Raw genomic sequence first — 56,043 nt, forward strand, 5'->3', positions numbered from 1 at the left:
GCCCCCTGCTGGTGGTGCGCCGTCCCTGCACGCAAGCCTATCAGCGCGTTCTGGTTGGCGTGGATTTCTCCGCCGGCTCGAGGCAGGCCATCCATTCAGCCTGTGCGCTGGCCCCGACAGCGCAGATCACCCTGTTTCACGCCTTTGAGATCCCCTTTGAAAGCAAGCTTCGGTTTGCCGAAGTGGAAGAGTCCGTGCTCGACCAGTACCGCAGCCGTGCACGCCAGAAAGCCACTCACGAGCTCAATCAGATCGCCGGGGATGCAGGCCTGAGCACCCATGATCACTACACCCTGATCGCCCACGGCACCCCGGCGGCGCATCTGCTCAAGGCGGCGCAGGATCTGGATGCCGACCTGATCGTCGTATGCAAGCACGGGGTCTCGATGGGCGACGAACTTCTCCTGGGCAGCGTGACCCGGCAGGTGCTCGCCGAAGCCAGCTGTGACGTGCTGGTCGTGCGCTAGCGCCGGAGCGCATCAGGATGTCTGGATGTCGACTTGTCGGGGCGGGCATTGGCCGCGAGAATGCAGGCTCGCGGCCAATGCCCGCTCAGCCAGACCCACACCATGACCGATACGCCTGACGACAGCCTGCACGAAGCCTCCACCCGCGATTACCGCCCGACCGATGCGCCGGCGCTGGCAGCGGTGTACCGCGCGGCCATCCTTGAAACCGGCGCTTCCGCCTACACCGCCGAGCAGTGCGCGGCCTGGGCCGCCACAGCGGACGATGCCGCCGCCTGGGCACAGCGCCTGCAGGACAACTGGGTACGGGTCGCCGAAGACGAGACCGGTGAGATCCTCGGTTTTGGCGGCATCCTGATGCCGGGCACGATTGATCTGCTCTTCGTGGCGCCTGAGGCCAACCGGCAGGGCGTGGGCAGCCTGATCCTCGACGATCTGCTGGAACTAGCCGCCGCCATGGGCGCGAAGCAGGTGCGCGCCATCGCCAGCAATCTGTCGAAACCCTTCTTCGAGAAGCACGGTTTCAAGCTGGTGGAGAGCGGCGAGCACGAACGCTGCGGTCAGAGCCTCGCGTGTCACTTGCTGGTGAAGGGCTGACGGGCGCGTGCCTTGCCGGAGTCCTGTTTGTCTGCCCTGCCCCGCCTGAATCTGCCTGTCGCCTCACGCAGCCTGTGTCTCGGTCGCTGGGCCGTGCCGGCCTGGTGGTACTGGGTCGTGTGCGCTGATCTGGTTTTGCTGCTGCCTGCCATCTTCGCCATGCAGGAGCGCCTGCCCAGCTGGCTGGCGTGGCTGGGGCAGTTCGAGCCGGGGCTGGTCTGGGCCTTCGCCGCCACCGGCATTTTCGGCCTCAGTCTGGTTCTGCTCCTCCACCTGCGCCGCAATCCGGACGCGGCGACCCGCATCTTTGGCGACCGCATCGAACTCGATGATGGCAAGGGTGAAGTACGCGTGCTGCACTGGCGCAGGATCGAGGCGCGGGCCGACGATCAAACCGGCGATATCCGGATCAGGACGGTGGGCTCGGGTGACGGCTCTTACGATGCCATTCACCTCATGCTGCGTCAGGCCAACGGCCGGGTGGAAGAGGAGCAGCTGATGTGCAGTCTGCATCCGCTCGGCCGCCCCGCCCCGAGCTTTGCCAATCAGTACGCCTTGCGCCGCGCCTTCGTGCTGGCCCTGCAGCTGGCGCGACCGGAGCTGCGCATTGCCGACGAGGTGTGGACGCTGTGCGAGGTGCATCCCGCCAGCCTGCGTCGCGACTGGCGCCCGAAGTGGTTTTTCCGCAGCAGCATGGGCGCCATGCTCATGGCAGTCTGCGCACTCATCATGAGCTTTGATCTACGCCAGCACCCGTATCTGGCCATCGCGGCCATCGTCGGCCTGATGCTGGGGTGGGCCATCGTGCATGCCCTGCTCGCCAACCGGCTCTTCGCCCAGGCTGACGACGCCAGCGTCAGCGCACGCCGGCTGGCGGCGCTGGCGCAGCTGGCCGGACGCGAAGGCCTGCCCTGGCCGCCGCACAAAACCGGAAAGTCCGCCGCACCGACAGGCGCCCGCGGATAATCGCTGTGCCGCACCCCGGCAGAGCACTCGCCGCAGACCCGCTCCCAGCCTAGCTTTTCAGGCAGGCAGGCGCCTGATCCGCAGCCATCGCGGGTCTTCAGACGGCATGCCTGCAGAGCATTGCTGCACGCGGCTTTGCAGACAGGGGAACCACAAGGGCTTCCTGTCGGTCGTACCACGGCTGCTTTGGCATAATGCTTCAGCCCCCTGCCCTCCGGAATCCCTGTCATGCCTCACGAAATCAACCTGATCACCACGATTGCCGCGGCGCTGGGCCTGGCCATGATTTTTGGCTACTTCGCCACGCGCCTGCGCATGCCGCCGTTGGTGGGTTACCTGCTCGCCGGGGTAGTGATCGGGCCGGCTACGCCGGGCTTCGTGGCCGACATGGGGCTGGCTTCCCAACTGGCGGAAATCGGTGTGATGCTGCTGATGTTCGGCGTCGGCCTGCATTTCTCGCTGGCCGATCTGCTGGCGGTGCGGCGCATCGCCGTGCCCGGCGCGGTGGTGCAGATCGCCGCCGCCACGGCGCTGGGCTTTGTGACGGCACATTTCTGGGGCTGGAGCCCGGGCGAAGCGCTAGTGTTCGGCCTGTCACTCTCCTGCGCAAGCACGGTGGTGCTGCTGCGCGCGCTGGAAGACCGCGGCGTGCTGGATTCGGTGAACGGGCGCATCGCGGTGGGCTGGCTGATCGTGGAAGACCTGGCGATGGTGCTGGTGCTGGTGCTGCTGCCGCCGCTGGCCGGCTTGCTCGGCGGGCAGGCGCAGGTCAGCGCGCTGGGCGGCGCCTGGGGCACGCTGGCGTGGACCCTGTTCAAGGTCAGTGCCTTCATCGCCCTGATGTTGCTGGCCGGGCGCCGGGTGTTTCCGGCGCTGCTCGGCAGGGTTGCCAAGACCGGCTCGCGCGAGCTGTTCAGCCTGTGCGTGATCGCCAGCGCGGTCGGAGTGGCCTTCGGTGCGGCCAAGCTGTTCGACGTGTCGTTCGCGCTGGGGGCATTTTTCGCCGGGATGATGATGCGCGAATCGGAATTCGCCCATCGCGCCGCCGACGAATCCCTGCCGCTGCGCGACGCGTTCTCGGTGCTGTTCTTCGTTTCCATCGGCATGCTGCTGGACCCGGCCATCCTGCTGCGCGAACCGCTGCATGTACTCGGCGTGGTGGCGATCATCATGCTCGGCAAGACGCTGGCCGCCTTCGTGCTGGTGCTGCTGTTCCGCTACCCGCTGAATTCGGCGCTGATCGTGGCCGCCAGCCTGGCGCAGATCGGCGAGTTCTCCTTCATCCTGATCGGCCTGGGGGCGCAGCTCGGCCTGTTTCCGCAGCAGGGAGCGAGTCTGGTGCTGGCCGGGGCGTTCATCTCGATTGCGCTCAATCCGCTCATGTTCGCCGCCATCGAACCCCTGCGGCGCTGGGCGCTGGCCCGCTCGGAGCTGGCCCGCAAGCTGGAGGCCCGCACCGATCCGCTGGCCGAACTGCCGCAGAGCGTGGATCAGCAGCACCTGAGCGGTCAGGTGGTGCTGGCCGGCTATGGCGCAGTGGGGCAGCGCATTGCCCGGGCTTTCGATGCGGCACAGATCCGCTACGTGGTGGCGGATGACCAGCGCGAGCAGGTGGAAGCCCTGCGCGCCCGCGGCGTGCCCGCCGTGTGCGGCGATCCGGCCGACCCGATGGTCCTGGTGCAGGCTCACATCGCCCGCGCCGGCATGCTGCTGGTGGCCTCGCCGGATTGCTTCGAGGTGCGCAGCATGATCGAGACGGCGCGCAGCCTGAATCCGGCCATCGAGATCGTGGTGCACACCCTGACCGACAGCGCCGCGACGGCACTGCCGAAAGAGCCCGGCATCCACGTCTTCGTCAGCGAGGACGAGCTGGCCCGGGCCATGGTCGCGCACGTGGTGGCACGCACGGCCGGGGCGCACTGAACCCAGGAAACACCCCCGAAAGCTGCTTGCAGCCTTGTTCTTCAGGCAGGCAGTCGGGAGAAGCGCGCCCGCCAAGGCTGACGCGGCATGCTGCCTGCAAAGGGCCGCGCAAAGCGGCTCTGCAGGCCGGCACTAGTTCAGATCGATCTGCCGGATCAGCACCTCGGCGTACGCCTCCGGTGCATCGTAGCGGGCCTCCGCCCAGCCTTTCTTCGCGCAGACGACATTGGGCAGGCCATCGCTGCCCAGCTTGCTGCAGGCCTGGATATAGACCCCGGCCTTGAAGTAACAGGCGCCCGCGATACCGGCCGGGGCCAGATGCGCTGCAAGCTGTTTCTCCGCCCCGCTGACGAGGTTGCGGTAAGCCACGCGCACCGTGCCGTGGTCCGCCGCGATGGTCACGCGCATCGGCTGGCCGAGGGTGTAAGCCGCATCCAGCACTTCGCGCTGCGCCGCGTCGTTCCACAGCAATTCGATGCGGCCGCTGTCAGTGCGGCCATTGGCGTCTGCCGGGCCGGAGTACTTGAGCATCAGGTTGTCGCTCCTGGCGTCGTGGATCTGGCCGAGAGTCACCTCCGGCTTGGCCGTGGTGGTCGCCAGCAAAGTCTGTTCAAGGCTCAGGCTGCGCGTGTCCTGCAGGCAATCCCAAGCCGCGGGGCGGCCTGCCGCGGTCATTTCGCGCAGTTCGCTGCGGGCGTAGGCGGTGCTGCCGCTGGTGCGCGCCCCACCGGCATGGGCACGGAAAATCAGGCCCTCGGGCGTGGCGTGGAACCAGGGCGGATTGGCATAGCCCCGCAGGTTGGCGACCTCATCGGCCTTGCCATCACCATTGGCGTCGACCGGCAGGCTCAGCTTCCAGCGGCTCAGCCCGCTGGCGCTCAGCGGAGCATTCTGGGCAAACACCGGAGCGGCACACCCCAGCAGCAGGATGCCCAGCCCGCAACGCCTCACTTGCGGCGCGTCCAGTAATCGGTCTGCTTGCCTTCTTTGCTGGTGTAGTCGTCACGGATCCTGTCCGCCTCGACCAGGCTCAGGCGGCTGTGCGTGCGCCACTGGGTGGAGGGCATCAGGAAGGTGGCGGAAAGCACCTTGCCATTCCATTTCAGCTCACTGATCTCGAACCATTCATCGCCCTGCGCATCGCGGCCGTACAGGCAGATTTCCCGGCCCTTGCCGACGATCGAGTAACGCACATTCCACTCTGCGATCTGCCAGTTGCCGATGAAGCGGTTGTCGAATTTCTTCTGCGGCACGAAGCAGGCCGGCGGCGGGGCGGCCATGCTCACGCCCGCTTGCAGCCCCAGCAAGGCGATGAGGAGCCCCCGTGTCATCTCGCGAATCATGCATTCCCCTCGGTTGAAACAGGATCAACACCCTGGACGCAGCGATATTACCGCGGAACCCCGTCACCCTGCGCGGCGCAGAACAGCGCCAGCCACACGGTACGCGGTGCCGTAAAGGCCACGCGGTGGCGGTAGCCGGCCGGGATCAGCAGTGCGTCGCCCACACCCAGTTCAACGCGCGTGCCGTCGCCGTACTCCAGCGCCGCTGCGCCGGTCAGCAGCAGCACCCACTCGTCCTCGGCCTGATCAAACCAGAAGCCCGGCGGGCTGACCTGCCCGTCCGACACGATGCGCTCCAGGCGCACGCCGGGCCGCTCCAGCAAGGTCTGGAAGTGTTCCGTGGCGGACTTCTCTGGCAGGGGGTGCTGCAGATTGACGATGGATGCGGGTTTCATCGCAGGATGGCTGGAAAACAAGGCTGGATGCGGGTTTCAGGCATGCTCAGTCGCAGCCGCCGATAGCCTGACAACCTGCGTAAACCTCTGCGGAGACTTCGCGCAGCGTGCATTGCCGCGTGCGGATGTTGCACGTCACTTCGTACTCGGCATCGACCTTGCGCACCCAGTCACCCACCTCGCAATGGTGTTCCTGGCCATCGTCGATACTCTCCTCGCGGTGCGTGGCAAAACGCATGAGCTGTGGTCCCCCGGCTACCGGCTCGTCCGCGCGGATCGTTCCTCCGGGCAGTTGGGCACTGAAAACCGTATGCCCGGCCATCCGGTCGTAGACCGACAGTTCTCCGGTCGGCACCGCGCCAAGACAGGAGTCTTTCTGCGGCAGCGAAAGCAGCAGGTTCGGATCCGTGAACGCATACACCGGCCCCGGCAGATCGGCGCGCACACGCAGGCTGGCCTTGTCGAGGAACACGCTGCGATGGCTGTCCACGCCACCATCGATCCCGGCATGCGCGGTGTGCGTTTCCTCCACGCGCGTGATCTGCAGCACGTGGTACGGCCCTGCCGCCTCCAGCTTCAACGTTACATGCCCCTCGACCGGATCAGTGAAATCGGCGCCATCCGCCACCTGCGGCGGATGCAGCGCATCCTGGCGCGCCTGAAAGGCCGCAATGAGTTCCGTCAGCCGCGCCTCATCCACCGGCTGTGGCAGATCAGCCAGCGCGGCAATGAAGCCATCCACCTCGTTCAGCGCCTCGGGCGGAAGCTCCGCCAGCCCGGCAATAGGCGCAGCCGCCTCGGGCGGCCACACACGATCGCGCATCAGCCAGACTCCCGCCGCCGCCCACAGGGCCAGCACGACAACCACAAACAACCCACGTTTTGGCACGTTCACCAGCGCATCCCCGCCATGGCACACATCGCCGTTGCATAGAACATCAAGATACCGAAGCCCAGCGCAAGGGGCAGACTGCTCAGACTGCCGAACAGCCAGTTGCGACGAAAACCCGCCTGCTGCCGCTCAGCCCGGCGCAGCGCCGGCAGCGGCAGGACAGCCGCCACCAGAGGCAGCAGCAGCACCGCCCACATCAGCCAGTCCGGCGCCCGGCAGGAAGCCAGCAATGCCGCCACACCGATCAGCGTCAGCACCCCCAGCAGCTGCAGAAGGATGAAGCGCAGGCGCGGCCAGGGGCACTTCAGACTCAGCCACAGCACGTACAGCGGCCAGGTGATCGCCCCGGCCATCAGCACCAGATTGTGCTGCGCCAGCTGCGTACCGCTGAAAAAGTCGTACCAGATCGGCGGCAGAATCAGCACCAGCAGGAAAATGCCAAGATGCTTCGCCACCCGAGAGGCAAGCCGGAACCCGCTTCTGGCTTTGCTTTCCGGCACAGCAGGCTGGAGATCGTTGCTGGGCGTGGTGTTCATCGTGTCGTGTCTGAAGAACGTTTATGGAAGCGGCTTGGCGGGCGGCACTGAATCAGCCTCCTCACGCTGCCAGTCCATCCAGTCCTCGCCGAACCACTCCACCGGATGCGCCGTGCGCTCCGAACCATTCCCACAGTACATCGCATCCACAGCGCAATACTTGTCGCAGCCCCAGCAGATGCGCTCGGGATGCTTGGGGTGGAGGGGGAATTTCTTGGCCATGGCGTGTGGAATCCAGCTTTGCTTCGTCAGCCATCATACCGGGCCAGGCGACTGGCCGGACCCCGGCGGATTGTTCTGCTGCCATAATCAGGGGGAAGGAATCGCGCCCACACAGAGCCTGAAAACTATTGCACCAGCGCCTCGGTCTTGAGATACGTGTCCAGAACCTCGATCGGCTTGCCTTGCTGCATCTTGCGGGCGAGTTCTTGCGCAGCTTCGATCTGGCGATGATCCATTGATTCAAGCAACCTTCTTCTGCTTATGCTCGCGGTTGCTTTTGCCTTCAAGATGATCCAGTCCGCATTGGGCACTTCAATTTCAGCAGCAAGACTAAAAAGGGCAAAGGCTACTATGCTGGAAGCCTGAACACCCAAGCCATTCTTGTAAAGTAAACCGAGGTTGTACTGTGCTGAGGTATGTCCCTGATCGGCCGCAAGGCGGTACCAGCGTACGACCTCGCCCTTGTCCTGCGTCACTCCCATTCCGTTTGCGTACATCAGTGCAAGGTTATATTGAGCATCAGCTTTACCTTGCTCGGCTGCTAGTCGGTACCAGTGCCCAGCTTCCTTGTAATTCTGTGTCACGCCCAAACCTTCTGCATACATTACGCCAAGCCCATACTGGGCCTCAGCCTGACCCTGTTTAGCTGCCAAGCGAAACCACCGCTCAGCCTCCCCGAAGTCCTGCTTCACGCCGATGCCTCTGGCGTACATGGCCCCTAACTGAGTTTGTCCCAACGCATATCCCTGATCGGCGGATAGCTGATACAGGCGAACCGCTTCAGCGTTGTCCTGCAGCCCCACCCTCCCCTGTTCATAAAATAAGCCAAGGTTGTACTGTGCTTCGGGCTTCCCATTTTCGGAGGCCAGACGGAACCAGCGTACAGCCTCTTCATCACTCTGAATCACTCCATCGCCAGTTGCATATCTCTCGCCAAGAACGTTCTGAGCACCAGCGTGTCCCTGCATTGCGGCCTCTCGGTACCAGCGAACAGCCTCCTTAGCGTTTTTTTCCGTACCCTGGCCGTTAGCGTACATTGCCCCAAGGAGCACTTGCGAAAGCACATGCCCCTTCTTAGCCAACTGTTGAAATTCCGGTAAGGCAACTTTGAAATCCTTTCTATCGTAGGCAGCAACTCCTTCAGCTAAACCGGCCCAAGCACTTCCCGCCAGCGCCACCAGCAACACCCCAAGCATCCAGTTCTTCATGGTTTTCTTTGCCCTTGTGCTTGATCCAGATTCCGGAAATTCTGTCGCCCCTGCATGCAGGCCACGGTGAGTTATCGCTGGTGGCTGTGTTTGCCGCGCCCAAGACGATTCACATCCGCCCAGTCGCCACGCATCATCGCTTCCTTCTTGGCGCGGCTCCAGCCTTTGATCCGCTGCTCGGCCACCAGCGCTTCTTCTCGGGTTGTGCATTCCTGTGACCAAGCCAGTTCAACAGGCAGGCGCTGGGCGGTATAACCGTCACAAGCGCCAATATGATGCTGGCCGAGGCGGTGTTCGAGATTGTCAGTATGGCCAGTGTAGTAGCTGCCGTCGGCGCATTTCAGGATATAGACCGAGAACATTTGCCCTCCTCTCATCGGCCCTTCGACTTCGCTTTGTGCAGCCTGTTCTGAGCCTGCCGAAGGGCTCAGGGCGAACGGGTTTTGAAGCATCGCTCCCTCAAACACCGTTCGTGCTGAGCGTCAGGAGCGAAGCGACTGGAGTCGAAGCACCGCTTCAGGGGCACGCAACCCTTCGACTTCGCTTTGCTACGCTCAGGGCGAACGGGGTGTTGTTGGGCGATTCATTCAAAACGATAACAACACGGCCTTTGCTCAAGCCCGCAGCTTGGCTATCAACCCATCCAGCTGATCCAGGCTGGCGAACTCGATGGTGAGGCTGCCGGCGCCCTTCTTGTTGGCCTTGATCGCCACCACGGCGCCGAGCTTGTCGGCCAGCTCTTCTTCGAGACGGGCAACGTCGCGATCCGGCGCAGGCTTGGCCTTGAGGCTGCCTTCTTTCGGCTTGGTCTGGGCGTTTACCAGCTTCTCGGTCTCACGCACCGACAGGCGCTTGGCGACGACTTCATTGGCGGCAAGGATCTGCTCGGCGGGCTGCAGGGCGAGCAAGCTGCGGGCGTGGCCCATTTCGATGTCACCGGCCATCAGCAGCTCCTGCACGGGTTTGGGCAGGTGCAGCAGGCGCAGCAGGTTGCTGGTGGCAGGGCGCGAGCGGCCGACGGCGTCGGCGGCCTGTTGATGGGTCATGCCGAATTCGTCGATCAGGCGCTGGATGCCGGTGGCTTCTTCGAGCGGGTTGAGGTCTTCGCGCTGGATGTTTTCGATCAGCGACATGGCCAGCGCGGCTTCATCCGGAATCTCGCGGATGATCACCGGCACTTCGGTCAGCTCGGCGATCTGCGCGGCGCGCCAGCGGCGCTCACCGGCGATGATTTCGTGGCGACCACCGGCGATGGGACGCACGGTGATCGGCTGCATCAGACCCTGGGCGCGAATCGAGGCGGCCAGTTCTTCGAGGCTGCCGGCGTCCATGCGGGTGCGCGGCTGGTACTTGCCGGGCTGCAGGTCTTCGACGCGCAAGGTGGTGAGGTTGCCAGTGTCGGAGGGCAGTGCGTCACTGCCGAGCAGGGCTTCGAGGCCACGACCGAGGCCTTTCATCTTGGGTTTCATGGCGATTTTCCGGTCAGATGGTCTTGATCCGCTCGATCATCTCGGCGGCGAATTGCAGATAGGCTTGCGAGCCCTTGGCGAGCTTGTCGAAGACCACGCCAGGCAAGCCGTGGCTGGGCGCTTCGGCCAGACGCACGTTACGCGGAATGATGGCCTTGAAGACCTTGTCGCCAAAGTGCGCCTCAAGCTGGGCAGAGACCTGCTGGCTGAGCGTGCTGCGCGGGTCGAACATCACGCGCAGCAGGCCGATGATCTTCAGATCGCGGTTGAGCTTGGCGTGCACCTGCTTGATGGTGTTCACGAGGTCGGAGAGGCCTTCCAGCGCGTAGTACTCGCACTGCATCGGGATGATCACACCGTGAGCGCCACACAGGCCGTTCAGGGTGAGCATCGACAGGCTGGGCGGGCAATCGACGAGAATGAAGTCGTAGTCGCCATCCACGGCGGCCAGAGCATCCTTGAGGCGCTTCTCGCGGTTGTCGATCTGCACCAGGTCGATCTCGGCGCCGGCCAGTTCGCGATTGGCGGCGAGCACGTCGTAGCCCCCTGCTTCGGAGCGGGCGCGGGCTTCCGCCACGCCGATCTGGCCGATCAGCACCTGATACACCGTCGCCGGCACAGCGCGCTTGTCGACGCCGGAACCCATGGTGGCGTTGCCCTGCGGGTCGAGGTCGACCAGCAGCACGCGCTGGCCATGGGTGGCCAGTGCTGCAGCAAGATTGACGGTAGTGGTGGTCTTGCCTACGCCACCCTTCTGGTTTGCAACGGCAAAGATGCGGGCCATGGGTCAGTTCCGGGTAATGAACAGGAGATGTCGTTCGGCATCGACGCCGGGTACTTCGAGGCGGCGTGATTCGCGCAGCCTGAAACCGGCAGGCAGCGCGTCGAGTTCGTCTTGAGGATACACGCCCTTCATGGCGATCCATTGACCGTCCGGGGCCACGAGATGCGCGGTGAGCGTGATGAAATCAGCAAGGCTGGCAAACGCCCGCGAACTCACTGCCGGATACAGCTCGGCAGGTTTGAGGTTCTCGACGCGGGTGTTGTGTACCGAGAGATTGGCGAGCCTGAGCTCGGCCTTGGCCTGCAGCAGGAAACTGGCCTTCTTGCCAACGGTTTCGACCAGCGCCACTTCGCAGTCCGGCCGGCAGATCGCCAGCGGGATGCCGGGCAGGCCACCGCCGGCGCCAATATCGGCAACGCGGGTGATGTCTGCCACATGCGGCAGGATGGCGAGCGAGTCAAGCAGATGCAGGTCGATCATCGATGCCTCATCGCGGATTGCGGTGAGGTTGTAGACCTTGTTCCACTTCATGAGCAGCGCCGCATAGGCAAGCAGGCACTGCTGCGTGCGTTCATCCAGATCGAGACCCAGTGCGGTGATGCCGTCGGCGAGACGCTGTGCAGTGTTCACGCCTCATCTCCCTGACTGATCCGACCGGCTTTGGCCAGCAGTTCACGCTTTTTGAGATGCACCATCAGCAAGCCAATCGCAGCAGGGGTAATGCCTTGAATGCGTGAGGCCTGACCCAGTGTTTCGGGTTTGTGCTGTTTGAGTTTTTGCTGCACTTCCTTGGACAAGCCACTGACCTGACTGAAATCCAGATCAGCCGGCAAGACCGTATTTTCCTGCGTGGACTGGCGCTGCACATCGTCCTGCTGACGTTCGATATAGCCCTGATATTTTGCAGAAATTTCAATCTGCTCAATGACTTGCGGGTCTGTCTCGGGGTCCTGCGGAGCAATCGACAGCCCCATCAAGGCGGCATAGCTCATACCGGGACGCCGCAGCAGGTCAAAGAAACGATGCTCGCGCTCCAGCTCCTGGCCGAAAACGGCCAGCGCTTCACCTTCTGCAAGCTTGTGCGGCAAAGCCCAGGTGGCGCGCAGGCGGGCGCTTTCATGTTCAATAGCCTCGCGTTTGGTACAGAAGGCCGCCCAGCGCTGCTCGTCAACCAGCCCAAGCGCCCGCCCCTGCTCGGTGAGACGCAGATCGGCATTGTCTTCACGCAGGCTGAGACGGTATTCCGCGCGCGAGGTGAACATGCGATAGGGCTCGGCGACCCCGCGCGTGATCAGATCATCAGCCATTACGCCAATGTAGCTTTCGCTGCGCGCCGGGCACCAGGCCGGTTTGCCCTGCACCTGCAATGCGGCATTCACTCCCGCCAGCAGACCTTGTGCAGCAGCTTCTTCATAGCCGGTCGTACCATTGATCTGGCCCGCAAAGAACAGCCCGCCAATACTCTTGGTTTCAAAACTGCTCTTGAGATTGCGCGGGTCGAAGTAATCGTATTCGATGGCGTAACCGGGACGCAGGATGTGGGCGTTTTCCAGACCTTCGATGCTGCGGACAACAGCGAGCTGGACGTCGAAAGGCAGTGAGGTGGAGATCCCGTTCGGATAGATCTCGTGCGTCGTCAGCCCTTCCGGCTCAAGGAAGATGTTGTGACTGTCCTTGTCTGCAAACCGGTGAATCTTGTCCTCGATGGAGGGGCAGTAACGCGGACCGACACCTTCGATCACACCCGTGTACATCGGCGAGCGGTCGAGATTGGCCAGAATGATCTCGTGGGTGCGCGGATTGGTGCGCGTCACCCAGCACGGCATCTGCCGCGGATGCTGGGCAGCATTGCCAAGAAAGGAGAACACCGGACGCGGGGTATCGCTGTGCTGCTCCTGCATCACCGCGTAATTGATGGTCTTGCCATCCAGACGTGGCGGCGTACCGGTTTTCAGGCGTCCGACCGGCAGGCTCAACTCGCGCAAACGATGCGACAGCGTAATCGCAGGAGGATCGCCGGCACGCCCGCCGGAATAATTCTGCAGCCCTACGTGGATCAGACCGTTCAGGAAAGTCCCCGCAGTCAATACAACGGTCGGCGCTTCAAAGCGCAAACCGATCTGGGTTAACACGCCGGTGACACGCTCACCCTCGACGGTGATGTCATCCACAGCCTGCTGAAACAGGGTCAGATTAGGCTGGTTCTCGAGACGTCGACGAATCGCGGCTTTATACAGAATGCGGTCAGCCTGGGCGCGGGTAGCGCGCACCGCCGGGCCTTTTGACGCATTCAGGGTGCGAAACTGGATACCACCTTCATCGGTGGCCGCGGCCATCGCGCCACCAAGCGCATCCACTTCCCTGACCAGATGCCCCTTGCCAATCCCGCCAATCGACGGATTGCAGCTCATCTGGCCCAAAGTTTCGATGTTGTGACTCAGCAGCAAGGTCTTGCATCCTGCTCGTGCTGCGGCCAGTGCAGCCTCGGTACCGGCATGGCCACCGCCAACAACAATCACATCGAAGCGTTCGGGATGCAGCATCTGGAGTCAAAGAACACAAAAGGGCTCGCAATGATACGCCCGGGAGGTCTTGCGAGCCAGTGGATAGGTCTGTGGAAAAACTGTGAACTGCGCTGTATAAATCAGGAAATCCGGGAGTGTTCCACGTGGAACAAATCTCAATGCGAGAACATATCCCAGCAAAGCTTGATGATCAGCATGGATACCACCGTCAACAGCAGCCAGCGAATAAAACCATTGCCGTGTCGCAGCGCAAGACGCGAGCCAAGTTGCGCACCCAATACGTTCGCACAGGCCATCGCCAAACCGAGCTGCCAGAGCACGCCTTCGTGAGAAAGAAAAAATGCAAGCGCGGCAAGATTGGTCGCCAGGTTGACCAGCTTGGCGCTCGCTGAGGCATGCAACATGTCCATGCCAAAAATCCGCACGAATCCAAAAATCAGAAAGCTGCCCGTGCCTGGTCCGAAGAATCCATCATAAAAACCAAGTCCGAAACCAAGCATCGCGGCCAGCATGCGAGGCTTCCGAAGATCAGCCCTGTCAGTCATGCTGCGTCCGAACTCCGGTTTGAACCAGGTGTAGATCCCAACAATCAGCAACAACCCGAGAACCATTGGCTTGAGTGCTACCGATGGAATAAACGACACCACCGCGGCACCACTTGCAGCTCCGAATAGGGCCGCTCCGCTTGCCGGGAGCGCAAGACGATACGGAATTTTGACTTTTCGCGAGTATTGCCATGCGGCACTGGCTGTGCCAGCAATACTGGAAAGCTTGTTGGTGCCAAACAGCATCGGGATCGACACACCAGGGAAGACGGCCAGCAACAGGGGAAGCTGCACCAGTCCGCCACCACCTACAACAGCGTCAATCAGACCCGCCAGAAAAGCTCCGGAAAGAAGAAGAAGCCATTCCACAGCTAATCAATGTTCCACGTGAAACACACCATCATTGATGCCCTGCTTCCTTCTCAGCCCACAAGGCTTTGGCCAAAGCCTTCCAGATTTCCGAGCCGTGAATATGATCGCCGAGCTCTGCGCCCTCCTCCATCGTCCGGAGCATCAGTGCAGTGAGGCCGAACAACTTCTGCTTGGCACGCCCTTCAATATCTTCGGGCGCCAGATGAATCAGCGAATCAGTCCCATGGTAGGCCAGCGCTTCGCGCGCAATGGCACGCATTTCTGCCTCATCGTTCCAGTCAACGCCCAAAGCCACCAGCATTCGTGCCACCTCCGTGGAGATAAGCAGGGCGTCGCCTTTGTGGTCTTCAAGTTCAGACATTGCTCCTCCTACTTGCCAATGCAGAAACGGGAGAAGATAACCCCCAACAAATCATCGGCACCAAATTCGCCCGTAATCGTATTCACCGCTTCTTGTGCCAGACGCAACTCTTCAGCCATAAGATCCAGCTGATCGATACTTTTCAATGCCAAGGCCACGTGTTCATCCGCATCGCGCAAGGCCTCCAGATGACGTTCACGAGCGAGAAAAACATCTTCATCGTGAGACTCCCAGCCGGCAATTTCCAGCAAGGCCTTGCGCAACAGATCAACCCCGGCTCCACTTTGAGCTGACAACCAGAGCCCGATGCCACCTTCCAGTTGTTCGCGGCGGGGCTTTTCATCACTCAGATCAATCTTGTTGAAAACCCAGATAACCGGAACGCCAACCGGCAGGCGGGCGTCGATCGCATGATCGGCGTCGACAACGCCAAGCGCTGCATCAACCATTCTTACGACAACGTCGGCTTTCTGGATTTCCATCCAGGTCCGTTCAATTCCGATCTTCTCAACCCGGTCCTGGGTATCGCGCAAACCCGCAGTATCAATGATGTGCAAAGGAATGCCTTCGATCTGAATGGCCTCTCTGAGTACATCCCGAGTTGTTCCGGCAACCTCGGTCACGATGGCACGATCTTCACCGGAAAGCTGATTGAGCAGGCTTGATTTACCTACATTGGGCTGACCTGCGAGTACCACCTGCAAGCCTCGCCGTAACAGACTACCCTGCTTCGCGCGCTGCAGGATGGATTGAAGATCAGACTGAAGTGTCTGCAAACGAGGAATAGCACGCGCAGCCTGCAGGAAATCGATCTCTTCTTCCGGAAAATCCAGCGTGGCTTCCACCAGCATGCGCAGATCAACCAGACGATCCCGCCAGGCATGAATCTGCTCAGAGAACCGACCTGACAGAGAGCGCAAGGCAGAACGCGCAGCGGCCGTTGTAGACGCATCGATCAGGTCAGCGACGCCCTCCGCTTGTGCCAGATCGAGTCGTTCATTGAGAAAGGCCCGTCGGGTAAATTCTCCGGGCTCTGCCAGTCTGGCGCCAAGCTCAAGGCAGCGAGCCAGCAACATCTGCATGACTACCGGACCACCATGCCCTTGGAGTTCGATGACGTCCTCGCCGGTATAGGAATGCGGCGCAGGAAAATACAACAACAAACCCTGATCAATGGGCTGCTGATGTTCATCCAGAAAATTTGCCAGTACGGCGATGCGGGGTTTGGGGGAACGTCCGGTGATGGTCTGAGCGAAACCTGTGAGGTTCGGGCCGGACACCCGAACCACACCAATACCACCGCGACCTGGAGCGGTCGCGATGGCGGCAATCACATCACTTTGCTGGTTTGGCCTCACCACGTTCAATCATCCGCGTAACGTACCACTGCTGCGCGATCGACAGCACGTTGTTCAGCACCCAGTACAGCACCAGACCCGAAGGGAACCACAGGAACATGAAAGTGAACATGATCGGCATGAGCATCATCACTTTGGCCTGAACCGGATCCGGCGGCGTCGGGTTAAGCTTGGTCTGGACCAGCATGGTTATACCCATGATGATCGGCAGGACAAAATAGGGATCCTTCACTGAAAGGTCGGTAATCCACATTTCCCAGGGAGCCTGACGCATTTCAACCACGCCCAACAATACCCAGTACAGCGCGATGAAAACCGGCATCTGGATGAGAATCGGCAGGCAACCACCCATGGGATTGACCTTTTCGGTCTTGTACATCTCCATCATGGCCTGATTGAGCTTCATCTTGTCGTCTTTGTAACGATCCTGAAGTGCCTTCATGCGCGGCATCAGCGTCTTCATCTTGGCCATCGACTTGTAGCTGGCGGCCGACAGAGGGAAGAACGCAGCCTTGATCAGCAAGGTCACGATGATGATGGCCCAACCCCAATTACCAACAAATCCGTAAATGGTAGACAACAGCCAGAACAGCGGAACAGCAATGATCGTTACCCAACCGTAATCAACAACGAGATTGAACCCCGGAGCGATTTTTTCAAGTTTGCGCTGTTCTTGGGGCCCGACATACAGAGGCACATCGACGCTTGTCTTCTGACCAGCCGCCACAGCCACCGGCAACATCACGCCTGCATCGAAGAAATCGTTGGGAATCTTGCGTGTAAAGAAATCACGCTTGACACCATTCTTTGGCAACCATGCGCTGACAAAGTAATGCTGCACCATGGCAATCCAGCCATCTTCTGCACTGTTCACATACTTGGCTTCATTCTTGGCAATCTTGTCGAAATCGATTTTCTGGAATTTTTTCTCTTCCGTGTAAACCGCCGGACCGGTAAAGGAACTTACCCCGCCAAAGAAACCTGCACTATGCTCGGTTGGTTTGTTGTCACGAACAAACTTGAAATATGCCGTTGTGTTCAACGCACTGGTGTTCGCATTCTGGATTTCGTAACTCACATCGATGAGGTAAGAATCACGATGGAAGGTCAGAACCTTGGTTACGGTTACGCCATTCACAGCCGGGGCATTCATGCGAACCTGCAGGTCGTTCTGACCTTCTGCAAGTGAATATTCGCCTGCCTTCAGGTCAAACACCGTATCCTGATCCGGCAATCCACCAGTCAACCCACTTTTTGCTACATAGAAATGGTCGCCCTGCTCCTGCAGCACGACAAAATTCTTGCGATTGTCCTGTGCCTGCGCAGCTTGGCCAAAAACTGTTTTCAGCAGGTTCATCCAGCTGCGGCCATCTTCACTTGTCTTGTGCTGGGTAAGTTCGACACGGATGATGTCCCCGCCTTTGGCAGACACCGTAGCGATCATCTTGTCGGTCTTGATAACGGCTTTCGCAGCTGCTGCGTATACCGAACCGGGATTGCCTGTAGCCGCTTCCGGAAGCCCATTGCTTGCTGGCGCGGATGCTCCGGAGCTTACTGGCGCTGGAGCGTTGCCAATCTGGGTGCCAACTGCAGACTGGGCAGCAACAGGAGCTTGTTTCGGCGCATTGTAGGCCGTCCACTTTTCCCACAGCATGATTACCGAAAAGGCAAAAATGACCATGAGGAGAAGGCGCTTGAAATCCATCTGCATGATTAGGGCTCGGATGAAGAAGAGGGTTGAAAGCGAGGAGTGAAAACCTCAGGGTACCGGGTCATGACCACCGTCGCACCAAGGGTGACAACGCAGAACACGCCAAACGGCAAGTCTAAGGCCTTTCAGCAAGCCGTGCTTGTGCAAGGCTTCGATTGCGTAAGCAGAACAGCTCGGATAATAGCGGCAACGATTGCCAAGCCACGGACTGATGGCGTAGCGATAACCCTGCAGCAACCAGACAAACAGGGTTTTCATCGCGGCAACCGGCGCAGGACATGCTGCATGTCAGTTCGCAGATCCGCACGCGTCGCCGCGGCTACTGGCGCATGTACGCGCAGGATCAGGTCATGACAAGCCAAGGTTGAACGGACATGTCGAAACATCTCGCGTGCCATGCGCTTGATGAAATTGCGCTGAACAGCCCGTTTTGCAAGCTTTTTGGCAACAACTACTCCGAGACGAGCCGTGACACCACCAGAAGGGCAGTAATGAAGGATGAAGAAACGTCCTCTTACTGCCTTCCTGAAAGCAAAAACGGATGAATACTCATCCGTTTTGCGCAAGCGATATGCAGGTCGAAATGACCGCGAGTTGTCAGGCGAATCCATGATTCCCGGCGCACGGAGCACCGACAAAGAACCCGCTGCAGCCGCGTTCAGACGGCCAGGCGATGGCGGCCTTTGGCACGGCGCGCGTTGATCACCTTGCGGCCACCTTTGGTAGCCATGCGAACCAGAAAACCGTGGGTGCGCTTGCGACGAACCACAGAAGGTTGATACGTGCGTTTCATGATCTTTCCCTAAATCTTGACAGTCCAGCGAACTCGCGATTAGATATTTTATCTGCCTGTCTGTCAAGATAAACCTGCATTCCTTCCTTTTTCAGCCTGTGGATAAATGTGTCCTGAAAAGGTAGAATCAAGGCCGTTGTCAGATTCCTCTCAGGCAAGACAAAAAGAGGAGCGACACCAAATTCCCCATATACACCATCCGCAGGCGCTCTCGTCGAGAAGCTGGCGGCGGTGTCTTGTTAACCCCGCACCGGCAGCATTGTCGATGCCGCAACAGCGATTAGCCAAAAACGTGAGTCACGCCTTCTGGACTGCCTGTCTGGCCCGACTGGAAAGTGAACTGCCTGCACAGCAGTTCAATACCTGGATCCGTGCGCTTGAAGTAGCTGAAGCGGGTAGTAACGAAGGAGTGAAACTATTTGCTCCGAACCGTTTTGTCCTGCAATGGGTGCGTGAGCGCTATCAACGCCGACTGGAACAACTTGCCGAAGAGTTCTTTGGAACGGTGACCCCACTGAGTCTTGAACTCGGGAGTCCTTCCAAAAAGCCGACCACAGCTTCTGCTGCACGTCCTGTTGTACAAACTGCACCACAACAGGTATCCACCAGTTCTTCGGCACCAATCGAAGCTCCTGCTGTGATTACCAGCAGCAATTCCAGCTACGAAAAGACGCGGCTTAATCCGTCCTTTACCTTCGATACTCTGGTCACCGGGCGCGCCAATGATCTGGCGCGCGCGGCAGCTATCTCTGTAGCAAACAATCCTGGTTCTTCCTACAACCCCCTGTTTGTTTACGGCGGCGTCGGTCTGGGTAAAACCCACTTGATCCACGCCATCGGCAACGAGGTATTGCGTCACAATCCGAAAGCGGTGGTGCGTTACGTACACGTTGAAGACTACTTTGCCGATGTACTGCGTGCCTACCAGCAGAAGAGCTTTGATCAGTTCCAGCGTTACTACCGTTCACTGGACTTGCTGCTGATTGACGATATCCAGTTCCTTGGTGTCGGTAACAAGGAGCGCACCCGTGACGAATTCTTCCATGCTTTCAATGCGCTAACCGAAGCCAAAAAACAGATTGTCATCACCTGTGATACCTATCCAAAAGATATCCAGGGCCTTGAAGATCGTCTGATCTCCCGTTTCGACTGGGGTTTGACCGTTCAGATCGAACCACCTGAACTAGAAATGCGTATTGCCATTCTGAAGAAGAAGGCTGAATTTGACGGAGTTCCGCTCCCTGACGACGTTGCTTTTCTGATCGCCAAAAATCTGCGGTCCAACGTACGTGAACTTGAGGGAGCCCTCAAGAAGGTTGTGGCCTATGCTCGCTTCCACGGCCGCGAAATCAGCCTTGAGGTTGCCCGTGATGCGTTGCGTGACCTGCTCGCAGCGCATAACCGCCAGATTACCTTCGAGCTGATTCAGAAGACCGTAGCCGACTTCTACAAAATCAAGCTGGCTGAGCTGCTATCAAAGAAACGTACGCGCAACATTGCACGTCCAAGACAGGTTGCTATGTATCTGTCCAAGGAACTCACGCCAGCTTCGCTACCAGCGATTGGTGATGCCTTTGGCGGCCGTGACCATACAACCGTACTGCATGCGTGCCGGACAATTGCGGAAATGCGCTTGTCCGATCAGCAACTCAACCATGACCTGCATGTGTTGACCCAGACACTCAGAGGATAAAAACGTCGAAAAAGCCTGTGGACAACCCTGGGGAACAGCACTTGAGCAAATGTGCGCAAGTCTGCTCAAGTGGATCATCAGGAAAACTGTCCCCAATTGCTCACATTGTTATCAGGTTGGTTTCCAACAGCTTGATCAACATGGTTAAGTTCATGTTTTTAAAAACAAATAAAGACTTATCCACAGAAACTGGCCTGATGTATTATTAGTATTAGTTATATATAGAAGTACTTGTTAACAACAAAGAAGGGAAGCCTGTTGGTGCTTTGCCAGACAAAAAATCTGTCTGCCCGTAGGAACCTCCTGACAGAGATTGCGATGCAACAGGAACAAATTTCGGGCATGGTAGCAATTGCACTCAAGACTGCCTGAGCAAGCCGTAATGTGCGGAGACCGAAGCACCGAATGTGGATAAGTAACCGGCAATCCTGAGTGTGAAATGTGAACAAACAGTGTTTACGGCAAAGGTCAGGAAGTTCTCCCCAATTGCCCACAGCGCTGTCCCTCCCCTTATAAACAGGGTGATCAACAGGGTTAAGTATTTGAATTAATGGATGTATTTCTGGTTATCAACAGAAAACAGCCTGATATATTAATAATAGGAGGTTTATATAAATGCTTCTGTTAACAACTAGCCGTGATGCCTTGTTGGGCCCTCTGCAGTCTGTTTCCGGGATTGTCGAGAAACGTCACACACTGCCGATCCTGTCCAATGTGCTGATCGAAAAGCATGGTGATGCGCTGACCCTGCTGGCAACTGATATCGAGATCCAGATCACCACACATCAGATCTCGCAAGGAAGTGGCAGTGAAGACGCATCAATCACGGTGGCTGCCCGCAAGCTGCAGGACATTCTGCGTGCTTTGCCTGATGGAGAAGTCAGCCTGGTCCTTGATGACAAGCGTCTGACTCTGAAAGCTGGCAAAAGCCGTTATGCCCTGCAAACCCTGCCTGCGGCGGATTACCCACGCATGCAACTGAATACCGGTGAGAGTCTGACTGTACGTCTGTCACAGAAGGATTTCCGTCGTCAGCTGGCTCAGGTGGCTTATGCCATGGCAGCTCAGGACATCCGCTATTACCTCAACGGTTTGCTGATGCAGGTTCAGGGTAACGAGTTGCGCATGGTTGCAACAGACGGCCATCGTCTTGCTCTGTCATCCAATACGCTGGAACAGGAATACGCCAAGACCGAAGTCATCCTGCCCCGCAAGACCGTACTGGAACTGACCCGTCAGCTGGCAGATACAGAGGATCCGGTCGAAATCGTCATTACCGGTAATCAGGCCTGCTTCCGTTTTGGCCCGATCGAGCTGATCACCAAACTCATCGATGGCAAGTTTCCCGACTACGAACGCGTCATTCCTCAAGGCAACCCGAAGCTGGTCACGGCACACCGAACCAGTCTTCTGTCGGCGCTTCAGAGGGCGGCAATTCTCACCAATGAAAAATTCCGTGGTCTGCGTGTAGTGCTTGAATCAGGCATCCTGAAGATCATCAGCTCCAACTCCGAGCAGGAAGAAGCTCAGGAAGAACTGGAAGTGAATTACGCAGGTGACGATCTGGAACTCGGATTCAACGTCACATACCTGCTTGATGTACTCAACAACGTAGTCACGGATACCGTTGAAATCCATCTCAACGAACCCATGTCTTCGGCTTTGTTCACCTTGCCTGGCAATGAACAATTCAAGGCAGTTGTGATGCCGATGCGGATCTGAAGCTGGATGAAACGCTTTCTGCAAATTATCCTCACTGCCAGCAGCATGTTTCTGCTGGCAGCCTGCAGCCATCAGGTGTTGCACAAAGATGCTCCGGTTTCCGTGCAAAATGTCATCGGCAAAGACGGGATTCATGGTCAGATCGTCGGAAATCTTCCGACGGGTGCCAATTTCTCCCGTTTGCAGATCGGCATGAGCCGCAGCGAGGTTGAGGCACTTGTTGGACGCCCTACCGAGCTGGATGCACAAGCAACAGGTACTGCGTGGGTTCCCTACTACTTTGGCTCTGATACCTGGAGTACCGAAAGTTACTACCGGGGGCGGGGGCGTCTTGTCTTCAATGCAGACAGTCGTCTCGTACTTATCGATGTCAGTGAGAATGCCTGCAAATAGGTGTTTTCCAGGTAGTACTGGCCAATCCGCATAACGTTTGATTCAAAAAAAGTCGACCACCATGTCTGATCAGCAAAACCCGCAAGAGCCCGCTTACGACGAAGACAGCATCCAGCAGCTTGAAGGTCTGGAGGCCGTACGCAAGCGTCCTGGCATGTATATCGGCGACACATCCGACGGTACCGGTCTGCATCACATGGTGTTTGAAGTCGTTGATAACGCCATCGACGAAGCACTGGCCGGGCATTGCAACGATATTGTGGTGACGATCCATACCGACAACTCGATTTCAGTGACGGACAATGGTCGCGGCATTCCGGTCGGCATCAAGATGGATGACAAGCATGAACCCAAGCGTTCTGCTGCTGAAATCATCATGTGCTCGCTGCATGCCGGAGGAAAGTTCAACCAGAACAGCTACAAGGTCTCCGGTGGTTTGCACGGCGTCGGCGTTACCTGCGTGAATGCGCTGTCCAAGTGGTTGCGCCTGACTATTCGTCGCGATGGCAAGAAGCATCTCATCGAGTTCAACCGTGGTCACGCTGTCGAGCGCATCATCGAAGTACGCGATGGTGTTGAAGTCTCGCCGCTCAAGATCGTTGGCGAAACCGAAAAGCGCGGTACCGAAGTACATTTCCTTGCTGACGAAGAGATCTTCGGTACTGTTGAGTTCCACTACGACATTCTTGCCAAGCGCCTGCGCGAACTATCTTTCCTCAATAACGGTGTGGCTATCCGCCTGGTTGATCAACGAACCGGCAAGGACGAAAATTTTGCCTTCTCTGGCGGTGTGAAGGGTTTCGTTGACTACATCAATCGCGCCAAGACCACCTTGCACCCGAATGTGTTCTACGCCACGGGTGTGACCAAGGTCACTACTGGCCAGGTTCACGATGTCGAACTTACGGTTGAAGTCGCCATGCAGTGGAACGACAGCTACCAGGAGCAGGTACTGTGTTTTACCAATAACATCCCGCAGGCCGATGGTGGTACCCACCTCACTGGCCTGCGCGCTGCGATGACCCGTGTCATCAACAAGTACATCGACGAAAACGAAATCGCCAAGAAAGCCAAGGTCGAGATCAGTGGCGATGACATGCGCGAAGGTCTCGCTTGCGTGCTTTCGGTGAAAATGCCTGACCCGAAGTTTGCTTCACAAACCAAGATGAAACTGGTTTCTGGTGAAGCCAGGCCAGCCGTGGAAGAAGTTGTCGCTGCCAAGCTTGCGGAGTTTCTGCTTGAGCGCCCGATTGATGCCAAAACCATCTGCGGCAAGATCGTTGAAGCTTCGCGCGCCCGTGAAGCAGCCCGCAAGGCTCGTGAAATGACCCGGCGCAAGGGAGTGCTGGATGGTATCGGCCTGCCCGGCAAGCTCGCCGATTGCCAGGAAAAAGACCCCGCCCTGTGCGAAATCTACATTGTCGAGGGTGACTCAGCCGGCGGCTCAGCCAAGCAGGGGCGTGATCGTAAATTCCAGGCAATCCTGCCACTGCGCGGCAAGGTACTTAATGTCGAGCGGGCACGCTTCGACAAGCTCATTTCCTCCGAGCAGATCGTTACCCTGATTACCGCGCTCGGCACTGGTATCGGCAAGGACGACTACAAACCTGAAAAACTGCGCTATCACCGCATCATCATCATGACCGATGCCGACGTTGATGGAGCCCACATTCGCACCCTGCTGCTCACCTTCTTCTACCGTCAGATGCCTGAACTGGTTGAGGGTGGCCACATCTACATCGCCCAGCCGCCGCTGTACAAGATCAAGCACGGCCGCACCGAGATGTACATCAAGGACGACAACGAACTCTCTGGTCACCTCCTGCGCCTCGCGCTGGACGGCGCCGTGCTGGTGCCGAAAACCGGCGCCACCCCGATTGAAGGCACTGCACTCGAAGAGATGGCCAAGGCCTACCTCTTGGCCGAAGCCGTGATCAATCGCCTGACCAGCTGGATCGATCCAGACGTGTTGCAAGCGGCCATGGCACACGACATCGAATTCAGCCTTGTCGACGAAGGCGCTGCCCAAGCCTCGGCTGAACGGCTGCAGCCGGTTGTACCAGCCAACATCACGGTCCGTGCCGAGTTCAACGAAGTGGATGAAGCCTGGCAGATCGTTCTGGAACGCATGCACCACGGCAACATCAAGCGTACCGTAATCGACCCCGAATTCATTGCATCCGGGGATTACATCACCATTCGCCGCGCCAGCCAGCTCATCACCGGCCTGATCGGGGAAGGTGCGGTCATGGCTCGCAATGACAAGAACAGTCCGGTGAAGAGCTTCTCTGAAGCCATCACCTGGATGCTCAACGAAGTCGAACGCAATCTCGGCAAGCAGCGCTACAAAGGGCTGGGCGAAATGAATCCTGACCAGCTCTGGGAAACCACCATGGATCCCACCGTGCGTCGTCTGCTCAAAGTACAGATCGATGACGCCATTGCTGCCGACGAAATTTTTACCACCTTGATGGGTGATCAGGTTGAGCCACGCCGCGATTTCATCGAGCGTAATGCCCTGAACGCCCGCAATATCGACGTTTGATGTTGTCTGGCTTTTCGTTTTGTGGTGTTTCTACGCCTTGCGGCGCAGGTTGCCCGACGAAGTTGCTGCAGTCAGTCCAGCGGAAGCCCGGCAATGAAGTGGTGTTGAAAAGGCTTCTCAACAAGCGGTAAGGCTTCAACGCGAAGCGGCCTTTCGCAGCAGATCATCCCGATCCACTGCCTTACCTACCGGAGCAAGCACGAGCATGACGGACTCCATTGACGACAACGACCGCAAGATACTCGACCTGTTGCGCCAGAATGGTCGCCTCACCAATCAGGAGCTGGCTGACCTGATCGGGCTTTCTGCCTCGCAATGTTCACGCAAGCGCATTGCGTTGGAGCAGGCCGGGCTGATTCTCGGCTATCACGCCCAGCTCTCGCCAGAGGCAGACGGTACGCCCGTGATGGGGGTGGTGGAAGTGCGCCTGCTGAACCACACCGCAGAGTCGACCGAGCTGTTTCATGCCTTCGTGCGCCAGGCCGATTCGATCCGTGATGTATTCAAGCTGACCGGGGATTACGACTACCTGCTCAAGGTGGCGGTGGCTGATCTGGCGGAACTGAGCCGCTTGATCCAGCAACTGGCCGGGCTGCGCAACAGCGTGAGCCACTTGCGGACTTCGGTGGTGCTGGAGCGCCTCAAGGAGTCCGGTGTAGTGATTGACCCATAGGCCCGCTGAAGCACGCTTTAATCATTTGTTTTGTTTTTGTGCGTGAGTTGTGCGTTTTTATCTTAAAATCGCACGATTAGATCTTATTTCTTCTCATGACTGACGCAACACTTTCTGAACGTGCGCCACATACCGCGCTTGAAGACATTCTCGCGCTGCTGCTTGGCACTCTTGTCGTTTCTTTCGGCGCCAGCCTGCTCAAACAAGCCGGTGCACTCACCGGTGGCATGGCCGGGCTGGCTTTCCTGATCCATTACGCAACCGGCGTGAAGTTCGGCGCAGCCTTCTTCCTGCTCAATGTGCCTTTCTACTGGCTGGCATTTCGCCGCATGGGCAAGGCCTTCGTGCTCAAGACTTTCTGTGCGATCGCGCTGGTCTCGGTGTTCACCGAACTGCACCCGCATTTCATCGACATCTCGCATCTCAACCCCTTCTACGCTGCAATCTTTGCCAATGCAGTGATGGGCCTGGGCTTCATCGTGCTGTTCCGTCACAAGGCCAGCCTGGGTGGTGTGAACATTCTTGCGCTTTATCTGCAGGATCGTTACAACATCCGTGCCGGCAAAGTGATGATGGGTGTGGATGTGTGTATCGTTCTGGCTTCGATTTTCCTCGTCAGCCTGCCCTTGCTGACGGCTTCGATTTGCGGGGCGGTGATCCTGAACCTGATCATTGCCATGAATCACCGCCCCAATCGCTATCTGGCCTGACAATTCCGCACAACTTCCCGGACTTCTTACCCATGTTCCAGCACATCGATGCCTACGCCGGTGACCCCATCCTGTCGCTGATGGAAACCTTCAAGACTGATCCGCGCGCCGACAAGGTCAATCTCTCCATCGGCCTGTACTACGACGCGAAAGGGGTGATTCCCCAGCTGGATGCGGTGCAGCAGGCTTATGGTCGTATTGAAGGCCGGCGTGCCATGCCCAGCCTGTATCTGCCGATGGAAGGCATGAAACCCTACCGCGAAGCGATTCAGGGCCTGCTTTTCGGTGCCGATAGCGCTGCCGTGGCGACGGGGCGGGTAGCCACCATCCAGACCCTGGGCGGCTCGGGCGCGCTTAAGGTGGGGGCGGATTTTCTCAAGCGCTACTTCCCGAAATCGGAAGTCTGGGTGTCGGACCCGACCTGGGATAACCACGTCGCAATCTTTGAAGGCGCCGGTTTCAAGGTCCACACCTATCCCTACTTCGATTCGCAGACACTTGGCGTGGCGTTCGACGCGATGCTTGCCGCGTTTGCAGCATTGCCGGCGCAGAGCATCGTGCTGCTGCACCCCTGCTGCCACAACCCCACCGGCTCGGACCTGAGTCCCGCACAGTGGGACCGCGTGATCGAAGTGCTGCGTGCCCGCGAGCTGATTCCCTTCCTCGACATCGCCTATCAAGGCTTCGGTGCCGGCATGGAAGAGGATGCCTACGCGATCCGTGCGCTCGCAGCGGCAGGCCTGCCCTTTCTGGTGGCGAATTCCTTCTCCAAGATCTTCTCGTTGTATGGCGAGCGCGTTGGCGGCCTGTCGGTGGTGTGTGAGAGTAACGAAGCTGCGGGCCGCGTACTGGGCCAGCTCAAGGCCACTGTGCGCCGCAACTACTCCAGCCCGCCGATGCTGGGGGCTGAGCTGGTCGCTGCCGTGCTTGGTGATGCCGAACTCAAGGCGACCTGGCTGGCTGAGGTGGAGAGCATGCGCACGCGTATCCTGGCCATGCGTGAAACCCTGCGTGATGCGCTCAACAGCAGCCTGCCGGGACGCAATTTCGACTATCTCGTCGAGCAGCGCGGGATGTTCAGTTACACCGGTCTTTCCGCCACACAGGTGGATCGTCTGCGCGAGGAGTCAGGCATTTACCTGATCCGCAGCGGGCGCATCTGCGTGGCGGGTCTCAACGATGGCAACGTCGGCCGGGTGGCCGACGCTTTTGCGAAGCTCATGGCCTGAGCTCATCAAGCCGGTGGCGCAGCGCGTGCGGTGATCGCGCGCCACTTCTATCCTGTCGTGATCGCAGCCTGCAACGCAAGATTCACGCGCAGGCTGTGATTCGCGTCAGCGCAGCCAGCCCTTCTTGTTGAAGTACCAGAACGGGACCAGGATCGAAAACAGCATCAGCCCCAATGAGAAGGGGTAGCCGTGACCCCACTCCAGCTCGGGCATGAACTTGAAATTCATGCCATAGATGCTGGCGATCAGGGTCGGCGGCAGCATGGCAACGCTGGCCACCGAGAAGATCTTGATGATCTTGTTCTGGTTGATGTTGATGAAGCCGACGGTGGCATCCATCAGAAAGTTGATCTTGTCGAAGAGAAAGGCAGTGTGGCCGTCCAGTGACTCGATGTCGCGCAGGATCTGGCGGGCATCTTCCTGCTGATCCTTGGACAGGAACTTGCCCCGGATCAGGAAGGACAGCGCCCGGCGCGTATCCATCACATTGCGGCGGATGCGTCCGTTCAGATCTTCTTCGGCGGCAATCGCGGCCAGCACCTTGGCGGCTTCCGTATCGGTCATCTCGGTGCTGAGCACCTGCTTGCCGACGGCTTCGAGCGAGGCGTACACGTCTTCGAGCGTGTCGGCGGAGTATTCGACGTCGGCGGCGTACAGATCGAGGAGCACGTCCTTGCCGTCGCTCACATAGCCGGGCTGGATGCGTGCGCGCAGGCGCTGCAGGCGGAACACCGGCAGTTCTTCGTTGCGGATCGAGAACAGGATGCCCTGGTGCAGCACGAAGGCCACGGCTACGTTGCGTGACTCGTCGGCCTTGTCGAGCAGGAAGTCGGAGTGCAGGTGGATCTGCTCGCTTTCGTCCTCGATGTAGAAGCGCGCGGATTCCTCAAGGTCGGTGAGATCTTCCGGATCGGGCAGCGAGAGGCCGAAAACCTGTTTGACCCAGTTCAGCTCTTCCTTGTCCGGCGCGATCAGGTCGACCCAGATCGGCTTGGCCGCGGCCAGCTGGCTGCGCGTTTCGATGTGGATCTGGCGCAAGCGTCCGTTGTGCAGCTCGAAGGCATTGAGCATCAGCGGCTTGCGCTCGGGCTGTTCGGGTTCGCTGGTGAGGGTGTCGCGGAATTCGTCGGAAGAGAGTTCTTCGAGGATGTCCTCGCCACGCACCGCCTTGACCAGCTCCCACACCACCACGCTTTCGTTGTGCGGCAGGGCTTCGAGGATACGGGCGATTTCGGCGGCTTCGAGGGTGTCGAGCTTCTTCTGCAGTTCGACCAGATTCTGCCGGTGCACCAGGCCATCGACCAGATCGTGGCGCGGCATATCCTGGCGTCTGACCAGATCCTCGACCAGACGATGACGGCCGAGCAGCGCCTGCACCTCCTGCAGGTGTTGCTCGAAAGCCTCGTCATTGGCGGGCTGGATGTCTTCGTTCTCTGACATGACGGGGCCTCGGTCGGAAAGCCGGAATTCTACTTGCTAATGGTGGGTAGGCGTACCGTTGTCTGCACGTTTTTGTGCGCTGCAGGGGCCATGCGGGCAGGATGGGCGGTGCGCTGTGGTGCGCGCGAATCGGTGAAAATGGCGGCGGGGTAGTCAGGCACCGGAGAGGCAGCAGGCATGGCAAATTATCAGACGAGCGACAAGGCGTTCCAGCCGAAACCCGACAAGGGGTCGGGCGAGTGGTGTTCGGTGCCGACTACGCTGGAAGCACGTGCCTACAAACAGGCCATCCAGCTGGCGTTGCGCGTCGATGAGGTTGAGTTGCGTGTCGGGCGCGAGGCTGTGGCCCACATGCGCCACTATCTGGACAACACCGGCACCGATCTGCAACTTGATCTGGCCGAGCTGATGCAGCGTTCCAGTTCGGTGCGCAAGTTCTACGCTGCCGAGCTGGCGCAGGCGCAGGCTTTCTGCGAAACCCTGGCGCCGGGCCGGCATACGCTCAATTCAACGGCTCCGCAGGCGGGCTATTTTCTCGACATGGCGACCGAGCGTGGCCTGCAGTACGGGATCGGCGGCTACTCCTGCTGGGGGCAGGGCACGGTCGAAATCGTCACGACCCGCCAGAATCTGCGTCGCCACAGTCTGGATTTCGAGTTTCATTTCTTTGACCGCTACAACTGGGATAGCGGCAAGAAATTCAAGATCAGCAACTGGGTCGAGGTCGAAGACGAATTCATGCAGCAATTTCACCAGCAATGTCTGGCGAAAGAATTCGACATCAAAGGCATGACCCGCAACCGGGTCGTCTGGGAGGCGGCACAGCGTGCAGCACCGGCCCCCGCTACCGCCAGACCGCCGAGCAGGAATCCCTTCGATGCGCTGAAGTAGTGTGCTGGAGACCCGCTTGCAGCAAGGATCTTTGGCATGGCATGCCTGAAACCCTTGCTGCGTATTGCTGAGCGACAATGCATGCTGAAGACCAAGCCCGCATGCGGCTCTCAGGGCACCTCTGAATATTGCATGCGGCTCTGTACCCGCGCGGCGTGAGCGGCCAAACGGGGCGAAAAGCTTTTCTCGTACTTGCGCGGGTTGGGCAGCATAACCGCCAGGCGTGCCGCCTGCGCCGGCGCGAGCTGGCCCGCGCCGATGCCGTAATAGCGCCGTGCAGCGGCCTCGGCGCCGAAGATGCCGTTGCCCCACTCCACCGAGTTCAGATACACCTCGAGGATGCGCCGCTTGTCCCACAGGCTTTCGATCATCAGCGTGATGATGGCCTCCTCCGCCTTGCGGACATAGCTGCGCGAAGGACTGAGGAACAGGTTCTTGGCCAGTTGCTGGCTGATCGTCGAGCCGCCGGCTACGGCCTTGCCTTTTTTCTGGTTCTTTTCCATGGCTTTCTGGATGCCGTCCCAGTCGAAGCCGTCGTGATCGACGAAACTGTCGTCTTCAGCCGCCACCACGGCGCGCTTCAGGTGCACCGAGATCCTGGCGTACGGCTGCCACTGGCGTTTGAGCTGTGCGTCCGGATTCTTCTGGCGCAGTTCGCCCAGCCGGATCTGCATGAAACTGGTTTCGCCAGGGTCGAACCATTTCCACCACAGCACCCAGCCCAGCAGCCACAGGTGCCAGGCGAGGATGAACAGCAGCAGGGCGACAAGGATGCGGCGTGACCAGAGGGCCAGCGTCTTCATGATGTGCAGGGGTCGGAAAGTCTGGCGCGCAGCTTCGCAGAGCCCGACCCGCAGGGCAAGAGGCACGACCTGTTGCGTGTGCGCAGCAAGGGGGACCCAGATCAACAACTTCGCGCCAACTCCCTGTATCCTTGCGGGTTTCCCCTAGTAAGCCAGGCGTCCCTGCTTTGGCCTCGATAACGTTTTGTCGGGCTTTGCCGCCCTTGCCGACCATGACTCAAGCGATCAAATCCATCGATTTCAAGAATGACTGGCCCAAGCTGGGCTTGCCGCCGCACGTCATTGAAGTGCTGAGCGCCGCGCCTGCCATCTACGTGGCCGAGCACCGTGAAGACCTGCTCAACTGGGCGCTGAACCGCGTACCGGGCGAGACCGACTGGCGTCACGGCAACCGCGAGGACAAGGGCGAAATCGAAGTCGGTTTCGACGTGCCGGGCAAGGGCTACATTGCCGAAGCCACCGTGACCAAGGCGCGCAACGGCATCGCCATCAACTTCATCGATCCGAAAATGCGCCGCCGCGATCCGGACGCGATGGTCATCGGCGACAAGCTGCCGACCGACAAGCCCACCTATCAGGAACGCTTCGGCGAGAGCTTCGACAAGATGCGCCAGAAGACCCTGGACTGGCTCAAGACCCAGGAACTGATCGTGGTGCCGTTCTATGCTGGCCCCGACGAACTGGGCTATGGCGCATTGGCCATCGTGCCGAAAGCCTCGGCTTTCTTCGCTGGCGCACTGGCTGACCTGCAGGGCATGATCGCCAACAGCGCCGTGCCGGCAAACTTCAAGCTCTCCGGCGGCGTGATCTTCATTGCCCCGCCCTTCCGCCACACCCACTTCGACGGCAAGCAGGTCGTGGTGCATGCGCGCAGCGAGACCCATCAGGAAGTCTTCGCCTACAACCTGTATCCCGGCCCGTCCGCCAAGAAAGGCGTGTACTCGCTGCTGCTGGATATCGGCGAGCGCGAAGGCTGGACCACCAACCACTGCGCTGCCGTTGGCGTGGTCACCCCGTACGACAATCAGACCATCATCATGCACGAAGGCGCCTCGGGCGGCGGCAAGAGCGAGATGACCGAGCACGTGCACCGCATGGAAGACGGCCGTCTGCTGCTGGGCAAGAACGTCGTGACCGGCGAGCAACGCACCCTGAACCTGCCGGAAGCCTGTCATCTGAACCCGATGGCCGACGACATGGCTTGCGCTCACCCGCACTACAACGAAGGCCAGACCAAGCTCAACATCAAGGATGCAGAAGCCGGCTGGTTCGTGCGCGTGGACCACATCAAAGGCTACGGTACCGACCCGCATCTGGAGCGTCTGGTGATGCATCCGGAGCGCCCGCTGATTTTCCTGAACCACTACATCGTGCCCGGCGGTCAGGCCCTGCTGTGGGAACACATCGAGGACGCCCCGGGCAAGCCCTGCCCGAACCCGCGCCTGATCATTCCGCGCGACATGGTGCATGACGTGCAGGACGGACCGGTGGCCGTGAACATCCGCAGTTTCGGCGTGCGCTGCCCGCCCACCCACAAGGACAGCCAGCTCTACGGCATCCTCGGTATGCTCCACATCCTCAGCCCGGCGCTGGCCTGGCTGTGGCGTCTGGCTGCGCCGCGCGGCCACGCCAATCCGTCGATTCAGGATTCCGCTGCGGGCGGCATGCAGTGCGAAGGCGTGGGCTCCTACTGGGCCTTCTGTACCGGTCGCCGCGTTGATCAGGCCAACCTGTTGCTGCGCCAGATCGTCGCCAACACCGAAACCCGTCACGTCCTGATTCCGAACCAGAACATCGGTGCCTGGCATGTCGGTTTCATGTCCGAGTGGGTGGCCCGCGAATATCTGGCTCGCCGTGGCTCGGCACGTTTCCACCGCGAACAGCTGGTGGAGTCGCCGTGTTCCCTGCTTGGCTATGTGCCGCGCCAGATGAAGGTTGAAGGTTCGATGATCCCGCCGGTGTTGCTGCATGTGCAGAGCCAGCTGGAGGGTGGCGCCGAGGTCTTCGAGCATGGCGCGAAGATGTGGCGCGAATTCTTCCATCGTGAACTTGCTCCCTTCCTGACGCCGGACCTCGACCCGCTGGGCCGCAAGATCATCCAGGCCTGTCTGGACGATGCTTCGCAAGAGGATTACTGGAAGCTGATTCCGCACCAGATGTTCAAGGAATGACGCGGGTTTGCAGACGCAGCTCAAGCCTGCCTGCACAGCCGGGATGCCATGTGTAAGCGTCCCGGTTTAAAATAGTCCCATCTCTACAGCCGGCTCTGCCGGCTGTTTCATATCCGGAATTCCACGAAAGAGCCCGTCATGAGCACACTCGCCACCCAGCTTGAGCAGATGGAAAGTCATCGCTCCGTCTTCGAGAACGAAGTCCGCAACCTGCCCCTGCCGGTGTGCAAGTCCTTCGGCCCGGCCGCGGCGCCGCAGGCGCTGGCCTTCGCCAGCAAAGGCGAGGTTCTCACCACACGGGATTCCGCCACCGTTGCTGCCCGCTTTCCGCAGAGCGTCGCCGCCTCCGGCAATGCCGTGCTGCGCGCCGCAGGCGCTGCTGCCGCGCGCGTTACCGGCAAGTGCGTGGCCGCTCTGTTCTCTGGCGGCCCGGCTGCGGGCGGTCACAATGTGCTGTGTGGCCTGAAGAAGATGCTTGGTGCCGACAACACGCTGTTCGGCGTGAAGGGTGGCCCCAAGGGCCTGCTGCAAGGCAAGCTGTTCGAGATTACCGATGCCGACGCCGCCAGCATCCTGAATACCGGCGGTTTCGACTTCCTCGGCACCGACCGCACCAAGATCAAGACGGCCGAGCAGTTCGAGCAGGTCAGACAGACCTGCATCGCCCACAATCTGGACGCCATCGTCATCATCGGCGGCGATGATTCCAACACCAATGCCGCACTCCTCGCCGAGTTCCTGTACACCGGCATCAAGGCCGATGGCTCGGGCGTACAGGTGATCGGCGCGCCGAAGACCATTGACGGCGATCTGCAGGTGTCGGGACTGCTGCCGATCTCCTTCGGCTTCGACACGGCCACGCGCATCTACGCCGAGCTCGCCGGCAACATCCTGCAGGACACCCGCTCCTCGCTGAAGTACTGGCATTTCATCAAGCTGATGGGGCGCTCTGCCTCGCACGTCACGCTGGAAGTCGCCCTGCAGGTGAAGCCGGCCGTGGCCCTGATCTCGGAAGAGGTTGCCGCAAAGAAAATGTCACTCGGTGCCATCGTCGACCAGATCGCGAATGCCGTCATTGATCGCTACAAGAACAAGGGCCTCAAGCATGGTGTGGTGCTGGTGCCCGAAGGCCTGATCGAGTTCATTCCGGAGATGAATGCGCTGATCGCCGAGCTCAATGATCTGGTCGCGCATCACGTCGATGCGTTTGCCGCACTGGCCGCAGAGGCCCGCCCAGCCTTTGTTGCCGCCAAACTCTCGGCAGCCAGCGCAGTACTGTTTGCCTCCCTGCCGGGCTATATCGTCAACATGCTGCTGGCCGAGCGCGATTCTCACGGCAACCTGCAGGTCTCGCTGATCCCGACCGAACAGTTGCTGATCGACATGACCCGTGCCCGCCTCAAGGAAATCGCTCCGGACGTGCCTTTCGGCAGCCATCACCACTTCTTTGGCTACGAAGGCCGCTGCGGCGCGCCGACTCTGTTCGACGCGGCTTACACCTACAACCTTGGTCTCACCGTTGGTGCCCTGATCCTCGACGGCCGCACCGGGTACATGGCCAGCGTTTCCGGCCTGAGTGATGGCGGCGAGCCGCTGGCCATTCCGCTGACCGGGCTGATCAACGTCGAACGCCGTCACGGCCAGGACGAATACGTGATCGAGAAGGCGCTGGTACGTCTGGATGCGCCATCCATGCAGTTCTTCAGTGCCCGCCGCGCCGCCTGGGCGGCCGACGACCTCTTTGCTTCCCCCGGTCCGCGCCAGCTGTGGGGCCCGGCTGCGCGCCAGATGCCGATGACGGTGGCGCTCAACGACAAGGCCGGGTCGCTGCTGTTCAAGATCGGCGAATAAGCCGTTTGCTCCGTCAAAAAGCCCGTCCATCCCGGACGGGCTTTTTCATGTGCCCCTCCTGCAAAAAAACCGTGTGCCAATCGTGATATTCCACACGTACGTACCCATCCCGACACCAGCTTTATCAACAGGGTTATGCGAAAATCCGCCTCCTTCGCCTTATCACATAGTCATGTTTTGAGGTGCTAAGAATTTGAAAAATTTGATAAAACTGGAGTAATTGATGTCTGGTATGCCTGTGCTGATAAATGCGCGCCGCCTGTTGATACTCAGCCTGATCGGCCTGACGGCTTGTGGTGGTGGCGGTGGAGGAGGAGGTGGTGGAACGGGCACAGGCAGCAGCGGAGGCAGTTCCGGCAGCTCAAGCGGGGGGAGCAGTAGCGGGCCGATTGCGGACTATGCCGTCGGTGGCAGTCTCAGTCTTTACTCGGGCAGCCTTGGAGGCTACGGCTTTGCCAATGGCAGCGGCAGCAGCGCCCGTTTCGACGAGGCCTATGCCATCGCACGTGATGCTGCGACAGGCGACATGTATGTGGCGGATTATTTTTCGCATACGATCCGCAAGGTGAGCTCTGCAGGTGTGGCGAGCACGTTCGCCGGGAAGGCGTACTACAAGGGCCATATCGACGGCAGTGCCACGAGCGCTCGCTTCAGCGGCCCGGCGGGTGTTGCCTTCAGCAATGGCACACTCTACGTGGCCGACATGGACGATCACACCGTCCGCAAGATCAGCAATGATGTGGTGTCTACTCTCGCCGGCAGTACCGGGGTTGCTGGAAACAGCGATGGCAGCGGTACGGCAGCACGCTTCAATACGCCGCGCGGTCTGGCCGTCGACAGTTTCGGCAACCTTTTCGTCACCGACACCGACAGCCATACCATTCGCAAGATCACCGGGACCGGAGTGTCCACCTTTGCCGGCTCGGCAGGTCTCAGCGGTGTTGTCGATGGAGCCGGCAGCAGCGCGCGCTTTTCAAGTCCACGCGCAATAACCGTCGACGGCAGCAACAATCTCTACGTCGGCGATTACAGCGGTATTCGCAAGATTACCGCGGCGGGCGCCGTCACCACAGCGACATCCATGATGGCACTGGTCACCGCTGGTTGTAGCGGCACCATCTCCGCTCTTGCGGTGGACAGCAGCAGCAACCTCTACGTCAGCAACTACAGCCGTATCTGCAAGGTTGCCAGCAATGGGACCGTGACCCTTCTGGCTGGCAATGGCGAGTACAACGCCGCCGATGGCACGGGCTCTGCGGCAAGTGTTTACACCATGGGCATGACCATCAATGCGGCAGGCGATACCCTTTACCTCGCCGACAACTATGCGGTGCGCCAGCTGGCTATCACAACCGGGGTTGTCACCAGCCTGGCTGGCAAGGGTTTTGGCAACCGCTATGGTCATCTTGATGGGGCCGTGGCCAGCGCCCAGTACAAGCAGCCTTACGGTATCGCGGCAGATGCTACGGGTCGCTTGATCGTGGCTGATCTCGATAACAGCGTGGTGCGTCGCATCGACAGCGGTACGGTGAGCACTCTGGCAGGTACGCCGGGTACGTATTTCAGTACCACGGACGGCACCGGCTCTGCGGCCCGCTTCTACCTTCCCACCGCGGTGGCGACCGATACCGCCGGCAACGCTTACGTCCTGGATGGCAATGCGGTCCGCAAGATCACGCCGGCTGGCGTGGTCACGACGCTGGCCGGCAACGCGAGTACCGCCGGCAACGCCGACGCTTCTGGCACAGCTGCGAGCTTCAGAAGCCCGAACGGGTTGACGGTCGATGCGGCGGGTAACGTTTTTGTTGCCGACACCGGCAACAACAGCATCCGCAAGATCACGCCGGCTGGCGTCGTCAGTACCTTTGCTGGCAGCACCGCCGGTCTCACCGGCAGTGTCGATGGCAGTGGCACGGCAGCGCGCTTCAGTTATCCGGCCGATATCATCAGCGATGCCAGCGGCAACCTCTACGTGGCTGATGCCAACAATGCAACCGTGCGCAAGATCACCCCGGCAGGCGTGGTCACTACTCTGACGGGAAGTGCCGGTGCCTTCGGCTACATTGACGGAGCCCTGAGCAGCGCGCGGTTCAATGCGCCGACCAGTATTGCCATTGATGCAGCGAGCAATCTCTATGTTGGAGACTCTCTCGATCTGGTGGTGCGCAAGATTTCAACGGCAGGTCAGGTCACGACCGTCGTGGGCAGTTCGCGCAATCGCTGGATTGCCGAGCCGGGCGCCGTATCCGGCAATCTGAATGGCCTGCATGCCATGACCGTGATCGGCAAGAAGCTGTACATGACGACCGAGAACGCGATCCTCGTGACTGATCTGCCCTGAGTCTGCGTGGTTTCGCCCTGCAAAGCCCGTCTGCGGACGGGCTTTTTCTTTGCCTGCCCGCCGAGCCGCATGCAGCGGGCGTCTGCAGGTATGCCTGTTGCGCAGCGCCGTCCGGGGCGCTTCTACAGGCAGCACTGTTGCAGAGGCTCTTCCCATGCAGCTCTCCGGATACCGCGCCGCACCAACCGGACGCCTTGACCTGTGGCAAGCCGGCCTGTCGGTGCGCGCCTAGAATCCTCAGCACCGAATACCAATGGTGCTGATATGGCTAAACAGCTGTCCGAGCGCATGCTCCTGTCCGGTGACGAAGCGGTCGCCCTTGCTGCCCTGAATGCGGGCGTCCTGCTCGGCACCGGTTATCCCGGCACGCCGTCCACCGAAATCCTCGAAGCTTTCGGCGCATTGGGTGGCAAGGCGCAGTGGGCACCGAACGAGAAGGTGGCGCTGGAGGTCGGCCTCGGCGCTGCGTTCGGCGGCGCCCGCGCGCTGGTGACGATGAAGCATGTGGGCGTGAATGTCGCCGCCGATGTGCTGTTCACCGCCACCTACACCGGCGTCAGTGGCGGGCTGGTGCTGGTTTCCGCCGATGATCCCGGCATGGCCTCCAGCCAGAACGAACAGGACAACCGCAACTTCGCCCGCGCCGCCGGCACGCTCATGCTCGAACCGGCCGATTCGCAACAGGCCTACGACTTCACCGCTGCCGGGTTCGTGCTCTCCGAACAATTCGGCCTGCCGGTGATTCTGCGCATGACCACCCGCGTCTGCCATTCCAAGAGCATCGTCGTGCAGCGTCCGCTGCCACAGCCGGCCGCCGCCCCGCACTTCGAGCGCAAGGTCAGTGAGCGGGTGATGATTCCCGCCCATGCCCGTCCGGCGCACCGCCGCCTGCGCGACAAGCTGGCGCGTGCCGCGACCTACGCCGAGCACTGTGCGCAAACCATCGTCGAGCTGCGCGGCAAGGCGCTGGGCATCATCACCTCGGGCATCAGCACCATGCACGCGCGCGATGCGGCGCCCGATGCGTCGATCCTCCAGCTCGGCCTTTCCTACCCGCTGCCGATGCAGGCGATCCGCGATTTCGTCGCCTCGGTTGAGCGCTGCGTGGTGGTGGAGGAAGGCGACCCGATCCTTGTCACCGAACTGCTCGCTGCCGGGCTCAAGGTCGAGGGCAAGAGCGAGCGTTTCCGCTTTGGCGAACTGAATGTCGATCGTGTGCGCCGCATCCTCGCGCATGACGAGTCGGAAGAGGCCAAGGTGCCCGCCGGCAAGCCGCCGGCATTGTGCGAGGGCTGCTCGCACCGCCCGGTGTTCGAGACGCTGGCGAAGCTGGACTGCATCGTCTCCGGCGATATCGGCTGCTACACGCTGGGCGTGCTGCCACCCTTCTCGGCGATGGATACCTGCGTATGCATGGGCGCTTCGATCGGTGTCGGCCTGGGCCTGCGCCATGTGCTGCCCGAGGCCGAAGCGCGCCGCGTCGTCAGTGTGATCGGCGATTCCACCTTCATGCACAGCGGGCTCACCGGGCTCGCCGAGATGGTCTACAACGTGCCGCCCACCGGGCACCTGCTGCTGATTCTCGACAACGGCACCACCGCCATGACCGGCCAGCAGGAGCACCCCGGCACTGGCCGCAGCCTGCTGCACGATCAGGCCGGCAAGATCGACTTCGAAGCCGTGGTGCGCGCCATGGGCATCACAAACGTCAGCACCATTGACCCGATGGCTGATGCGGCCGGGCTGGAAGCGGCGATCACGGCGGCGCTGGCGCGGAACGAACTGAGCGTCATCGTCGCGCGTCGCCCCTGCATTCTGGCCGCACCGAAGATCCGCCAGTACGAAAAGGCGGTCGCCGAAAAACTCATGGCTGGCACGGCTTGCTGTGCCGCTGTGGCGGAATGAGGAACACGCTATGACCCAGGAAAAAGTGATGAATGTGGTGCTCGCCGGGCTCGGTGGCCAGGGCGTGGTGAAGGCATCCGACATCCTCGCCGACGTGGCTTTCCGTGCCGGGCTGGATGTGAAGAAAAGCGAGATCCACGGCATGAGCCAGCGCGGCGGCTCCGTTGCCACCGATGTGCGTTACGGCACCGTGGTGAACAGTCCGATGATCACGCGGGGCGAGGCGGATTGTCTGGTGGTCGTGGCCCCGGATCAGGTCGAGGTGAATCGCGGTGTGCTCAAGCCCGGCGGCGTGCTGATCGAGCCTGCCGTGCTGGCGAATGCGCCGGGCAAGCTGCCGGCCAAGTCGATCAATGTGGCCCTGCTCGGCGCCCTGTCCACCCACCTTGATCTGCCCGTTGCTCTGTGGGAAGACGCGATCAGGGCCAATCTGGCCGAGAAGCATCACAAGCTGAATCTGGAGGCTTTCGCGCAGGGGCGGGCGGCCGCAGAAGGCGTGTCAGAAGGCCGGATAGCGTGAAGGGGCTGATCCTCGGCCTTGCGCTGGCAGCGACCTGCACGGCTGTGCAGGCGGCACCGGCAACGGTGTTCTCGAGTCGTTACACCGATCTGGGTAAGGACTGCAAGACGCCCGCGTGGGTTGAGCAAGAACGCCTTGCGTGGGAGATGAAGTACAAGGGAAAGGCCTACCCTGAGCAAGATCCTGAAGTCATGGAATGCAAGGCCGTTGGCCGCTGGCGGGCGAACATCCAATGGAGTGCGGTCGGTATGACGCTGTACGTCGGGCCCAGCAAACAGCCTCAGCGATATGCCGAAGATATCGTGGTCGGAAACCGTCTGGGCGAAGGGCGTTCACGTGCGCCGCTGGAATGGCGTTTGGCCAACGGTGTTCCTTTCGCTGTCATCTTCCGCGTGCAGCAGTGGCAGGACAATCCACGCTGGCCCGACGCGAAAGGCGCTCCGCAGTTCATTGTGACTTCGGAGAACATCGCTGTGCGAGGACTCGGAGCGTTATCCGGCTTAAACGCCGAATTGCCGGCAGGTGATCCTCAGGCAAACCTGAAAGCTCGACAAATGGCCGACGCAGCTTTCGATGCTGCGCGCTAGCGGCGGCCAATACCTATCAGTGCCAAACGTACGGGGGACAAGACATGATGTTGCGTGAAAACTGGAACGATCTCGGCCAGGGCTTCCACCCCGTGTCGGCGCCGGACTACCTGCCGGTGGCGCAGTTGCGCGAACTGCAGCTGCGGCGCCTGCGTGCCGTCGTGACGCGGGCTTACGACAACGTGAAGCTGTTCCGCGAGCGCATGGACGAGCGTGGCCTCACCCCGGCCAGCATCGAGTCGCTGGCCGATCTCGGCCGCCTGCCCTTCACGATCAAGACCGACCTGCGCGACACCTATCCCTTCGGTCTGTTCGCCAGCCCGATGGGCGAGATCGTGCGCCTGCACGCCTCCAGCGGCACCACCGGCAAGCCCATCGTGGTGGCCTACACGCAGGAAGACCTGCAGGTGTGGGCCTCGGCCATGCTGCGCACCTTTGCCTCGGCCGGCGTGCATCGCGGCGACATCGTGCAGAACGCTTACGGCTACGGCCTGTTCACCGGTGGCCTCGGCGCGCACTACGGGCTGGAAGCCATTGGCGCCACCGTGGTGCCGACCTCGGGTGGCAACACTGATCGCCAGATCATGCTGATGCGCGACTTCGGCGTCACTGGCATCTGCTGCACGCCGAGCTACTTCGTGCATCTGATCGAGCGGGCGAAGGAGCTGGGCGTGAATCTCAAGGAGCTGCCGCTGCGTGTCGGCATCTTCGGTGCCGAGCCGTGGACCGACGAGATGCGCCGCCACATCGAAGCCGAGACCAACATCAAGGCCTACGACATCTACGGCCTGTCCGAGATCACCGGTCCAGGTGTGGGCAGCGAGTGCTCGGCGCAGAGCGGCCTGCACATCTTCGAGGACCATTTCTACCCGGAGATCGTCGATCCGGAGACCCTGCAGGTGCTGCCGGACGGCGAAGAAGGCGAACTGGTGCTGACCACGCTGTCCAAACGCGCCATGCCGATGATCCGCTATCGCACGCGCGACATCACCCGCATCATCGCCGAGCCGTGTTCGTGCGGCCGCACCGTGCGCCGCATCGCCCGCATCGCCCGCCGCTCGGACGACATGTTCATCATCCGCGGGGTCAACGTCTTCCCCTCGCAGATCGAGACCGCGCTGCTCGCTGTCGAAGGCGCGTTGCCGCACTATCGCATCATCCTTTCGCGCGACAAGGGGCTGGACCAGATGGGCGTGGAGGTCGAAGTCAGCGCCGCGGTGTTCAGCGATCAGGTGCGCGCGATGGAAGAGCTGCACAAGCGCCTGGCGCACAGCATCGAACGCATCACTGGCATCCGCGCCGCGTTGCGCCTGGTCGAGCCGCACAGCATCCCGCGCAGCGAAGGAAAAGCGAAGCGCGTGTGGGACGAGCGGAATTCATGAATAAAGCTACTGCGCATCGCGACCTCGAGCCGCTCGCTAGGCTTTTCTCACGAATTCAATCCCCATGGAAAAACTGAAGCAGAAGGAAGAACAACCATGAAAGTCACCCAGATTTCCAGCTTCATCGAGAACCGCCCCGGCCGCCTGCATGCGGCCTGCGAGGCGCTGGCCGCCAAGGGCGTGAACATCCACACCCTGATGCTCGCCGACACCGCCGAGTTCGGCATCCTGCGCCTGATCGTGGCCGACCCCGAAGCCGGCAAGGTGGCGCTGGAAGCCGCGGGCTACATCGCCAAGCTGACCGAAGTCGTCGCCGTCGAGATTCCGGATGACGCCGGCGGCCTCGCCGGCATCCTGGCCAAGGCCGATGCGGCCAAGCTCGACATCGAATACATGTACGCCTTCAGCACCGCCGTGGGCCAACGTGCGGTCGTCATCATCCGCTTCAGCGATCCGGATCAGGCGGTGGATGAACTGCTCGCGCGGGGTGTGAATGTGGTGGCGCCCGTGGAATTGCTGCGGGGCTGAGATGGACTCGCGCTACCAGATCTTCGAGGCCACGCCGAGCGCCGAGGAATTCAACCATCTGCGCGAACTGGCGGGCTGGGGAAAGATCGACCCGGCGGTGGTGAACGTCGGCCTGTGCAACAGCGTCCATGCGCTGTGCGCCTGGGAAGACGATGAACTGGTCGGTTTCGTGCGTCTGGTGGGTGACGGGGCGATGAAGCTCAGCGTGGAGGAATTGCTGGTGCATCCCGAGCATCGCCGCCGCGGGATTGCCACGGCCTTGATGGCGGGCGTCATGGCCTACATCGCGGTTCTGCCGCCCGGCTGCACCATCAACCTGATGGCGGCAGAGGGCCTGAGTGACTTCTACACCAAGCTTGGCTTCCGGGTCCGGCCGGAAACGCGGCCCGGCATGCAGATGCGGCGCTGAACTCCAGGTGGCTGAAGAGCCGCATGTGGCGGACCTGTGCCGGCAGGTTCACCGCTCAGGCCCGTCTGGCAAGCCTCTCCAGACCATAATTCTGGAGAAGCCCGCCACAAGCCGCTCTTCAGGCTGCCTCGGTAAACGCGGCGAGCTTGTTGCCATCCAGATCGCGGAAGTACGAACCGTAATAGCCGCCCGTGCCGCGCGGGCCGGGTGCGCCTTCATCCTTGGCGCCCAACTCGATGGCCTTGGCGTAGAAGGCATCCACGGCGGCGCGGCTGGGCATGGCCAGCGCGATCATGGTGCCGTTGCCGGCGGTGGCGGGCTGACCGTCGAAGGGCTTGATCACACAGAGCGCCGGCGTTTCGGCGCTGGTTCCCCAGGCGGTGCTGCGTTCGGACTCCCACTGGCGCTTGGCGCCGATGCTGGCAAACAGGGCGTCGTAGAAAGCACTGGCGCGGGGCAGGTCGTTGGTGCCCAGGGTGACATAACCGATCATGACAGTTCCTCGAGAGTGAAAGACAGCCGGCGATTATGGCCGGGCTGACAGAAAAAAGGCCTGTCCGCAGACAGGCCTCCGATGCATTGCGGCAGGAGCTGCTTACTTGCAGTTCGGAATCACGCGCACGCCGATCACGCCATCCACCGCCTGCAGTTTGGCAACCAGATCACCGCTCACGTCGCCGGACACGTCGATGATGTTGTAGGCGTAGTCGCCACGGTTCTTGTTGATCATATCGTCGATGTTCAGACCCGACGAGCCGATGGCGGCGGTCAGGCTGCTGATCACGTTGGGCACGTTCTTGTTGCTGACCGTGACGCGGGTCTTGCCGCTGGGGGCCATTTCGCAGGCCGGGAAGTTCACCGAGTTCTTGATGTTGCCGCGTTCCAGATATTCACGGATCTGATCGGCTGCCATCACGGCGCAGTTGTCTTCGGATTCCGGGGTGGAGGCGCCCAAGTGCGGCACGCACAGGATCTTGTCCACACCCAGCAGCTCGTCTTCCGGCAGGTCGATCACATAGCCGGCGACGTGGCCGGAAGCGATGGCGGCCTTGATGGCGGCGTTGTCGACCAGACCATTGCGGCTGAAGTTCATCAGGCGGGCACCCTTCTTCATGCGGCCGATGCGCTCTTCGTTGAAGAGGTTCTTGGTGTCCTTGGTGGCCGGCACGTGGATGGTGATGTAGTCGCACTCGGCGATCATGGCGTCCAGGCTGGCGGCCTTCTGCACTTCATGCGACAGCTTCCAGGCTGCATCGACGCTCACGAACGGGTCGAAGCCGATGACGCGCATGCCCAGCGCATTGGCGGCATTCGCCACCAGCACGCCGATGGCGCCCAGGCCGATCACGCCGAGGGTCTTGCCCTGGATTTCCGGACCGACGAACTGGGCCTTGCCCTTTTCCACCAGCGGCGGCACTTCGTCGCCCTTGCCCTTGAGCGTGTTGGCCCAGGTGATGCCTTCGTACAGGTTGCGCGAGGACAGCAGCAGCGAGGCGATGACGATTTCCTTCACGCCGTTGGCGTTGGCGCCCGGTGTGTTGAACACCACGATGCCGCGCTCGGCGCACTTGTCCAGCGGAATGTTGTTCACGCCGGCACCGGCGCGGGCGATGGCCTTCACGGACGCCGGAATGTCCATGTTGTGCATGTCGGCCGAGCGCAGCAGGATGCCGTCCGGGTTGACGATCTCGGTGGCGGATTCGTAGTTGTCACGCGGCAGGCGGTCGAGGCCGCAGGCGGCGATCTTGTTGAGTGTCTGGATCTTGAACATCGTGGAGTTCCTCAAACGTAGGTAATGACGGAATCGGGCTGAATCGGAAAACCTGACCAGGGCGCGGGACGAACGCTCCGGAAGAAATCTGTGGCATCGCCGGCTGCGGGCGGAAAGGCAGCATTGTACGGCGTTCACGCCCTCCCTGACTTGAAGCGGGTCAAGTGGGCTACGGGCAGGCCGCTTTCGCGAGGACCACCCGAAGAGCCGCCTCCCGCCTTGCTCTCCGGCGTGGCATGGCGGAAAGGCATGCTGTGCGCGGTTATCCGGGCTCCCGTCGGGCAAGAAGGCCGCAAATTTCGTAACCACCAGTGCAATGGGGCGTGTTTTAGTCTGTCTGCTCCGCGCGGCGGCGGGCTTTTTCCAGCCAGCCCAGCAGGGCGTCTGCCTGGCCTTCGATGGGGATGAGGTGGAGTGATCGTCCGCGCGCCGGGTGAAGGCTCACGAACCCGAATTCATAGCCGATGCCGGATGCCCGGTGGCTGCGCAGGCGTGTGCTGCGCAGATCAATCTGCCAGTGGCCATCGGTGCTGTGCAGCAGTGCTCCGTCCAGATAGAAAGTGCGCATGCGCGGGCCTGCCAGCAGCCCGATTGTCGCCAGCGGAATCGCCCAGATCAGCCAGGCGAGCAGCGGGCCCACCACGAAAACCAGCGCCAGCACCCCGAGCAGACCCTTGTTGTTCTCCGGCAGGGAGGCGATCACCACGGCGGCCGGCAGCACATAGCCCGCCACGATCCACGCCAGAAAGCGCCAGCGACGGAACAGCAGTGCCCGCACGCAGCCACCGCCAGCCTGCGGGTTCAGCGAATTGCTGGCGTTCAGATGCCAGCCGATGCTGCGGGCGAGCAGCCCGGCATCGTCATCCAGCATCAGGCTCCACGGACTGGCGTGCACGATCAGGTGACTGTCACTGTCGGGCACGCCTTCGTAGCCGGCGATTTCGCGCCAGGGGATGAGCCGGTAGCCCTCGATCGCGAGCCCCTCCGGGCGGGCTTCGACCAGGACTTTCTGGCTGAAGTCCGGCACGCCGCGCAGTTTTTCGTAGCCAAACAGGATGAGGCCAAAGCCGGCCAACATGCCGATCAGCGCCAGCAACATGCCGCCAATCCCGAGCAGCATGGCCCACCAACTCTCGTCGGAGATGCCCCAGAACATCAATGCAAAGCCTGGCGCGGCGCCGATCATCGCGCCCAGACAGCCGAGGCCGAAGCCGCTGAACTGCTGGTCCATGAGGGTGACCTGCATCCGGCGCCGGAGGGGCGGTGGCGCGGCGTCAGTACTGGCGCGCGTTGGCAGATCAGGAGTGTGCGAGTGGGAGGTGGTGGTCGTGGCGTTCATGGGGGCCCGGCTCTGATCACTGCCTGCCAAGCCGCATCCAGCTTTGCTCTGCGGCATGCCATGCCGGAGAGGCACGCCAGTGGCGGCTCTCCGGGCAGCAGGGCTTAAAGCACGTAAAGCACGAATTTGTCCACGCGGCTCATTGGCGTGGCGCTGTCGAAGCGGAATTCGACGTAGCTGGCGTCGTCTGCGCCCAGGTCGCTGTCAATCTTGTCGCTGCGACCCACCTCGCTACCCTTGCCATCTACCGCACGCAACTGCAGCTTGCCCTTGAAAGCCTGGGCAGACAGGACATAGACCTTCACGCCATCCTTCTTTTCCCCGTCGGCGCCGAGCAGCACGGCGCGTTCGCTCTTGAGCTGGCGACCGCTGGCTGACGCATCCAGCGCGATCTTCGCTTCATGCGCCCGATCCACGCCTTCCGCAACGCCGCCGAATACCTTGCCTACGCCGGTGGTGATCTCGGCGGCGGCTTTCTTGCCGTCATTCTGCAGCGCCTGACCTACGCCCTTCACCAGTGCGGCCTTGTCCTCAACCATCTCGGCGCCCTTGCTGCGCTCTGCTTCCAGTTGTTCCTCGCGGTTCTTGCAGCCGGCCATTGCGCAGGCGGCACCCACGATGCAGAAGGCGATCAATGCTTTTTTCACGATGCAGTCCTTTTAGTGCTGTTCGAGCCCGCAATGGGCGGCGCGCCATGCTGCCGCAAAACCGGCTTTTTGGCAGCGTGGTCCCGACAATCGGCCGGGCTGACGCCAGGGCACGCCTGTCATGTTGTGTAGGCCGTATTCTTACAAAGACATTTCCATTCCATGGAATGCCTGCTATGTTTTTCTGGTCGATCTGCGGAATTCGTCACACTTTTTGAAGGGTCGGCGCAGCACAACAACAAGTCGTGGCACCCAGCCACACCGACAAATCCAGGAGACAAAACAATGCATATCACACACCTCGCGCTGGGCTTTGCCGCCCTCGCACTGGCGGGCACCGCCTCGGCCGCCAATCGCCCGGCCGGTTACAAGACCATCTGCACCGAAGGCAAGACCTGTACGGTCGCCGCTGCCACCAGCGTGGCCTATGGCCGCGCCGACAAATTCACCTACAAGACCCTGACAGGCAGCTTCGTTTGCGGTGAAGTCACCTTTGGCGCGGGCACCAAGGTCGCTGGTGGCACCAACGAGTGTTCGATCCCGACCAGCGCCAGCGGCGGCTCGAGTTCTTCGTCCAGCAGCTCCTCGTCAAGCAGTTCGTCCTCCTCCTCCTCCAGCAGTTCATCCTCGGGTGGCAGCAGCTCCAGCAGTTCGTCGTCGAGCTCCTCCAGCGGCGGCTCCACCGGTGCCTGTACGCCGGGCAGCGTGATTTCCAACACCACCGTTGATTGCGGCGGCATCACCGTCGGCACCTCCTGCGCCGGCGGCAGCGAATCGCAACAGCCGGTGTTTACGCTCAACAATGCAACCATCAAGAACGTGCACCTGAAGGCGGGCGCGGCGGCGGATGGCATCCATTGCGCCAGCGGCAATTGCCGGCTGGAAAACGTGGTGTGGGACGAGGTCTGCGAAGACGCTGCCACCAACAAGTCCGAGGGCGGTACCATGACCATCTCGGGCGGCTCGGCGACCAACGCGCCGGACAAGACCTTCCAGCACAACTCGAAGAACAGCACCACGGTCATCGAGAACTTCAACACCTACGGCAAGATCGGCAAGCTGTGGCGCTCCTGCGGTGACTGCACCAACAACGGTGGCCCGCGCTACGTGCAGATCAACAACGTGACCATCAACGGCACGGTTGGCAGCACGGTGGTTGGCGTCAATCGCAACTACGGCGACAAGGCCACGATCCGCAACCTGAAGGTCAAGGGTCTGACCCGCCCGACCGCCACGACCACCAAGCCGCGCATCTGCGAGGAGTGGAAAGGCATCGAGAAGGGCAACGGCTCGACCGAGAAGTACGGCGAGTTCTTCAATACGGCGTACTGCGATGTCAGCCCGTCGGATGTGAGCAGCTTCTGAAAACCTGATGTACGCAAAAACGGGAGGCCGCGGCCTCCCGTTTTTTGTGCCTGCCCGCAGAGCCGCATCTGGCAAGGATCTGCAGGCGGTATGCGCCAGGAGGCAGGCCAAATCTTGCTGGCAGTCATGCCCGCCTGAAGAAGGCCGCCACAAGCGGCTCTCCGGACAGGCTGTGAAAACTGCCTACTCGGCCGCGCAGCTGAAATGCAGGTTCAGTTCCGTCAGCGTGCGGGTCTGGGCGCGGGTGCCCAGCGTCAGGCGTTTGTGCAGGTCGCCACGCAGGGTGAAGCGCTGATGGCGCAGGGTCTTGCCGTCGGCCTCGCTGCGGTAGGCCACGCGCATCGAGGTGCAGCCGCAGGCCGCGGTGGATTGCAGCATGCGCAAATCCACATCCACCTGCAGCGCCTGACGGGCCGCTAAGGGCGTGGCCGTCTCGATGCTGACGCAGTCCGCCAACGCATTGTGCACGGTGATGCGTGGCGGCTCGGCGGCCAGCACAGCCCCCGGCAGTAACAAGCCCAGCAGGGCCGCCTTAATAGACACGCGTGCCTCCGTTGGTGATGCGATCCGCAACGTATTGCACGCGCAAGGCCAGCGATTGCTTGCCGGTGGTGACGACATGGCCGTGCAGGGCCTGGAAGAACGCGGGTTCCACTTCAATGCAGCCGTGGCTGTAACCCTTGGTCGAATCGTGCAGATAGAAGCCGCTGCGCGCCGGCTTGCAGGCCTGCCGGGTTTTCACGTCGGCGGCTTCCAGACGCACCCGGTTGCGGCCCCAGTTGGCCCAGTAGGGCTCGCACTGCCCGGCCGCTTCGCCGCGCGGAATGGTCTGGATGCCTGCCGCCGGGGTCAGCCGGCACTGCTGGGTGCCATCGTCGCGGGCGCTGCCGGCATCCTTGATCGAGAAACGGTAGAAACCTTCGGGAATCGGCCCCTGATCCGGCAGGCACTGATTCTGCGGCATCTGCCAGCCCGGCAGGCCGCTGGTTGCCTTGAAGCGGCGCCCACCCCAGCTCAGCACCTGTCCATCGAAAAGCATGTCGGTCAGCATTGTCCGGTTCCTGTCGTGTGCGTATTGGAAGTGTGGCCAGTTTAGGGACATGTCCGGCCAGCATGCAGCCAGATATCGGCAGAAGCCTCGTGTCTGTCGGCCGTGTCCGTGATGGCCTGTTCGTGCTGGGGGCTTGCCCGCCGGGAACCCGTTCTGCACCCCGGCCTGCATCGGGCTACAATACCGAGCTCAGAATTTTCCCAGTTTCGTCATCCTTGTCTGGAGCTCACCGTGAAACCCACCATCAAGCCCAATTCGCCGAATTTCTCTTCCGGCCCCTGCGCCAAGCGCCCCGGCTATTCGCTGGCCAACCTGCCGAAAGACATCCTCGGCCGCTCGCACCGCAGCTCGCTGGGCAAGGCCCGTCTGGCCAAGTCGATCACCGAAACCAAGCGCCTGCTGGGCATCCCGGCTGACTACCACGTCGGCATCCTGCCGGCCTCCGACACCGGCGCCTTCGAGCTGGCCATGTGGAACTTCCTCGGCGCTCGTCCGGTGGATACCTTCGCCTGGGAATCCTTCGGCGAAGGCTGGGTGACCGACATCGTCAAGCAATTGAAGCTGAAAGACGTGCGCAATTTCAGCGCCCCTTACGGCGAGCTGCCGGACCTGTCGCAATGGAACCCGGCCAACGACATCGTGTTCACCTGGAACGGCACCACCTCCGGCGTGAAAGTGCCGAATGGCGACTGGATCCCCGCTGACCGCGAAGGCCTGACCCTGTGCGACGCGACCTCCGCCGTGTTCGCCATGGAACTGCCGTGGGACAAGCTGGACGTGGTGACCTACTCCTGGCAGAAGGTGCTCGGCGGTGAAGGTGCCCACGGCATGCTGATCCTGTCGCCGCGCGCTGTGGCTCGCCTGAAGGACTACAAGCCGAGCTGGCCGCTGCCGAAGATCTTCCGCATCGCCAAGGGTGGCGAGCTGATGGCCGAAATCTTTGAAGGTGCCACCATCAACACCCCGTCGATGATCGCCAACGAAGACTATCTGGACGCGCTGGCCTGGACCGATTCCATTGGCGGCGTGCCGGAACTGATCAAGCGCTCCAACGCCAACCTCGCCGTCTTCGAGCGCTTCGTCGCCAAGACCCCGTGGATCCACTTCCTGGCCAAGGACGCAGTCTCCCGCTCCAACACGTCCGTGTGCTTCTCGCTCGACGCCACGCCGGATCAGGTCAAGGCGCTGGTCAAGCTGCTCGACAAGGAAGGCGTTGCGTATGACATCGGCGCCTACAAGGACGCCCCGAGCGGCCTGCGCTTCTGGTGCGGCGCCACGGTCGAAACTGCCGATCTGGAAGCCGTGCTGCCCTGGCTGGAATGGGCCTACGCTGAAGTTACCAAGGCCTGAGCACACCCGCTCTCGTCTCAAGCGCCCGGCCACAAGCCGGGCGTTTTTGTTTGCGCGATACTTCTCGCACGCCGGTGCACGGCGGAGGGCTGCTATGGTTTTGTCTTGAGGCTGGCACGTTCAGAAAGCCGCGCCAGCGTCCCGTCCTGGCGCATTCCTCTGATTGCCTGGTCGAAACCGTCCGCAAGCGCCGAAGTATCGTACTGGCGGGTGAATACGATGAAGCTGTGCGTCGTCTCCGAAGGCGGGCCACTGATCATGATCCGGCCGGCCGGATCAAGCTCCTGGATGAATTGCATGCCCACCAGGCGGCTGCAGATCATGGCGTCCACATGCCCCGCCAGCAGCATGCGGAAAATGTTCGTCAGGGCATGCGAGTTTTCCAGATGCGGAAAGGCTCCCTGCCTGCGCGCCGCATCGAATCGCCCGCCATAGGACATGTTGTTGACCACACCGATGCGTGCATTGGCGATCGAGGCGTAATCGCCATTGAAGCGGAAGTGTGAGTCCTTGCGCACGAAGAACACGAAATCCTGACTCAGCAGGGGCTCGCGGGGAAAGCGCAGGCTGCGTTCGCGTTCAGGCGTTTTCTTGACCGTGAAGAAGCCATCCACGCTGCCCGCTTCGACCATGAGCAGTGAGCGCGTTACCGGAAAAAATCCAATCCTGAGCGGCTTGCCCATGCGCCGGAACGCCTCATTGACGACATCGACAACCGGCCCTTCGGCCTGGCCATTTGCGTCGTGGATGTACGGCGCAAACTCCAGCGCGGCAAGCCGGACCACGCCATCGGCGGCCATGGCACCGCGTCCCGGCCAGACCAGCAGGACAAGAATGAGAACCCGGAAAATTCCGTTCAGAGCATGCACGATCAATCCCTGCCTTTGCTGTCTTGATTCTGCGGCCTGTGCAGACCTTGCCGTACTGTCCCGATGGGCAAGGCCTTCCCCATTTTGTCGCAAACGCGCCGTGGCCTGTGCTGCCCGCGGACTACGGTAAAATCCATGTACTCAACAATTTGCCGGACTCACCATGCCCTTCATCACCGACCTCGCCGCTGCCTGGCAAAAGAACAACTCCCTGCTGTGCGTGGGCCTGGACCCGGATCTGAGCAAGTTCCCCGCGCACCTGCAGGGCAAGCCGGATGCCATTTTTGAATTCTGCAAAGCCATCGTCGATGCCACCGCCGATGTCGCCTGCTCCTTCAAGCCGCAAATTGCCTACTTTGCCGGCGAATCCGCCGAAGCACAGCTCGAAGCGCTGATCGACTACATCCACGTCAACTATCCGGACATTCCGGTGATTCTGGATGCCAAACGCGGCGACATTGGCGCCACCGCCGCCCAGTACGCCCGCGAAGCCTTCGTGCGCTATCAGGCCGACGCGCTGACCGTGAATCCCTACATGGGCTTCGACTCGGTCGAGCCCTACCTCGAATACCCGGACTGCGGCCTCATCGTGCTGTGCCGCACCTCCAACCCCGGCGGCTCCGATTTGCAGAACCTCACGGTCGAAGGTGGCAAGAAGCTGTATCAGCACGTCGCCGCGCTGGTCGCCGAGAAGTGGAACAAGCACGGTCAAGCCGCACTGGTCGTCGGCGCCACCTTCCCGCAGGAGCTGGCAGACGTGCGCCGCATCGTTGGCGACCTGCCCCTGCTGGTGCCCGGCGTCGGCGCACAGGGCGGCGACGTGCAGGCCACCGTGACGGCCGGCAAGACCGCCGCTGGGCTGGGCCTGATGATCAACTCCTCGCGCGCCATCCTCTACGCCGGCAAAGGCGAAGATTTCGCCGAGCAGGCCCGCAAGATGGCGATTGCCACGCGCGACGACATCAACCAGTACCGCTGAGCCAAGCCGCCTTGCGCGGCTGTGTCAGATGTAAAACGGGCCGCAATGCGGCCCGTTTTGCTTGCTGCCCGGAGAGGCCCTCCCTGCTTGGGTCGCCAGCGTGGCTGCTCGCAGAGCAAGGCTGCAAGCGGCTTTCCGGACGCCTTGCGTAGGACAGGTTAGCGCAGCGTAACCCGCTGCATAGTGACTAACATTCCCTCGCGCGGCTTATTCCATTTACGATTCGCCTGATGATGGATGCGCAGCGGGGCTGATGTGGCAAAAGGCGAAAACTGGAGTGATGTAGAGGTCGCTGCGACGGTGGCCGATTACATGCGCATGCTGACACTAGAACTATCTGGGCAGCACTACAACAAAACAGCACACCGTCGAGCGCTGCTGAAATTGCTGGATGGACGCAGCGATGCCGCTGTAGAACTCAAGCATCAGAACGTCAGCGCGATCCTTCTTAAACTTGGCTGCTACTACATTTCCGGTTACAAACCACGTGGTAACTATCAGCAAGCGCTCGGTACATTTGTCGAAAACTGGATCAATGAACATCCGGAATTTGACCGGATCGCATTAGCCGCGGCAGACCAGCCTGCAGTCGTTCCAAGCGCAGTAGATTTCTCTCGATTGATCGTCGATGCGCCCAAGCTCTCGCTTGTCGTGGAAGAGGCACGCAAGCCCTATGTCGTCCCCGTCAGAGCAGCGATTAAGCGTGACTACGTCGCACGCGAAGCGCGAAACTCAGCCCTTGGCAAAGCGGGAGAATTGTTGGCGCTTGAGTACGAAGAGTTTCGTTTGCGCTCAGCTGGACAAAAGCATTTAGCGGAACGAATCGAGCACGTTTCCACGACAAAAGGAGACGGCCTCGGCTATGACATCTTGTCATTCGAAGTAAGCGGCAAAGAGCGCTTTGTGGAGGTCAAGACAACCGCGTTCGCGAAGGAAACGCCCTTCTTCGCTTCGCGCAATGAGGTCGCTTTTGCCCGCGAAATGTCAGGTCAATTTCATCTGTATAGATTGTTTGATTTCCGGAAGGCTCCAAGGCTTTTCTCACTGCAAGGTGATATTGGGCAGTACTGCAGACTTGATCCTGTTAGTTACCTTTGCCAGTTCCAATAGTTGTCTTGATCGTTCTTGTGCCGCGCATGGGCATCCTCCCGGATATTGCCCGCTAACCCGCACCCAGCCTGCCTCTCCAGCCACCCTGTCCGCTCAGGTCCGTCCGGGGCGGGTCTTCAGGAGGGGCTTGCACGCTTAGCCAGACTGTAAGCGAAGGTTAAATCGGTTGCTATACGCAACGATCTGGCTAGACTGTTGCGTATAGCAACCAATAAAGCATCCCCTCATGTCTTCCCCCCAATCAAAACAGCTTCTCGCGCGCCAGTTGCGCGAACTCATCGGTCTGTACCTCGCCAGCCAGCGCCGCCATGCCCACGATCAGGGCTTGTCCCAGCAGGGGCGGCTGCTCATGTTGCTGCGCAAGCACGGGCCGTCTCCGCAGGGTGATTTCGGTCGTCTGGCCGGGCTGGACAAGAGCTGGATCAGCCGCATCGTCGAGCGCTTTGTCGCGGACGGGCTGGTCGAGCGGCGTCCCCTCGATTCGGATCGGCGCTGTCTGGAGTTGCATCTGACCGCCGCGGGCGAGGACGAGGCTAGGCGTTACGACGATGTGCTCACCGCGCACGCCGAGAGCTTCTTCGAGGCGATTCCGGCCGAGCGCCACGCGGCGCTGGAAAGTTCGCTGGCGGGTCTGGTCGATGCCTTGCGCAGCCAGACGAAGCGGACGGAGGTCTGAGATGGAACACAGCACCCGCAGTTTCCGTGCTTCGCTGGCCGCCATGCTGGGCATCTGTCTGGTGATCATGCTGATCGCGCTGGACTCCACCGTGGTCGGCACGGCGATGCCGCGCATCGTCGCCGAGTTGCGCGGCTATGACCTTTACCAGTGGATCGCTTCGGCCTACCTGATGGGCAGTGCGGTGATGATCCCGATTACCGGACGCCTCGGCGATCTGTACGGGCGCAAGCCTTTCGTGCTGCTGGCCGTGGTCTTGTTCACGGCGGCCTCGGCTGCCTGCGGTCTGGCCCAGACCATATTGCAACTGGTGCTGGCGCGTGGCGTGCAGGGCTTGGCCGGCGGCATGCTGGTCGGGGTGGCCTTTGCCTGCGTGCCGGATCTGTTCCCGGACCGGCTGCAACGCGTGCGCTGGCAGGTGATGCTGTCGGCCAGTTTCGGTGTGGCCTCGGCGCTGGGCCCGGCGCTGGGCGGCTGGATGACCGAGCATGCCGGCTGGCGCAGCGTGTTCTACGTGAATCTGCCGGTGGCCTTGCTGGCTTTGCCCGTGATCTGGCGTTATCTGCCGCATATCGTGCATCACGATGGCGAGGAGGAGCGCAGCATCGACTGGCTCGGTGCGCTGCTGATGGCTGCGGGGATCTGTGGCCTGCTGCTGGCGACCGAGCGCGGGCAGGTGCATGGTTTCGGCAATCCGCTCACGCTGGGCCTGTGTGTGCTGGCGCTGGTCTGCGGAGGCGTGTTCATCTGGCATCAGCATCATTCACGCGCGCCGATCATTCCGCCGCGCCTGCTGGCCAATCAGGGCGCACGCCAGCTGATGCTGCTGGGCCTGAGCACCGGTATGACGATGTTCGTGCTGGTTTTCTATTCGCCGCTGATGCTGCAGGGCGGTTTCGGCTACTCGCCGGCACTGGCCGGTTTCGTCATGACGCCCCTGCTGGTCAGCGTCACCTTGGGCAGCATCGTCAATGGGCGGGTGCTGCCACGCATGAAAAAGGCCGAGCGCATGATTGCCTGGGGCCAGTTTGGCACGCTGCTCAGTTCCCTGTTGCTGAGTCAGGTCGGCGCCGGTCTGCCGCAGGGCTGGATGATGGCGGCCTTTGCGTTGTGCGGCTTCAGCCTTGGCTTCCAGCTGCCCAACCTGACCCTGCAGATGATGGCGGCGGCCGGCAAGCGTGATCTGGGCGTGGGCTCGGCGATGATCCAGACCACGCGCATGCTCGGCAGCATGATCGGTGTGGGCGTGGCCGGCGTGATCGTCAATGCGGCCTACGTGCGCCACATCGGCGCGGAGCTGGCGGCGCGGCATCTCACCGAGCCGGCGCTGGTCGAGTTGCTCGCGTCGCCGCAATTGCTGATCCGCCAGCAGGATCAGGCGACCTTGCTGACCCTGGCGCAGCAGATCGGCGTGGATGCCGCCGCACTGCTGGACACTGCCCGACTGGGCCTGGTTGGCGGCATTCACACGGCTTTCCTGCTGTGCGCCGTGCTGGCGGGGCTGAGTATCTTCATCAGTTGGCGTTTGCCCCCTTACGAAATCGCGAAAAACCGCTAGGATTGAGAGCGTTCCGGATTTCAGGCAGATCAAGTCCGGAACGCCTTTGTCTGGGTACGCTGTACCCTCGTCATTCCTTCCTTCGGGGCATTTTCCAATGGCAATCTTTCAGGGTATCGAACACGTCGCGGTTTTCTCCACCGACACCACGCGCCTGCGTGACTGGTATGTGAGCAACCTCGACATGAAGGTCATTCTCGACAATGGCGCAGGCGTGTACTTCCTGCTCATGGGCAATGGCTCGATGATCGAACTGGTACCCTGCGCCGGGCCTTCGGTCTGTGCCGGCAAGCCGCAGGTGAAGGACAGCGGCCTGCGTCACATTGCGCTGACGGTGGATACGCAGGATTTCGGCGCTGCCGTGCATCGCCTGTCCGAAGCCGGGGTGGAAACCATTGGCAAGACCCCGCACCAGTTCCCCGAGGGGCTGGCGACTTTCCACTTCCGCGATCCGGACGGCAACATCCTGCACCTGATTTCGCGCCCGAACCGCCTGTCGCTGGCCGTGGTGCCGCGTCTGGCGGATGCACCGAAGGACGCGCTGATCCAGGGCATCGAACACACCTGCATCATCGCCAACGATCCGGAAGCGCTGCGCCAGTGGTACATCGACGCGCTGGGCTTCCAGCTCATCGTGCGCGACGACGGCCACGGCACCGCCTTCGTGCTCGGCGCCGATGGCAGCTCGATCATCGAATTCATCCAGGCCGAGAACAACATTGGCGTGGAGCCGTACAAGGCCCAGGGCATCCGCCATATCGCCATCCGCATCGGTCAGGCCGACGCAGCGCAGGGTGCGGCGCGCCTCAAGGCGCTGGGGGTCGAAGTGCTGGAAGACTACAAGGCGCTGGACAACGGTGTGCACCTGTTCTTCTTCCGCGACCCGGAAGGCAATGTGCTGCATCTGGTCGGCCGCTCACAACCCCTCGCAAAGTAAGCATTCATGAGCACCAAGCTGCATCAGCGGTCGACTGCACAGGCAGACCGTGTCTTCTGGATCACCGTGGGCGTGGGCGTGGTATGCGCCCTGTTCGTGATGTTCGTGACCGAAAACCGCACGATTGCCGG

The 56,043-nt window shown here is 60.9% G+C and carries 57 protein-coding genes (2 of these 57 only partly in view); 29 read left to right on the plus strand and 28 right to left on the minus strand.

The features are described 5' to 3' along the window. The 4 genes from Q9Q94_RS05050 to Q9Q94_RS05065 all read left to right on the plus strand — a co-directional run. On the plus strand, positions 1–467 hold the 3' portion of the coding sequence (locus tag Q9Q94_RS05050) for a universal stress protein (RefSeq protein ID WP_305978931.1). Its footprint begins 418 nt before the window's first position; 467 of the gene's 885 nt are visible here — the last part of the coding sequence; the start codon falls outside the window, past its left edge; the stop codon is at positions 465–467. 102 nt (positions 468–569) lie between these two features. Then, a complete protein-coding gene (locus tag Q9Q94_RS05055; protein WP_305978932.1) occupies positions 570–1,064 on the plus strand; it encodes a GNAT family N-acetyltransferase in 495 nt (164 codons plus the stop codon). Positions 1,065–1,091: 27 nt separating this feature from the next. Next, positions 1,092–2,030 (plus strand): hypothetical protein, encoded by a 939-nt coding sequence (locus Q9Q94_RS05060; RefSeq protein WP_305978933.1) that lies wholly within the window; start codon positions 1,092–1,094, stop codon positions 2,028–2,030. 228 nt (positions 2,031–2,258) lie between these two features. Continuing rightward, a complete protein-coding gene (locus Q9Q94_RS05065; protein ID WP_305978934.1) occupies positions 2,259–3,953 on the plus strand; it encodes a cation:proton antiporter in 1,695 nt (564 codons plus the stop codon). A 132-nt stretch (positions 3,954–4,085) separates the two neighbouring features. Here the strand turns inward: Q9Q94_RS05065 and Q9Q94_RS05070 are convergent, their stop codons facing one another. The 19 genes from Q9Q94_RS05070 to rpmH all read right to left on the minus strand — a co-directional run bounded on the left by Q9Q94_RS05070 (position 4,086) and on the right by rpmH (position 18,467). Next, complete coding sequence (locus Q9Q94_RS05070; RefSeq protein ID WP_305978935.1) at positions 4,086–4,904, minus strand: polysaccharide lyase family 7 protein; 819 nt, start codon at positions 4,902–4,904, stop codon at positions 4,086–4,088. Further along, positions 4,901–5,296, minus strand: a complete 396-nt coding sequence (locus Q9Q94_RS05075) for a hypothetical protein (protein ID WP_305978936.1) — start codon at positions 5,294–5,296, stop codon at positions 4,901–4,903. Before Q9Q94_RS05075 ends, Q9Q94_RS05070 begins: the two co-directional genes overlap by 4 nt. 47 nt (positions 5,297–5,343) lie before the next feature. Further along, positions 5,344–5,691 (minus strand): cupin domain-containing protein, encoded by a 348-nt coding sequence (locus tag Q9Q94_RS05080; RefSeq protein ID WP_305978937.1) that lies wholly within the window; start codon positions 5,689–5,691, stop codon positions 5,344–5,346. A 46-nt stretch (positions 5,692–5,737) separates the two neighbouring features. Continuing rightward, a complete protein-coding gene (locus Q9Q94_RS05085) occupies positions 5,738–6,586 on the minus strand; it encodes a hypothetical protein (RefSeq protein WP_305978938.1) in 849 nt (282 codons plus the stop codon). Next, the gene (locus Q9Q94_RS05090; protein WP_305978939.1) at positions 6,583–7,119 is read right to left on the minus strand and encodes a hypothetical protein; all 537 of its coding nucleotides are present in this window, start codon (positions 7,117–7,119) and stop codon (positions 6,583–6,585) included. The genes Q9Q94_RS05085 and Q9Q94_RS05090 overlap by 4 nt, the downstream gene beginning before the upstream one ends. A gap of 21 nt (positions 7,120–7,140) precedes the next feature. Further along, positions 7,141–7,341 carry a DUF3079 domain-containing protein gene (locus Q9Q94_RS05095; protein ID WP_305978940.1) on the minus strand — a complete coding sequence of 67 codons (201 nt, stop codon included), beginning with the start codon at positions 7,339–7,341 and terminating at the stop codon, positions 7,141–7,143. A 125-nt stretch (positions 7,342–7,466) separates the two neighbouring features. Continuing rightward, entirely contained in the window at positions 7,467–8,549 is a 1,083-nt protein-coding gene (locus tag Q9Q94_RS05100; protein WP_305978941.1) for a tetratricopeptide repeat protein, read from the minus strand. Positions 8,550–8,620: 71 nt separating this feature from the next. Next, a complete protein-coding gene (locus tag Q9Q94_RS05105; protein ID WP_305978942.1) occupies positions 8,621–8,911 on the minus strand; it encodes a GIY-YIG nuclease family protein in 291 nt (96 codons plus the stop codon). 252 nt (positions 8,912–9,163) lie between these two features. Continuing rightward, positions 9,164–10,018, minus strand: a complete 855-nt coding sequence (locus Q9Q94_RS05110) for a ParB/RepB/Spo0J family partition protein (protein WP_305978943.1) — start codon at positions 10,016–10,018, stop codon at positions 9,164–9,166. Between the two features lie 13 nt (positions 10,019–10,031). Then, positions 10,032–10,802, minus strand: a complete 771-nt coding sequence (locus Q9Q94_RS05115; RefSeq protein WP_305978944.1) for a ParA family protein — start codon at positions 10,800–10,802, stop codon at positions 10,032–10,034. A 3-nt stretch (positions 10,803–10,805) separates the two neighbouring features. Next, positions 10,806–11,432: a 16S rRNA (guanine(527)-N(7))-methyltransferase RsmG gene (gene rsmG, locus Q9Q94_RS05120; protein ID WP_305978945.1), complete on the minus strand. Its 627-nt coding sequence runs from the start codon at positions 11,430–11,432 to the stop codon at positions 10,806–10,808. Beyond that, entirely contained in the window at positions 11,429–13,345 is a 1,917-nt protein-coding gene (gene mnmG / locus Q9Q94_RS05125; protein WP_305978946.1) for a tRNA uridine-5-carboxymethylaminomethyl(34) synthesis enzyme MnmG, read from the minus strand. Before mnmG ends, rsmG begins: the two co-directional genes overlap by 4 nt. Before the next feature lie 137 nt (positions 13,346–13,482). Continuing rightward, a complete protein-coding gene (locus Q9Q94_RS05130; RefSeq protein WP_305978947.1) occupies positions 13,483–14,241 on the minus strand; it encodes a TSUP family transporter in 759 nt (252 codons plus the stop codon). A 31-nt stretch (positions 14,242–14,272) separates the two neighbouring features. After that, positions 14,273–14,605 (minus strand): hypothetical protein, encoded by a 333-nt coding sequence (locus Q9Q94_RS05135; protein WP_305978948.1) that lies wholly within the window; start codon positions 14,603–14,605, stop codon positions 14,273–14,275. An 8-nt stretch (positions 14,606–14,613) separates the two neighbouring features. Continuing rightward, positions 14,614–15,939, minus strand: a complete 1,326-nt coding sequence (mnmE, locus tag Q9Q94_RS05140; RefSeq protein ID WP_305978949.1) for a tRNA uridine-5-carboxymethylaminomethyl(34) synthesis GTPase MnmE — start codon at positions 15,937–15,939, stop codon at positions 14,614–14,616. Between the two features lies 1 nt (position 15,940). Continuing rightward, a complete protein-coding gene (gene yidC, locus Q9Q94_RS05145) occupies positions 15,941–17,674 on the minus strand; it encodes a membrane protein insertase YidC (protein WP_371929816.1) in 1,734 nt (577 codons plus the stop codon). Between the two features lie 48 nt (positions 17,675–17,722). After that, the gene (gene yidD, locus Q9Q94_RS05150) at positions 17,723–17,932 is read right to left on the minus strand and encodes a membrane protein insertion efficiency factor YidD (RefSeq protein ID WP_305978950.1); all 210 of its coding nucleotides are present in this window, start codon (positions 17,930–17,932) and stop codon (positions 17,723–17,725) included. Then, on the minus strand, positions 17,929–18,285 hold the full coding sequence (rnpA, locus tag Q9Q94_RS05155; protein WP_305978951.1) for a ribonuclease P protein component: 357 nt from the start codon (positions 18,283–18,285) through the stop codon (positions 17,929–17,931). The genes yidD and rnpA overlap by 4 nt, the downstream gene beginning before the upstream one ends. A 47-nt stretch (positions 18,286–18,332) precedes the next feature. Then, on the minus strand, positions 18,333–18,467 hold the full coding sequence (gene rpmH / locus Q9Q94_RS05160; protein WP_305978952.1) for a 50S ribosomal protein L34: 135 nt from the start codon (positions 18,465–18,467) through the stop codon (positions 18,333–18,335). A 292-nt stretch (positions 18,468–18,759) separates the two neighbouring features. Between rpmH and dnaA the strand changes: the two genes are divergently transcribed. The 7 genes from dnaA (at position 18,760) to Q9Q94_RS05195 (ending at position 27,432) form a co-directional block, all read left to right on the plus strand. Next, positions 18,760–20,160, plus strand: coding sequence for a chromosomal replication initiator protein DnaA (gene dnaA / locus Q9Q94_RS05165; protein WP_305979484.1), 1,401 nt, complete (start codon positions 18,760–18,762; stop codon positions 20,158–20,160). Positions 20,161–20,775: 615 nt separating this feature from the next. Beyond that, entirely contained in the window at positions 20,776–21,882 is a 1,107-nt protein-coding gene (gene dnaN, locus Q9Q94_RS05170; RefSeq protein WP_305978953.1) for a DNA polymerase III subunit beta, read from the plus strand. Positions 21,883–21,888: 6 nt separating this feature from the next. After that, the gene (gene bamE / locus Q9Q94_RS05175) at positions 21,889–22,275 is read left to right on the plus strand and encodes an outer membrane protein assembly factor BamE (protein ID WP_305978954.1); all 387 of its coding nucleotides are present in this window, start codon (positions 21,889–21,891) and stop codon (positions 22,273–22,275) included. Between the two features lie 61 nt (positions 22,276–22,336). After that, complete coding sequence (gene gyrB / locus Q9Q94_RS05180; protein WP_305978955.1) at positions 22,337–24,820, plus strand: DNA topoisomerase (ATP-hydrolyzing) subunit B; 2,484 nt, start codon at positions 22,337–22,339, stop codon at positions 24,818–24,820. 205 nt (positions 24,821–25,025) lie between these two features. Beyond that, positions 25,026–25,493, plus strand: coding sequence for an Lrp/AsnC family transcriptional regulator (locus Q9Q94_RS05185; protein WP_305978956.1), 468 nt, complete (start codon positions 25,026–25,028; stop codon positions 25,491–25,493). A 95-nt stretch (positions 25,494–25,588) separates the two neighbouring features. Then, positions 25,589–26,203, plus strand: a complete 615-nt coding sequence (locus tag Q9Q94_RS05190; protein WP_305978957.1) for a YitT family protein — start codon at positions 25,589–25,591, stop codon at positions 26,201–26,203. Between the two features lie 32 nt (positions 26,204–26,235). Beyond that, positions 26,236–27,432: an amino acid aminotransferase gene (locus tag Q9Q94_RS05195; protein WP_305978958.1), complete on the plus strand. Its 1,197-nt coding sequence runs from the start codon at positions 26,236–26,238 to the stop codon at positions 27,430–27,432. Between the two features lie 105 nt (positions 27,433–27,537). Here Q9Q94_RS05195 and corA read toward each other — a convergent pair whose 3' ends face one another. Next, complete coding sequence (gene corA / locus Q9Q94_RS05200; protein ID WP_305978959.1) at positions 27,538–28,872, minus strand: magnesium/cobalt transporter CorA; 1,335 nt, start codon at positions 28,870–28,872, stop codon at positions 27,538–27,540. Between the two features lie 177 nt (positions 28,873–29,049). Between corA and Q9Q94_RS05205 the strand changes: the two genes are divergently transcribed. Continuing rightward, positions 29,050–29,763: a hypothetical protein gene (locus tag Q9Q94_RS05205; RefSeq protein WP_305978960.1), complete on the plus strand. Its 714-nt coding sequence runs from the start codon at positions 29,050–29,052 to the stop codon at positions 29,761–29,763. 110 nt (positions 29,764–29,873) lie between these two features. Here the strand turns inward: Q9Q94_RS05205 and mtgA are convergent, their stop codons facing one another. After that, positions 29,874–30,566 carry a monofunctional biosynthetic peptidoglycan transglycosylase gene (mtgA, locus tag Q9Q94_RS05210; RefSeq protein ID WP_305979485.1) on the minus strand — a complete coding sequence of 231 codons (693 nt, stop codon included), beginning with the start codon at positions 30,564–30,566 and terminating at the stop codon, positions 29,874–29,876. Positions 30,567–30,778: 212 nt separating this feature from the next. Here mtgA and Q9Q94_RS05215 point away from each other — a divergent pair, with 212 nt between their 5' ends. The 9 genes from Q9Q94_RS05215 to Q9Q94_RS05255 all read left to right on the plus strand — a co-directional run bounded on the left by Q9Q94_RS05215 (position 30,779) and on the right by Q9Q94_RS05255 (position 42,260). After that, positions 30,779–32,737 (plus strand): DUF4914 family protein, encoded by a 1,959-nt coding sequence (locus Q9Q94_RS05215; RefSeq protein WP_305978961.1) that lies wholly within the window; start codon positions 30,779–30,781, stop codon positions 32,735–32,737. 138 nt (positions 32,738–32,875) lie between these two features. After that, on the plus strand, positions 32,876–34,588 hold the full coding sequence (locus Q9Q94_RS05220; RefSeq protein WP_305978962.1) for a diphosphate--fructose-6-phosphate 1-phosphotransferase: 1,713 nt from the start codon (positions 32,876–32,878) through the stop codon (positions 34,586–34,588). A 223-nt stretch (positions 34,589–34,811) separates the two neighbouring features. Then, a complete protein-coding gene (locus tag Q9Q94_RS05225) occupies positions 34,812–36,929 on the plus strand; it encodes a hypothetical protein (RefSeq protein WP_305978963.1) in 2,118 nt (705 codons plus the stop codon). Between the two features lie 264 nt (positions 36,930–37,193). Continuing rightward, positions 37,194–38,834: a thiamine pyrophosphate-dependent enzyme gene (locus Q9Q94_RS05230; RefSeq protein WP_305978964.1), complete on the plus strand. Its 1,641-nt coding sequence runs from the start codon at positions 37,194–37,196 to the stop codon at positions 38,832–38,834. Positions 38,835–38,844: 10 nt separating this feature from the next. After that, positions 38,845–39,354 (plus strand): 2-oxoacid:acceptor oxidoreductase family protein, encoded by a 510-nt coding sequence (locus tag Q9Q94_RS05235; protein ID WP_305978965.1) that lies wholly within the window; start codon positions 38,845–38,847, stop codon positions 39,352–39,354. Beyond that, on the plus strand, positions 39,351–39,941 hold the full coding sequence (locus Q9Q94_RS05240) for a hypothetical protein (RefSeq protein WP_305978966.1): 591 nt from the start codon (positions 39,351–39,353) through the stop codon (positions 39,939–39,941). Before Q9Q94_RS05235 ends, Q9Q94_RS05240 begins: the two co-directional genes overlap by 4 nt. A 47-nt stretch (positions 39,942–39,988) precedes the next feature. Next, positions 39,989–41,323 carry a phenylacetate--CoA ligase family protein gene (locus Q9Q94_RS05245; RefSeq protein ID WP_305979486.1) on the plus strand — a complete coding sequence of 445 codons (1,335 nt, stop codon included), beginning with the start codon at positions 39,989–39,991 and terminating at the stop codon, positions 41,321–41,323. Positions 41,324–41,419: 96 nt separating this feature from the next. Beyond that, the gene (locus tag Q9Q94_RS05250) at positions 41,420–41,851 is read left to right on the plus strand and encodes an amino acid-binding protein (RefSeq protein ID WP_305978967.1); all 432 of its coding nucleotides are present in this window, start codon (positions 41,420–41,422) and stop codon (positions 41,849–41,851) included. Position 41,852: 1 nt separating this feature from the next. Continuing rightward, on the plus strand, positions 41,853–42,260 hold the full coding sequence (locus Q9Q94_RS05255) for a GNAT family N-acetyltransferase (RefSeq protein WP_305978968.1): 408 nt from the start codon (positions 41,853–41,855) through the stop codon (positions 42,258–42,260). Positions 42,261–42,378: 118 nt separating this feature from the next. On the opposite strand, the gene Q9Q94_RS05260 is transcribed toward Q9Q94_RS05255, so the two are convergent. The 4 genes from Q9Q94_RS05260 to Q9Q94_RS05275 form a co-directional block, all read right to left on the minus strand. After that, positions 42,379–42,753 carry a VOC family protein gene (locus tag Q9Q94_RS05260; protein ID WP_305978969.1) on the minus strand — a complete coding sequence of 125 codons (375 nt, stop codon included), beginning with the start codon at positions 42,751–42,753 and terminating at the stop codon, positions 42,379–42,381. 102 nt (positions 42,754–42,855) lie between these two features. Then, positions 42,856–44,031: a phosphoglycerate dehydrogenase gene (locus tag Q9Q94_RS05265; protein ID WP_305978970.1), complete on the minus strand. Its 1,176-nt coding sequence runs from the start codon at positions 44,029–44,031 to the stop codon at positions 42,856–42,858. 328 nt (positions 44,032–44,359) lie between these two features. Then, a complete protein-coding gene (locus Q9Q94_RS05270) occupies positions 44,360–45,370 on the minus strand; it encodes a hypothetical protein (RefSeq protein ID WP_305978971.1) in 1,011 nt (336 codons plus the stop codon). Positions 45,371–45,474: 104 nt separating this feature from the next. Continuing rightward, on the minus strand, positions 45,475–46,017 hold the full coding sequence (locus Q9Q94_RS05275) for a hypothetical protein (protein ID WP_305978972.1): 543 nt from the start codon (positions 46,015–46,017) through the stop codon (positions 45,475–45,477). A gap of 285 nt (positions 46,018–46,302) precedes the next feature. Here Q9Q94_RS05275 and Q9Q94_RS05280 point away from each other — a divergent pair, with 285 nt between their 5' ends. Next, entirely contained in the window at positions 46,303–47,382 is a 1,080-nt protein-coding gene (locus tag Q9Q94_RS05280; protein ID WP_305978973.1) for a pectate lyase, read from the plus strand. A gap of 183 nt (positions 47,383–47,565) precedes the next feature. Here Q9Q94_RS05280 and Q9Q94_RS05285 read toward each other — a convergent pair whose 3' ends face one another. Together Q9Q94_RS05285 and Q9Q94_RS05290 are read right to left on the minus strand one after the other, a co-directional pair. Next, entirely contained in the window at positions 47,566–47,925 is a 360-nt protein-coding gene (locus tag Q9Q94_RS05285) for a DUF2195 family protein (RefSeq protein WP_305978974.1), read from the minus strand. Next, complete coding sequence (locus Q9Q94_RS05290) at positions 47,915–48,433, minus strand: L,D-transpeptidase family protein (RefSeq protein WP_305978975.1); 519 nt, start codon at positions 48,431–48,433, stop codon at positions 47,915–47,917. Before Q9Q94_RS05290 ends, Q9Q94_RS05285 begins: the two co-directional genes overlap by 11 nt. A gap of 231 nt (positions 48,434–48,664) precedes the next feature. On the opposite strand from Q9Q94_RS05290, the gene Q9Q94_RS05295 reads away from it, so the two are divergent. Beyond that, positions 48,665–49,783: a phosphoserine transaminase gene (locus Q9Q94_RS05295; protein ID WP_305978976.1), complete on the plus strand. Its 1,119-nt coding sequence runs from the start codon at positions 48,665–48,667 to the stop codon at positions 49,781–49,783. A gap of 92 nt (positions 49,784–49,875) precedes the next feature. Here the strand turns inward: Q9Q94_RS05295 and Q9Q94_RS05300 are convergent, their stop codons facing one another. Next, on the minus strand, positions 49,876–50,652 hold the full coding sequence (locus Q9Q94_RS05300) for an ABC transporter substrate-binding protein (protein ID WP_305978977.1): 777 nt from the start codon (positions 50,650–50,652) through the stop codon (positions 49,876–49,878). Between the two features lie 163 nt (positions 50,653–50,815). On the opposite strand from Q9Q94_RS05300, the gene pyrF reads away from it, so the two are divergent. The 6 genes from pyrF to Q9Q94_RS05330 all read left to right on the plus strand — a co-directional run. Next, positions 50,816–51,631 (plus strand): orotidine-5'-phosphate decarboxylase, encoded by an 816-nt coding sequence (gene pyrF / locus Q9Q94_RS05305; RefSeq protein ID WP_305978978.1) that lies wholly within the window; start codon positions 50,816–50,818, stop codon positions 51,629–51,631. A gap of 237 nt (positions 51,632–51,868) precedes the next feature. Next, positions 51,869–52,741 carry a DUF3883 domain-containing protein gene (locus Q9Q94_RS05310; protein WP_305978979.1) on the plus strand — a complete coding sequence of 291 codons (873 nt, stop codon included), beginning with the start codon at positions 51,869–51,871 and terminating at the stop codon, positions 52,739–52,741. Positions 52,742–52,967: 226 nt separating this feature from the next. After that, positions 52,968–53,417, plus strand: coding sequence for a MarR family winged helix-turn-helix transcriptional regulator (locus tag Q9Q94_RS05315; RefSeq protein WP_305978980.1), 450 nt, complete (start codon positions 52,968–52,970; stop codon positions 53,415–53,417). A 1-nt stretch (position 53,418) separates the two neighbouring features. Continuing rightward, a complete protein-coding gene (locus Q9Q94_RS05320) occupies positions 53,419–54,975 on the plus strand; it encodes an MFS transporter (RefSeq protein ID WP_305978981.1) in 1,557 nt (518 codons plus the stop codon). A gap of 97 nt (positions 54,976–55,072) precedes the next feature. After that, complete coding sequence (locus Q9Q94_RS05325) at positions 55,073–55,912, plus strand: VOC family protein (RefSeq protein WP_305978982.1); 840 nt, start codon at positions 55,073–55,075, stop codon at positions 55,910–55,912. A gap of 6 nt (positions 55,913–55,918) precedes the next feature. Beyond that, positions 55,919–56,043, plus strand: partial view of a hypothetical protein gene (locus tag Q9Q94_RS05330; RefSeq protein WP_305978983.1) — the 5' end (the start) only. 370 nt of this gene lie beyond the right edge of the window; the window shows 125 of its 495 coding nt (coding positions 1–125); the start codon lies at positions 55,919–55,921; its stop codon lies beyond the right edge, outside the window.

Origin of the sequence: Uliginosibacterium sp. 31-16, from assembly GCF_030730865.1 — a bacterium.
Taxonomy (GTDB): domain Bacteria; phylum Pseudomonadota; class Gammaproteobacteria; order Burkholderiales; family Rhodocyclaceae; genus Uliginosibacterium.

Bases quoted from the DNA above. Each gene is read 5' to 3' on its own strand.
- Q9Q94_RS05055 (WP_305978932.1), top strand. From the start codon at position 570: ATGACCGATACGCCTGACGACAGCCTGCACGAAGCCTCCACCCGCGAT.
- Q9Q94_RS05065 (WP_305978934.1), top strand. From the start codon at position 2,259: ATGCCTCACGAAATCAACCTGATCACCACGATTGCCGCGGCGCTGGGC.
- Q9Q94_RS05075 (WP_305978936.1), bottom strand. From the start codon at position 5,296: ATGATTCGCGAGATGACACGGGGGCTCCTCATCGCCTTGCTGGGGCTG.
- Q9Q94_RS05080 (WP_305978937.1), bottom strand. From the start codon at position 5,691: ATGAAACCCGCATCCATCGTCAATCTGCAGCACCCCCTGCCAGAGAAG.
- Q9Q94_RS05090 (WP_305978939.1), bottom strand. From the start codon at position 7,119: ATGAACACCACGCCCAGCAACGATCTCCAGCCTGCTGTGCCGGAAAGC.
- Q9Q94_RS05095 (WP_305978940.1), bottom strand. From the start codon at position 7,341: ATGGCCAAGAAATTCCCCCTCCACCCCAAGCATCCCGAGCGCATCTGC.
- Q9Q94_RS05100 (WP_305978941.1), bottom strand. From the start codon at position 8,549: ATGAAGAACTGGATGCTTGGGGTGTTGCTGGTGGCGCTGGCGGGAAGT.
- Q9Q94_RS05105 (WP_305978942.1), bottom strand. From the start codon at position 8,911: ATGTTCTCGGTCTATATCCTGAAATGCGCCGACGGCAGCTACTACACT.
- Q9Q94_RS05110 (WP_305978943.1), bottom strand. From the start codon at position 10,018: ATGAAACCCAAGATGAAAGGCCTCGGTCGTGGCCTCGAAGCCCTGCTC.
- Q9Q94_RS05115 (WP_305978944.1), bottom strand. From the start codon at position 10,802: ATGGCCCGCATCTTTGCCGTTGCAAACCAGAAGGGTGGCGTAGGCAAG.
- mnmG (WP_305978946.1), bottom strand. From the start codon at position 13,345: ATGCTGCATCCCGAACGCTTCGATGTGATTGTTGTTGGCGGTGGCCAT.
- Q9Q94_RS05135 (WP_305978948.1), bottom strand. From the start codon at position 14,605: ATGTCTGAACTTGAAGACCACAAAGGCGACGCCCTGCTTATCTCCACG.
- yidC (WP_371929816.1), bottom strand. From the start codon at position 17,674: ATGCAGATGGATTTCAAGCGCCTTCTCCTCATGGTCATTTTTGCCTTT.
- yidD (WP_305978950.1), bottom strand. From the start codon at position 17,932: ATGAAAACCCTGTTTGTCTGGTTGCTGCAGGGTTATCGCTACGCCATC.
- rnpA (WP_305978951.1), bottom strand. From the start codon at position 18,285: ATGGATTCGCCTGACAACTCGCGGTCATTTCGACCTGCATATCGCTTG.
- rpmH (WP_305978952.1), bottom strand. From the start codon at position 18,467: ATGAAACGCACGTATCAACCTTCTGTGGTTCGTCGCAAGCGCACCCAC.
- dnaN (WP_305978953.1), top strand. From the start codon at position 20,776: ATGCTTCTGTTAACAACTAGCCGTGATGCCTTGTTGGGCCCTCTGCAG.
- bamE (WP_305978954.1), top strand. From the start codon at position 21,889: ATGAAACGCTTTCTGCAAATTATCCTCACTGCCAGCAGCATGTTTCTG.
- gyrB (WP_305978955.1), top strand. From the start codon at position 22,337: ATGTCTGATCAGCAAAACCCGCAAGAGCCCGCTTACGACGAAGACAGC.
- Q9Q94_RS05185 (WP_305978956.1), top strand. From the start codon at position 25,026: ATGACGGACTCCATTGACGACAACGACCGCAAGATACTCGACCTGTTG.
- Q9Q94_RS05190 (WP_305978957.1), top strand. From the start codon at position 25,589: ATGACTGACGCAACACTTTCTGAACGTGCGCCACATACCGCGCTTGAA.
- Q9Q94_RS05195 (WP_305978958.1), top strand. From the start codon at position 26,236: ATGTTCCAGCACATCGATGCCTACGCCGGTGACCCCATCCTGTCGCTG.
- corA (WP_305978959.1), bottom strand. From the start codon at position 28,872: ATGTCAGAGAACGAAGACATCCAGCCCGCCAATGACGAGGCTTTCGAG.
- Q9Q94_RS05205 (WP_305978960.1), top strand. From the start codon at position 29,050: ATGGCAAATTATCAGACGAGCGACAAGGCGTTCCAGCCGAAACCCGAC.
- mtgA (WP_305979485.1), bottom strand. From the start codon at position 30,566: ATGAAGACGCTGGCCCTCTGGTCACGCCGCATCCTTGTCGCCCTGCTG.
- Q9Q94_RS05215 (WP_305978961.1), top strand. From the start codon at position 30,779: ATGACTCAAGCGATCAAATCCATCGATTTCAAGAATGACTGGCCCAAG.
- Q9Q94_RS05220 (WP_305978962.1), top strand. From the start codon at position 32,876: ATGAGCACACTCGCCACCCAGCTTGAGCAGATGGAAAGTCATCGCTCC.
- Q9Q94_RS05225 (WP_305978963.1), top strand. From the start codon at position 34,812: ATGTCTGGTATGCCTGTGCTGATAAATGCGCGCCGCCTGTTGATACTC.
- Q9Q94_RS05230 (WP_305978964.1), top strand. From the start codon at position 37,194: ATGGCTAAACAGCTGTCCGAGCGCATGCTCCTGTCCGGTGACGAAGCG.
- Q9Q94_RS05235 (WP_305978965.1), top strand. From the start codon at position 38,845: ATGACCCAGGAAAAAGTGATGAATGTGGTGCTCGCCGGGCTCGGTGGC.
- Q9Q94_RS05245 (WP_305979486.1), top strand. From the start codon at position 39,989: ATGTTGCGTGAAAACTGGAACGATCTCGGCCAGGGCTTCCACCCCGTG.
- Q9Q94_RS05250 (WP_305978967.1), top strand. From the start codon at position 41,420: ATGAAAGTCACCCAGATTTCCAGCTTCATCGAGAACCGCCCCGGCCGC.
- Q9Q94_RS05255 (WP_305978968.1), top strand. From the start codon at position 41,853: ATGGACTCGCGCTACCAGATCTTCGAGGCCACGCCGAGCGCCGAGGAA.
- Q9Q94_RS05260 (WP_305978969.1), bottom strand. From the start codon at position 42,753: ATGATCGGTTATGTCACCCTGGGCACCAACGACCTGCCCCGCGCCAGT.
- Q9Q94_RS05265 (WP_305978970.1), bottom strand. From the start codon at position 44,031: ATGTTCAAGATCCAGACACTCAACAAGATCGCCGCCTGCGGCCTCGAC.
- Q9Q94_RS05270 (WP_305978971.1), bottom strand. From the start codon at position 45,370: ATGAACGCCACGACCACCACCTCCCACTCGCACACTCCTGATCTGCCA.
- Q9Q94_RS05280 (WP_305978973.1), top strand. From the start codon at position 46,303: ATGCATATCACACACCTCGCGCTGGGCTTTGCCGCCCTCGCACTGGCG.
- Q9Q94_RS05290 (WP_305978975.1), bottom strand. From the start codon at position 48,433: ATGCTGACCGACATGCTTTTCGATGGACAGGTGCTGAGCTGGGGTGGG.
- pyrF (WP_305978978.1), top strand. From the start codon at position 50,816: ATGCCCTTCATCACCGACCTCGCCGCTGCCTGGCAAAAGAACAACTCC.
- Q9Q94_RS05310 (WP_305978979.1), top strand. From the start codon at position 51,869: ATGCGCAGCGGGGCTGATGTGGCAAAAGGCGAAAACTGGAGTGATGTA.
- Q9Q94_RS05315 (WP_305978980.1), top strand. From the start codon at position 52,968: ATGTCTTCCCCCCAATCAAAACAGCTTCTCGCGCGCCAGTTGCGCGAA.
- Q9Q94_RS05320 (WP_305978981.1), top strand. From the start codon at position 53,419: ATGGAACACAGCACCCGCAGTTTCCGTGCTTCGCTGGCCGCCATGCTG.
- Q9Q94_RS05325 (WP_305978982.1), top strand. From the start codon at position 55,073: ATGGCAATCTTTCAGGGTATCGAACACGTCGCGGTTTTCTCCACCGAC.